This window comes from Cohnella sp. GbtcB17 (genome assembly GCF_019091135.1).
Lineage (GTDB): Bacteria > Bacillota > Bacilli > Paenibacillales > Paenibacillaceae > Cohnella.
In genome coordinates, this window is record NZ_JAGXJW010000050.1 from 1 (window position 1) to 57,671 (window position 57,671).

The 57,671-nt window shown below is 60.3% G+C and carries 44 protein-coding genes (1 of these 44 running past the window's edge); 31 read left to right on the forward strand and 13 right to left on the reverse strand.

Translation table 11 applies throughout. The annotated features are described in order from the left end of the window. The 6 genes from KVT38_RS24240 to KVT38_RS24265 form a co-directional block, all read left to right on the forward strand. Window positions 1-310 (forward strand): DUF2961 domain-containing protein (locus KVT38_RS24240; protein ID WP_217596325.1); only part of this gene is annotated, 310 nt, incomplete at its 5' end. 31 nt (window positions 311-341) lie between these two features. Next, window positions 342-1,469: a glycoside hydrolase family 183 protein gene (locus KVT38_RS24245; protein WP_368859154.1), complete on the forward strand. Its 1,128-nt coding sequence runs from the start codon at window positions 342-344 to the stop codon at window positions 1,467-1,469. Between the two features lie 71 nt (window positions 1,470-1,540). After that, window positions 1,541-2,977 (forward strand): ABC transporter substrate-binding protein, encoded by a 1,437-nt coding sequence (locus tag KVT38_RS24250; protein ID WP_217596326.1) that lies wholly within the window; start codon window positions 1,541-1,543, stop codon window positions 2,975-2,977. A gap of 94 nt (window positions 2,978-3,071) precedes the next feature. Further along, complete coding sequence (locus KVT38_RS24255) at window positions 3,072-3,974, forward strand: carbohydrate ABC transporter permease (protein WP_254639518.1); 903 nt, start codon at window positions 3,072-3,074, stop codon at window positions 3,972-3,974. Between the two features lie 34 nt (window positions 3,975-4,008). Beyond that, on the forward strand, window positions 4,009-4,833 hold the full coding sequence (locus tag KVT38_RS24260; RefSeq protein WP_217596327.1) for a carbohydrate ABC transporter permease: 825 nt from the start codon (window positions 4,009-4,011) through the stop codon (window positions 4,831-4,833). A 24-nt stretch (window positions 4,834-4,857) separates the two neighbouring features. Further along, window positions 4,858-7,086 (forward strand): DUF6259 domain-containing protein, encoded by a 2,229-nt coding sequence (locus KVT38_RS24265; RefSeq protein ID WP_217596328.1) that lies wholly within the window; start codon window positions 4,858-4,860, stop codon window positions 7,084-7,086. 42 nt (window positions 7,087-7,128) lie between these two features. On the opposite strand, the gene KVT38_RS24270 is transcribed toward KVT38_RS24265, so the two are convergent. Further along, window positions 7,129-8,025 carry a helix-turn-helix transcriptional regulator gene (locus KVT38_RS24270; protein WP_217596329.1) on the reverse strand — a complete coding sequence of 299 codons (897 nt, stop codon included), beginning with the start codon at window positions 8,023-8,025 and terminating at the stop codon, window positions 7,129-7,131. Between the two features lie 207 nt (window positions 8,026-8,232). Between KVT38_RS24270 and KVT38_RS24275 the strand changes: the two genes are divergently transcribed. The 3 genes from KVT38_RS24275 to KVT38_RS24285 all read left to right on the forward strand — a co-directional run bounded on the left by KVT38_RS24275 (window position 8,233) and on the right by KVT38_RS24285 (window position 12,940). Beyond that, window positions 8,233-10,254, forward strand: a complete 2,022-nt coding sequence (locus KVT38_RS24275) for a glycoside hydrolase family 88 protein (RefSeq protein WP_217596330.1) — start codon at window positions 8,233-8,235, stop codon at window positions 10,252-10,254. A gap of 32 nt (window positions 10,255-10,286) precedes the next feature. Next, the gene (locus KVT38_RS24280; protein ID WP_217596331.1) at window positions 10,287-11,372 is read left to right on the forward strand and encodes a glycoside hydrolase family 172 protein; all 1,086 of its coding nucleotides are present in this window, start codon (window positions 10,287-10,289) and stop codon (window positions 11,370-11,372) included. Window positions 11,373-11,917: 545 nt separating this feature from the next. Next, the gene (locus KVT38_RS24285) at window positions 11,918-12,940 is read left to right on the forward strand and encodes a LacI family DNA-binding transcriptional regulator (RefSeq protein WP_217596332.1); all 1,023 of its coding nucleotides are present in this window, start codon (window positions 11,918-11,920) and stop codon (window positions 12,938-12,940) included. A gap of 176 nt (window positions 12,941-13,116) precedes the next feature. Here KVT38_RS24285 and KVT38_RS24290 read toward each other — a convergent pair whose 3' ends face one another. Both KVT38_RS24290 and KVT38_RS24295 read right to left on the reverse strand, forming a co-directional pair. After that, on the reverse strand, window positions 13,117-13,899 hold the full coding sequence (locus tag KVT38_RS24290) for an SDR family NAD(P)-dependent oxidoreductase (RefSeq protein WP_217596333.1): 783 nt from the start codon (window positions 13,897-13,899) through the stop codon (window positions 13,117-13,119). Window positions 13,900-13,901: 2 nt separating this feature from the next. After that, the gene (locus tag KVT38_RS24295) at window positions 13,902-14,660 is read right to left on the reverse strand and encodes a FadR/GntR family transcriptional regulator (protein ID WP_217596334.1); all 759 of its coding nucleotides are present in this window, start codon (window positions 14,658-14,660) and stop codon (window positions 13,902-13,904) included. A gap of 236 nt (window positions 14,661-14,896) precedes the next feature. Between KVT38_RS24295 and KVT38_RS24300 the strand changes: the two genes are divergently transcribed. The 3 genes from KVT38_RS24300 to KVT38_RS35440 are packed head-to-tail and all read left to right on the forward strand — an operon-like array spanning window position 14,897 to window position 18,792. After that, window positions 14,897-16,321: an ATPase domain-containing protein gene (locus KVT38_RS24300; RefSeq protein ID WP_217596335.1), complete on the forward strand. Its 1,425-nt coding sequence runs from the start codon at window positions 14,897-14,899 to the stop codon at window positions 16,319-16,321. 13 nt (window positions 16,322-16,334) lie between these two features. Next, entirely contained in the window at window positions 16,335-16,577 is a 243-nt protein-coding gene (locus KVT38_RS24305) for a hypothetical protein (protein ID WP_217596336.1), read from the forward strand. A gap of 1 nt (window position 16,578) precedes the next feature. Next, the gene (locus KVT38_RS35440; protein WP_306795358.1) at window positions 16,579-18,792 is read left to right on the forward strand and encodes a LuxR family transcriptional regulator; all 2,214 of its coding nucleotides are present in this window, start codon (window positions 16,579-16,581) and stop codon (window positions 18,790-18,792) included. Window positions 18,793-18,893: 101 nt separating this feature from the next. On the opposite strand, the gene KVT38_RS24315 is transcribed toward KVT38_RS35440, so the two are convergent. Continuing rightward, window positions 18,894-19,085 carry a hypothetical protein gene (locus KVT38_RS24315; protein ID WP_217596337.1) on the reverse strand — a complete coding sequence of 64 codons (192 nt, stop codon included), beginning with the start codon at window positions 19,083-19,085 and terminating at the stop codon, window positions 18,894-18,896. Between the two features lie 237 nt (window positions 19,086-19,322). Here KVT38_RS24315 and KVT38_RS24320 point away from each other — a divergent pair, with 237 nt between their 5' ends. The 10 genes from KVT38_RS24320 to KVT38_RS24365 all read left to right on the forward strand — a co-directional run bounded on the left by KVT38_RS24320 (window position 19,323) and on the right by KVT38_RS24365 (window position 29,404). Continuing rightward, window positions 19,323-20,738 (forward strand): FAD-linked oxidase C-terminal domain-containing protein, encoded by a 1,416-nt coding sequence (locus KVT38_RS24320; RefSeq protein WP_217596338.1) that lies wholly within the window; start codon window positions 19,323-19,325, stop codon window positions 20,736-20,738. Then, on the forward strand, window positions 20,731-22,128 hold the full coding sequence (locus tag KVT38_RS24325) for a (Fe-S)-binding protein (RefSeq protein ID WP_217596339.1): 1,398 nt from the start codon (window positions 20,731-20,733) through the stop codon (window positions 22,126-22,128). Before KVT38_RS24320 ends, KVT38_RS24325 begins: the two co-directional genes overlap by 8 nt. An 84-nt stretch (window positions 22,129-22,212) precedes the next feature. Further along, entirely contained in the window at window positions 22,213-22,413 is a 201-nt protein-coding gene (locus KVT38_RS24330; RefSeq protein WP_217596340.1) for a hypothetical protein, read from the forward strand. 223 nt (window positions 22,414-22,636) lie between these two features. Further along, on the forward strand, window positions 22,637-23,476 hold the full coding sequence (locus tag KVT38_RS24335; protein WP_217596341.1) for a class I fructose-bisphosphate aldolase: 840 nt from the start codon (window positions 22,637-22,639) through the stop codon (window positions 23,474-23,476). Next, window positions 23,476-24,645: a Gfo/Idh/MocA family protein gene (locus tag KVT38_RS24340; protein ID WP_217596342.1), complete on the forward strand. Its 1,170-nt coding sequence runs from the start codon at window positions 23,476-23,478 to the stop codon at window positions 24,643-24,645. Before KVT38_RS24335 ends, KVT38_RS24340 begins: the two co-directional genes overlap by 1 nt. Before the next feature lie 2 nt (window positions 24,646-24,647). Beyond that, complete coding sequence (locus tag KVT38_RS24345) at window positions 24,648-25,847, forward strand: carbohydrate kinase family protein (RefSeq protein ID WP_368859155.1); 1,200 nt, start codon at window positions 24,648-24,650, stop codon at window positions 25,845-25,847. A gap of 553 nt (window positions 25,848-26,400) precedes the next feature. Continuing rightward, a complete protein-coding gene (locus KVT38_RS24350) occupies window positions 26,401-26,931 on the forward strand; it encodes a D-lyxose/D-mannose family sugar isomerase (RefSeq protein WP_483298187.1) in 531 nt (176 codons plus the stop codon). A gap of 78 nt (window positions 26,932-27,009) precedes the next feature. Next, a complete protein-coding gene (locus tag KVT38_RS24355) occupies window positions 27,010-28,065 on the forward strand; it encodes an aldose 1-epimerase family protein (RefSeq protein ID WP_217596344.1) in 1,056 nt (351 codons plus the stop codon). A 38-nt stretch (window positions 28,066-28,103) separates the two neighbouring features. Next, a complete protein-coding gene (locus KVT38_RS24360) occupies window positions 28,104-28,871 on the forward strand; it encodes a DeoR/GlpR family DNA-binding transcription regulator (RefSeq protein WP_217596345.1) in 768 nt (255 codons plus the stop codon). A gap of 116 nt (window positions 28,872-28,987) precedes the next feature. After that, window positions 28,988-29,404, forward strand: a complete 417-nt coding sequence (locus KVT38_RS24365; protein ID WP_217596346.1) for a VOC family protein — start codon at window positions 28,988-28,990, stop codon at window positions 29,402-29,404. A 742-nt stretch (window positions 29,405-30,146) separates the two neighbouring features. On the opposite strand, the gene KVT38_RS24370 is transcribed toward KVT38_RS24365, so the two are convergent. Then, window positions 30,147-30,551, reverse strand: coding sequence for a VOC family protein (locus tag KVT38_RS24370; RefSeq protein ID WP_217596347.1), 405 nt, complete (start codon window positions 30,549-30,551; stop codon window positions 30,147-30,149). 191 nt (window positions 30,552-30,742) lie between these two features. On the opposite strand from KVT38_RS24370, the gene KVT38_RS24375 reads away from it, so the two are divergent. Further along, entirely contained in the window at window positions 30,743-31,966 is a 1,224-nt protein-coding gene (locus KVT38_RS24375) for an MFS transporter (protein ID WP_217596373.1), read from the forward strand. Between the two features lie 6 nt (window positions 31,967-31,972). Next, window positions 31,973-32,734 (forward strand): TSUP family transporter, encoded by a 762-nt coding sequence (locus KVT38_RS24380; protein WP_217596348.1) that lies wholly within the window; start codon window positions 31,973-31,975, stop codon window positions 32,732-32,734. A 48-nt stretch (window positions 32,735-32,782) separates the two neighbouring features. Here the strand turns inward: KVT38_RS24380 and KVT38_RS24385 are convergent, their stop codons facing one another. Next, window positions 32,783-33,724, reverse strand: a complete 942-nt coding sequence (locus KVT38_RS24385; protein WP_217596349.1) for a copper amine oxidase N-terminal domain-containing protein — start codon at window positions 33,722-33,724, stop codon at window positions 32,783-32,785. Between the two features lie 91 nt (window positions 33,725-33,815). Further along, window positions 33,816-34,424: a TetR/AcrR family transcriptional regulator gene (locus tag KVT38_RS24390; RefSeq protein WP_217596350.1), complete on the reverse strand. Its 609-nt coding sequence runs from the start codon at window positions 34,422-34,424 to the stop codon at window positions 33,816-33,818. Window positions 34,425-34,686: 262 nt separating this feature from the next. Here KVT38_RS24390 and KVT38_RS24395 point away from each other — a divergent pair, with 262 nt between their 5' ends. The 3 genes from KVT38_RS24395 (at window position 34,687) to KVT38_RS24405 (ending at window position 37,930) form a co-directional block, all read left to right on the forward strand. Continuing rightward, complete coding sequence (locus KVT38_RS24395) at window positions 34,687-35,385, forward strand: hypothetical protein (RefSeq protein ID WP_217596351.1); 699 nt, start codon at window positions 34,687-34,689, stop codon at window positions 35,383-35,385. Window positions 35,386-36,014: 629 nt separating this feature from the next. Continuing rightward, window positions 36,015-36,563 carry an NADPH-dependent FMN reductase gene (locus tag KVT38_RS24400; RefSeq protein ID WP_217596352.1) on the forward strand — a complete coding sequence of 183 codons (549 nt, stop codon included), beginning with the start codon at window positions 36,015-36,017 and terminating at the stop codon, window positions 36,561-36,563. Window positions 36,564-36,742: 179 nt separating this feature from the next. After that, complete coding sequence (locus tag KVT38_RS24405) at window positions 36,743-37,930, forward strand: polysaccharide pyruvyl transferase family protein (RefSeq protein ID WP_217596353.1); 1,188 nt, start codon at window positions 36,743-36,745, stop codon at window positions 37,928-37,930. 106 nt (window positions 37,931-38,036) lie between these two features. Here the strand turns inward: KVT38_RS24405 and csaA are convergent, their stop codons facing one another. Together csaA and KVT38_RS24415 are read right to left on the reverse strand one after the other, a co-directional pair. Further along, window positions 38,037-38,369, reverse strand: a complete 333-nt coding sequence (gene csaA, locus KVT38_RS24410; RefSeq protein WP_217596354.1) for a chaperone CsaA — start codon at window positions 38,367-38,369, stop codon at window positions 38,037-38,039. 43 nt (window positions 38,370-38,412) lie between these two features. Continuing rightward, window positions 38,413-38,862, reverse strand: coding sequence for a MerR family transcriptional regulator (locus KVT38_RS24415; RefSeq protein ID WP_217596355.1), 450 nt, complete (start codon window positions 38,860-38,862; stop codon window positions 38,413-38,415). Window positions 38,863-39,035: 173 nt separating this feature from the next. Between KVT38_RS24415 and KVT38_RS24420 the strand changes: the two genes are divergently transcribed. After that, window positions 39,036-39,887, forward strand: coding sequence for an aldo/keto reductase (locus tag KVT38_RS24420; protein WP_217596356.1), 852 nt, complete (start codon window positions 39,036-39,038; stop codon window positions 39,885-39,887). Window positions 39,888-39,986: 99 nt separating this feature from the next. On the opposite strand, the gene KVT38_RS24425 is transcribed toward KVT38_RS24420, so the two are convergent. Then, complete coding sequence (locus tag KVT38_RS24425) at window positions 39,987-40,379, reverse strand: hypothetical protein (RefSeq protein WP_217596357.1); 393 nt, start codon at window positions 40,377-40,379, stop codon at window positions 39,987-39,989. A 429-nt stretch (window positions 40,380-40,808) separates the two neighbouring features. Next, complete coding sequence (locus KVT38_RS24430; protein WP_217596358.1) at window positions 40,809-42,125, reverse strand: alpha-L-fucosidase; 1,317 nt, start codon at window positions 42,123-42,125, stop codon at window positions 40,809-40,811. 163 nt (window positions 42,126-42,288) lie between these two features. Here KVT38_RS24430 and KVT38_RS24435 point away from each other — a divergent pair, with 163 nt between their 5' ends. Next, window positions 42,289-43,143: an AraC family transcriptional regulator gene (locus KVT38_RS24435; protein ID WP_217596359.1), complete on the forward strand. Its 855-nt coding sequence runs from the start codon at window positions 42,289-42,291 to the stop codon at window positions 43,141-43,143. Between the two features lie 813 nt (window positions 43,144-43,956). Here the strand turns inward: KVT38_RS24435 and KVT38_RS24440 are convergent. Together KVT38_RS24440 and KVT38_RS24445 are read right to left on the reverse strand one after the other, a co-directional pair. Beyond that, window positions 43,957-45,132: a ParB/RepB/Spo0J family partition protein gene (locus KVT38_RS24440; protein ID WP_217596360.1), complete on the reverse strand. Its 1,176-nt coding sequence runs from the start codon at window positions 45,130-45,132 to the stop codon at window positions 43,957-43,959. Window positions 45,133-45,327: 195 nt separating this feature from the next. After that, a complete protein-coding gene (locus KVT38_RS24445) occupies window positions 45,328-48,645 on the reverse strand; it encodes a DUF4073 domain-containing protein (RefSeq protein ID WP_217596361.1) in 3,318 nt (1,105 codons plus the stop codon). A gap of 508 nt (window positions 48,646-49,153) precedes the next feature. Here KVT38_RS24445 and KVT38_RS24450 point away from each other — a divergent pair. Together KVT38_RS24450 and KVT38_RS24455 are read left to right on the forward strand one after the other, a co-directional pair. Next, the gene (locus KVT38_RS24450; RefSeq protein ID WP_217596362.1) at window positions 49,154-57,190 is read left to right on the forward strand and encodes an S-layer homology domain-containing protein; all 8,037 of its coding nucleotides are present in this window, start codon (window positions 49,154-49,156) and stop codon (window positions 57,188-57,190) included. 194 nt (window positions 57,191-57,384) lie between these two features. Next, window positions 57,385-57,671, forward strand: the beginning of a protein-coding gene (locus tag KVT38_RS24455) for a cupin domain-containing protein (RefSeq protein ID WP_217596363.1). The gene runs 325 nt beyond the window's last position; 287 of the gene's 612 nt are visible here — the first part of the coding sequence; its start codon is at window positions 57,385-57,387; its stop codon lies beyond the right edge, outside the window.

Consider the following 57,671-nt stretch of genomic DNA (forward strand, 5'->3'; position numbering starts at 1 on the left):
TAAGGAGGTTTGCACGAGTTATCTCTGCAGCGTTCCCGACGGAGGTACGAACTGGAGCGGTAAAATCTCTACGTACCGCTACCATATTCTTGATCCGATCATGTTCGACCGGAGCATCAAGGTTACGATCGAGCACGGGCACAACAATCATCGCAGCGACGACGTGTCCTCGACCGCTTACTGGTATCAGTCGGAGCCGCATCAACCGTTCCCGGCGCTGCCGAAGATCGAGGGACGCCTGCCGCTGCCGGATCTCAAGCCGATGAACCCGGTTACGCTGTCGCGCATTTTCGGACACCAGAATCCTTAAGTCGTCCTTACTTTTTGAAGGAGGTGGTAGCGTGAAGCCCAAAGCGGGCCTGGCCGCGGCAGCCGCGGCACTTCTTCTGCTCGCGGTATGCGGCTGCGCGGGCGGCGCGAAGAACAATCCGATGCTGGGCGCTTCCGGCGAGCCTTTCGTGCTCAAGGGGATCTCGGGGCTAGCGCAGGTGGGTCAGATCACCGGGGCGGAGTCGCCGAACAAGACGGATCGCTACGCCGTCTACGGCACCGATCTCGGCTCGATGATGAACGCGGGCGATCGGACGTACTTCGTATTCGGCGATACGTTCGGCGAGCGGCCGGCCGATCAGATCGGCGGAGGCGGGAGCTACTGGCGGTCCAATACGATCGGCTACACGACAGACAAGACGCCCGAGGACGGCATCGCGCTCGACGGCATGATCGTGGACGAATTTGGCACCGCAAAGGAGCTGTTGCCGTCGAAGAAGATCGACTATGATGAGATGACCAAGATCCCGACACATGGCGTCGAGGCGAACGGCGCGCTGTATTTGTATTACATGTCGGTCAGCCATTGGGGAGATCCGGGCAAGTGGGAGGCAGGCTATGCCGGCATCGCCAAGTCGACGGACGACGCGCAGAACTGGACGCTGCTCAATGCGCCCAAGTGGCCCGGGGACAGCGCGTTCGTTCAAGTGAGTCCCTACAAAGTGAAAAATGACGACGGCACAACGGATATTTACCTCTGGTGCATCCCTGCAGGGCGCTTCGGCGGCGTCAAGCTGATGAAGGTCGCCGAGACCGACATCGAGCGGCAGGAGGCGTACCGTTATTATACGGGCAAGGACGACAAGGGAACGCCGGTCTGGAGCGCGGACATGAACGAGGCGGCCACGGTTGTGGACGACACCGTCGGAGAGCTGTCCGTCGTGTGGAATCCGTACGTGAAGCGGTGGCTCATGACCTACCTGAAGGAAGGTCGGGGCGTCGTCGTGCGGGAAGGACTGTCGCCTTGGGGACCGTGGGGCGAGCCAATCGACCTGGTGACGAAGGAGCAGCAGCCCGGCTTGTACGGTCCGTTCATGAACGACCGCTATACCGCGCAGGACGGCAAGACGATTTACTTTGCGTTGTCGCTATGGGACCCGTACAATGTGTTCTGGTTCAAGGCTTCGCTGGAAAAATGAAAGCGCCTTCGGTTTAAGCGCGATCTGCGTTTAAATAGCAGCCTTACACAAATAAAAGGGAGGATTCACCCATGCAACTTCAAAACGGCAAAAAGCTCAAATCACTGACGGTCCTGTCTTCCGCGCTGTTGACGCTGTCCCTGGCTGCGACCGCCTGCGGCGGATCGAACGGAGGCGGCAACGCAAGTCCCAGCGCCTCGGGCGGCAACAGTCCTTCGGCAAGCGCGGGCGCAAGCGCTTCCGCCAGCGCCTCTCCGAGCGAGAGCGCGGAGCCTGCCGAGAAGGTGACGATCGATTTCTGGGCGCAGAAGTTCGAGGACACGACCGACGCCTGGTTCAAGAAGTACGTGGACGCGTACAACAAGTCGCAGAACAACGTGCAGATCAAGCTGACGATCGTGCCGGGCGACGCCTGGGATCAGAAGATGAAGGCCGCCCAAGCTGCGGGCAAGGCGCCCGAGATTCGCACGCTGAGCTACGGCAACATCGCCACGTCCGCCAAGACCGGTCAGATTTTGCCGCTTAACGATCTGATGGACCCGGCCGTCTTCGACGATCTGTACGACAACGTCAAAGACTTCGTCACCGTCGACGGCAAGTACTATGCGTATCCGAAGCTGGTCGAGCCTTCGACCGTCATGTATTACCGCAAGGATCTGTTCCAGGCGGCGGGGCTCGATCCGGAGAAGCCGCCGACCACCTGGGCGGAGCTGCTGGAGGATGCGAAGCTGCTCACCAAAAAGGGCGTATTCGGCTTTTCCATCGCCCAGAACGCGGGAGATCTGGGCTGGTCGAGCTGGGGCTTGCAGTATAACGCCGCGGGACATCTGGCGCTGACGGACGACTGGTCCAAGGCGGACATCAACAACGACGGCTACAAGGCGCTCTTCAAGTTCTATCAGGACGCCTACCAATCGGGCGCGATGCCGAAGCAGCAGCTGGCCGGCTACACGGATATCAAAGGCTTCGGAGAAGGCAAGGTCGCGATCCAGATCAACGGCTCCTGGGCCATGGGGCAACTGCGCAACACGTACAAGGACATGGTCGGCAAAGTCGGCATCGCGCCGATGGCTTCGATCGACGGCGATCAGACGAAGCCGACGGCGACGCTCGGCGGCTGGACGCTGGCCGTCGACGGCAAGGCGAAGCATCCGAAGGAAGCGGCCGGCTTCATCCAGTATTTGCTGGCGGGCGATCCGGCCATTATGATCGACTTCTTCAAAACGGCGCAATTTTCCAAGTTCTCTCCGCGCAAGTCCGTGGACGAAGCGATGAAAAGCGATCCGGACGCCTCCAAGGACGAATGGCGCGCGCTCATCGCGGAGAAGATCATCCCTTACGCGAAGGCGGAGCCGATCTATCCGTGGGACGTCGCGATGGCGGTATCCACCGGCATCGAGTCGGCGATGAAGGGCACCAGCGTCGACAAGGCGATCGCCAAGGCGGAGAAGGATATCAACGACTTCGTCGCCAAGAACAAGCTCGCAGGCACCAACCCGAAGTCTTAAGATTCGCTGCCCGCGCGTCTTAACGAACGGCGGCATCCGGCGGTCTCCACCCGTCCGGCGGATGCCGCCCTCATCCCGAGCATGGCGGTGATTAATGATGGCCAAATCGAATACCGTGTCCAAATTCAAGCAAGACAACAAGACGGCTTACCTGCTGCTCGCGCCGATTGTGATTCTGCTGACGATCTTTGTCGTCATCCCGTTTTTTTACGCCCTCGTCGTCAGCTTCTACGACTGGAGCTTCTACCAGGAGTCCAAGTTCGTCGGCTTCCGCAATTATTACCTCGTGCTGACGGACGATCTTTTTCTCGAATCGGTCTGGACCGGCCTCAAGTTCGCGCTGATGGTCGTGCCCGCGATGCTGATATTGTCCTTTCTGTTCGCGAGCGTCGTCAAAAACCTGTCGCCTCGCTTTTCCGGCTTCGTCAAGACGTCCATTTACATTCCGACGATCATATCCGGCATCGTAGCATCCGTTATTTTCGTCTTCATCTACGACTATACCGCCGGCCTGGCGAACTATATTCTCGGCTGGTTCGGCGTCGAGCCCGTCGCCTGGCTCGCCGAAGTGCGCACGGCGCTGCCGAGCATCGCGGTGCCGGCGATCTGGCTCGGCTTCGGCCTCACGTCGCTCATCATGCTGTCCGGCCTGCACGACATTCCGGAGAGCTACTACGAAGCCGCCGAGCTCGAGGGCGCCGGCACCTGGGCCAAGATGCGCTACATCACGATCCCGCTCATGCGCAACGTCATACTTTACCTGCTCGTGACGGGTTTTACCGCCCAGATCTCGCAGTTCGAGCTGTCGCTTGTCATGACGAACGGCGGTCCGCTCAGCGAGACGGTGACGCCGAACCTGTATATCCTGAACCACTTCCGCAACGACGTGATGGTCGGCAATTCGATCGCCGCCTCTCTGCTGCTGTTCGTGGTGCTGGGCAGCATCTCCGCCGTCATCTTCCGTGTGCTAAATTCCGAGAAGGCGGTCGACGGTTAATTCGCGCCGGGCGCGAGAAGGGAAGGATCGAAGCATGAAAACATTGACTGCAACTCAAAAAACGATCATCACGGTCATCTCCGCGTTGGTCACGCTGGCCGCCTTGTTCCCGCTGCTGTGGGTCGCGATCGCCGGCTTTAAGGAGCGATCCGAGGTGCTGGCGACGCCGTTTCGGTTTTTTCCGAAGCGCTGGCTCGTGCAGAACTATACCGACATTCTCGGCGATTGGACGTTCGTCCAGTCGATGCTCGTCACGTTCGGCGGCGCGGTGCTGTTCGCGACGCTCAGCCTGGCGGTCAATGCGATGGCGGCCTACGTATTCGCGAGGCTGGACTTCAAGTTCAAAGGATTCCTTTGGGTGTACGTCATCACGACGATGTTCGTCCCCGGGATGGCGATCCTGCTGACGTCCTTTATCGTCGTCAACAAGCTGGGCATGCTCGACACGCTGGCCGTGCTCGTGCTGCCGGGCGTGGCCTCGGCCGGGCATATGTTTTTTATCCGGCAATTTTATTTGAATATTCCGCTCGCCCTTGAGGAAGCGGCCTTGATCGACGGCGCCGGCCGGATCCGGATTTTCACGGGCATATTTCTGCCGATGTCGTTCCCCGTGTTCGTTATCGTCGGGATCGGCTCTTATCTGGGGTACTGGAACTCCTTCGTCTGGCCGACGATGACGATCACCAATCCGCATCTGTTCCAAATTATGCAGTACCTGTACACGTTCCGCTCCGAACGGGCGACCGAGATGGGCATGCTGATGGCGGGCTCGGCGCTGTCCGCGCTGCCGACGATCGTCCTGTTCCTGATCTTCCAGCGGCACATCATCTCGGGCATCAAGATCTCCGGCTTGAAATAAAGGGAAATTGGGGGAAGCGATGCGATGATCGTATTGGAAAACGAAGCGCTGCGGATCGAGTTCGGGGAGCGGGACGGCGTCATCCGCCGCCTGCTCGACCGTCGACGCAGCATCGATTATATCGCCGCCTCGGACGAGGGCGGTGAGCCTTTTCGCATCGAGACGGACGAGGGCTTCGATAGCGGCTTCGAGTCGTTCGAATGGTCGGTCGACGCCGGTATGGCGGATGCGCCGCGCGGCCTTTCCATGACCTGGCGGACGGCGGGCGGCTTCCTCGTGGAAGCCGTCGTATCGCTCGCGGCGGACGGAGAGACGCTCTCCTTCCGTTGCGCGGCCCAAGGCGCACCGGCGGCGAGGTTGCTCAGTCTGGAATATCCGATCATTCCCGATATCGGAGCCGTCACGCCTGCGGGCGAGGCGGACTTCGTCGCGCATCCGTTCGCGACCGGCGTCCTCGTCCGCAACCCGATGAAGCACTTCACGCCCGGCGGGATCGGGATGCGGTTCATGCCGTATCCCGAATGCTTTTCGGGCGCGTCCATGCAGTTTTTCGCCTACTACGGGCTGCGGCGCGGCGGACTTTACTTCGCTGCGCTGGACGGCGAGGCGCATCCGAAATGGCTGAACTTTTACAAGAACGGCCGGGATCTGCTTGAAGCTTCCTTCATTCACGGCTGCGAGGATATCGGCAACGGCAAGGGCGTCGCTCCCGCCTACGAGGTCCGGGTGGCCTTCCTGAACGGAGAAGGCTGGCATGAGGCTGCGGATCGGTACAGAGCGTGGGCCGAGGCGCAGCCCTGGTGCGCGAAGGGCAAGCTTGCGGACCGTGCCGGCGCAGACGGCGACTGGCTGTTCAGGGACATGGGCGTCGCGACGTTCGGCATGAACGCAGGCAGCGACCGCACGCCATGGCTGCATGCGTATCACAAGCATATCGGCACGCCGATGTTCCACGTGCTCGGCCCGGACTGGACGCGCGCGCCCCAGACGTTCGGCAGCGGCGTGCCCGGCGGCTTCGACGACTGGTTCCCGACTCGTTTCGACCCGTCCAATCTAGCCGTCATGCGGCAGTACGGCGACAAGTACGCGCCTTTCGAATTCGACTACCTCTATCACTTTGGCGGCGCGGACGGCGAGCTCGGACGAGCGGCGGCGCAGAAGTTCCCCGACAACAAAAAAAGCGTGGACGCCTACAACTTCCCATTCCTGTGCCCGGCCCATCCGTATACGCACGACTTCCACGTCAAAAGGGACGCGGAGCTGCAGCGGACGGTCGGCGTCGACGCCATCTACTACGACATCTCGGCCAACAACATCCTCAAAGTATGCATGGACGAATCGCACGGGCATCCGGTCGGCGCGGGCCGGCTGATCGACGAAGCTTACCGCCGCAACTACGCGGACACCAAAGCCGCGATGGCAGATATCGCGGGCCGGTATGTGCCGATGGGGACCGAGATGATCAACGAGACGATGCTCGGGCTGATCGATTATTACCAGGCGCGGGCGGGCGGTCAACCGGCGGCGCCGCTCGAGATCTGGCCGAAGCGCGACCTGCTCAAGACCGGGGACGCCGAGCTCATACCTCTGTTCAGCTACGTGTATCACGACTACGGCGTGCTGCGCATGGACGGCTGGGGCAAGCTGGTCCGGGAGATCGGCGATCTGTTCTATTACACGGTGGCGCGTACTTATCTGTGGGGCGGACTGTACGAGCTGAACTACGAGTACAGCCCGATGGAGGCGCTGGACGGCGCGGAAAACGCGCCGGAAGAGCACTACTACGCGTTCGATCCGAGAGGCTACGCCTTCGACGAAGAACGGGCGGACTACGTCGGCGTCTACGCGAGGCTGCGCGTCGGCGCCGCCAACAAGTACTGGGCTTACGGACGAATGCTGCGTCCGCTGGCGTTCGCAACGGAGCGCATTGCGGTCGACTGGTACCACTACAACCACGGCAAGGAGACGCCGGAGTACAACGACGCGGGCCGGATCGAGGTCGATGCCGTCCTTCATGCGGCCTGGCAGTACAAGGAAGAGAGCGTCGGACTGTTTTTCGCCAACGCCGGCGGGGAGGAGCGATCGGTGAGCATCCGCTTGGACCCGACCGCTTACGGCAAGAGCCGGATGGCGAGCCGGCTGTACGCACTTGGGGCGGAGGGCATCGACGTGCCGGGATTGGAAAGCACGGCGGACGGCGGCGTCACGTTTGCGCTGCCGGCCGGAAGCGTCGTTATGTTTGAGCTGACCTGATAGGCGGAGACAGCGGGGCAACTGTTGGCGTCGTCGCGCCCGCTAATTCCCCGCGAACGCGCGGACGAACTGGCGCGGCGAGACGCCTTCGGCCTGCTTGAAGGCTTTGCTGAAGGCATAAACGCTGGCGTAGCCGACTTCCTCCGCGATCGAGGTGAGCGAGCGGCGGCTGTAAAGCATATATTCCTTGGCCTTCTCGATACGCCTGCGAATCTGGAATTGGTGCGGCGACAGCCCGTACTTTTCTTTGAACAGCCGCGAGAAATGGTACACGCTCAGGCAAGCGATCCGAGACAGCTCGTCCAGACCGACGATGCGATTGTAATTGTCGACGATGTGGGTCACGGTCCGTTCGAGCGCTTTCTCGTGCAGCGTCAAACGGGCATTCTGCTCGGCCTCCAGTCCCTTGATCAACTGGTGGACGATCGAGAGCACCAGCGATTTTTGCAGTACGATCAAGGCTTCGTCCCGCCGGTCGTAGGCGTGGATCAAATGGAGCAGCTGACGGTGGATCTCGGCGTGATTGCTTATTCTCAAAATGTCGGGCAAACCCAGCACGTCTCCGAGCAAATCGGGACGGATGAGCCGCAGTTCTTTTTCGGAGCACGCATTCAGCGGCTTGAAGTTGACCGGCACGGCATCGGCGTCTTCGTCGTAAAAGAGGTCGAAATGAATGTGCGGCATCCGGCATTCGCCGGACGAACCGACGATCTCATGCTCCTTGCCGGGCTTGAACAGCACGATGTCGCCTGGAACGATCGTATGGACATCGCGCTCGATGCGGAGCGTCAACTCTCCTTTTTCCATATAGAGCAGCTCGTAGTCGAAAATGATGCGCGGCTTCAGCCGCATCCGAGTCTCCCGATGGTCCAGCGCCACGCGTACATGGGGAGAGAGCCGAAGCAGCAGTTGTCTTCGCGCTTCTGCGAGGTAGTCCATCACGTTCCTCCGAAAAAGCAATTTTGGATAAGTTATAACAAGGCTATATAAAGCGGATTCCGCCGCGTTCTGATAAGATCGGCTGTGTAAGCGTTATTTCCGAAGCAATTTTAATTATAAAATGAAGTCGCGGCGGCGGCAACGAGCGGCAGGCGCTGTCCAAGCGTTCGCCGCTATACGAAAGCCGCCGGCAAGGAGGCATTCCCGATGAAAGTTCTTCCGGAATCGTTCGTCTCGCAGCTGCAAATCGACCGACTAGGCGATAAGAAGCCGTCCGTGGAGCTCGTCGGGCTGGACGACCATCTATTTCGCTGCACCGTAACCTTCGAGCTGGACGAGGAGGTGCGCCAGGACGACTGGCAGTTGCGCCTGACGCCGTCCTTTGCGCCGTCCTTCCGCTGGGCGCCGCATCTGGCGCCGACCGACCGGCATGTCATGGACCAGCACTGCTTCCGCTCGCCTGCGCTAATCGCGCAGGAAGGCGAGCGGACGCTGATTCTGTTGCCGGACCTCGACCTACTGACCGCAGACAGTCCGGCAAGATGGTACATGGATCTGGACGCCCAGCGCAATGTCCTGACGCTTGGCATGAGCGAGAGCCGGCCGGAGGAACATGTGCTGTTCGTCCGCCGTCCCGGCACCTGTTACCCCGCAGGCACGGTGAGGATCGGATTTTACCTGATGGCGTTCGACGATGCGGCTATCGCGGCGAATCCGTGGCGGCCTGCGCTAGACTTCCTTTGGCGTCGCTGGGGCTCCCCGGCCTATCGCGCGGGCGCGCCGGAGACGGCGCCGCTGAATCGCTATGTCGAACGTGTCTACGACTGGGCGTTCAAGCACTGGCAGGACGCGGTCTGGCAGGAGTTCGATCTGGACGGACGGCGGGTGGGCGCATGCGTGTTTATCGTCGACGCGAGTCAGAGTCCGAACTACGCGGGGCCATATGACGAGCGGGAGCCGCGCTCGATCTGGAACCAGGCGTGGTTCAGCTCGCTCCGATCGGCGCAGGGGATGTTCAGGCGCGCGCGCGAGACGGGGGACGAGGCGCTGCTGCGGCGGGCGCGGCTCGCCAAGGAGCTGGCGCTGTCCGCGCCGCAGCGCGGCGGATGGTTCCCTGCGGTCATCGCGACCGAGATGGAGCGAGTGCTCGTGGACGGCGCACCGGTCAACCGCTCGAAGGGCTGGGACGAGGCGTTCTGGGGCAATTCGAACCGCAATCCGCAGCGTACCTGGACCGCGGGCGGCACGATTCGCGAGGCGCCTTATCATATCCTCGATATGAGCTGGACGGCGCTCATGATGCTGCGCTGGCACCAGGAGCTGGAGCGCGACGAGCGGCTGCTTGCCTATGCAAGATCCTATGCGGAAGCGCTGCTTGCGGCGCAGGACGAGGACGGCTTTTTCCCGGCCTGGCTCGATCTGGAGACGCTGCGTCCGCTCCCGGAGCTCGCGCAGTCGCCGGAGACGTCGGTGTCCGTCGCCTTCCTTCTGGCGCTGTACCGGACGGAGCCGGATCTCCGTTATAAAGCGGCGGCCGTCAAGGCGATGGATGCCGTGCTCGCCGAGATCGTTCCGACCGGCCGCTGGGAGGACTTCGAGACGTACTGGTCCTGCTGCACCTATGGCGCCGAGGACTTGCCCGGGAGGCAGGTCGCGCGCAACGGCATGTACAAGCAGTGTAATCTGTCGATATTCTGGACGGCCGATGCGCTGTACGCCTGCTACTTGGCGACCGGCGAGCGTCGCTATCTGGCCGCCGGCGAGCGCTGTCTGGACGAGCTGCTCATGACGCAGGCGTCCTGGCAACCGCCTTATATTTACGTGGAGGCGCTTGGCGGCTTCGGCGTCATGAACGCCGACGGCGAATGGAACGACGCCCGCCAGAGCCTGTTCGCGGAGCTGATTCTCCTCTACGGTCTCGAGCTGGGGCGCGAGGAATACGTCGAGCGGGGCATCGCGGCGCTCAAGGCGTCGTTCGTCATGATGTACGCCCCGGAGAATCCGAAGACGAAGCTGCAGTGGGAGGCGGCGTTCCCCTTTTTCGGCGAGGAAGACTACGGATTTATGATGGAAAACTACGGACATGGCGGCAAAACGGGACCGGACGGCCTCGGAATGGGCAGATTCACGATCTTCGACTGGGGCAACGGCGCCGCGGCCGAGGCGTACCTGCGCATTCGCGATCGTCTTGGCGACGTGCTGAACCGCAAATACGGCGTCGCGCTCTAATTCTTTTTTCAACTAAAAGGAGACCTGACAAAATGACGATCGAATTCAACGGCTTAAATCTTGGACTCGGCAATTTGGCGCGCCTGTCGAACGCAGTGACGAGATCCATCAGCCCCGAGAACTTTACCGGTGAAAAAGGCAAGGCCGCCATGGCGACGACCGGAACGGGCGAGGGCTGCGCGCGCGATCTGGGCATCGGCTGGAAAGTATCCCCCTCCGTCGTGATCGAGCCGAACGTCGAGTTCGTCATGGGCGAGATCGCAGGTCCCGGCAACATTCAGCACATCTGGATGACCTGCTTTCCGAAGCAATGGCGCAATATGATCTTCCGAATTTATTGGGACAACGAGGAGCAGCCGTCCGTCGAGGTGCCGGTATGCGACTTTTTCTGCAACGGCTGGCAGGAGCGCGCCGACGTCAATTCGCTGCCGATCGCGGTCAATCCGGCCGGCGGCTTCAACAGCTACTGGCAGATGCCGTTCCGCAAGTCCGCCCGCTTCACGATGGAAAACAAAAATGAAGACAAAGCGGTGCTCTACTACCAGATCGACTACACGCTGACGGAGGTGCCCGCCGATGCCGCCTACTTCCATGCGCAGTGGAGGCGCAGTAACCCGGTCGCGTACAAGGACGTGCATACGATTCTGGACGGCGTGAAGGGCAAAGGCCATTATGTCGGCACCTACCTGGCCTGGCAGGTGAACAACACGGGCTGGTGGGGCGAAGGCGAGATCAAGTTCTACATGGACGGCGACAGCGAATTTCCGACGATCTGCGGCACCGGCACGGAGGATTACTTCGGCGGCGCCTGGAACTGGGAGCAGCCGACCGGCACGTATCGCACGTATTCGACGGCTTATCTCGGCATGCACCAGGTCATCAAGCCGGACGGCCTGTACCAGAGCCAGCAGCGGTTTGGCATGTACCGCTGGCACGTAATGGACCCGATCCGCTTCGAAGACGATCTGCGCGTGACGATCCAGGACCTGGGCTGGCGCTCCGGACACCGCTACCTGCCGCAGCAGAGCGACATTGCTTCCACCGCGTTCTGGTACCAGTCCGAGCCCCATGCGCCGCACCCACAGCTGCCGGGCAACGACGAGCGCGAGGTTATCTAGTCGGAGGGCGGGCGATGGCAAAGCCTGTCGCCGAGATCTCTTATACGGAAGGGCTGCTCCTGCGGGCGGCCCTTCTTCGTACGAGGAGACGTTGTGCCGCTATGATGAATGGAGGGGGCGGGGAGGAAGTAATGGATGATTTTCCATCTGCATCTTTTATGTAATCGATTGCATATTGGCGCGGTGTCCCTTACACTTAAAGAAAACATCGCTGGGAGCGGCCAGGCCGCGCATGGGCGAGCAATAGCGGCACGCGGTGCCGCTAAGCGCAGTCAGGCTGCGTGTGGGCGAACAATAGCGGAGCGCGATGCCGTTATAGGGCGTGTAGGCTGCGTGTGGGCGAGAATAGCGGCGCGCGGTGCCGCTAAGCGCAGTCAGGCCACGCTCGCGGAGGCCATAGCGGCGCGCGGTGCCGCTAAGCGCAGTCAGGCCGCGCTCGCGGAGGCAATAGCGGCATTCAGTGCCGCTATTGGGGCCGGCCGCGCATGCGCAAGCAATAGGTGCCGCGCAGCTCGCCGCCAGCGGCGACGGAATCGGAGGGGCAGATGGATAAAAATACGATCTACCATATCGCGGATCGGGTCGGGATGTCGGCGTCCACCGTTTCCCGCGCGTTGTCGGGGAGAGGCTATTGCGGCAAAAAGACGAAAGCCCGAATTCTCGCCGTAGCCAAGGAATTGAATTATGCGCCGGACAATGCGGCGAAGATGCTCAAGATGGGACGCACGAACAAAATTATTTTTGCCGTGCCCGATATTTGCAACCCCTTCTACTTCGATATGATCAACGGCATCAACCAGGTGCTCGAGGATTACGGCTACCTGATGATTCTCATCTACACGAAGAACAGCCTGCGCGAAGAGCTGAAGGCGATCCAGAACTTGCGGGAGAAGGTTGCGGACGGCATGATCCTCGTCTCCTTCAACTTCTGCGAGGACAACATCGGGGAGATCAACAAGCTGGGGGTTCCCGTGGTACTAACGAATAACTATACGTCTCCGCACGGCCGCGACCGCTTCGACTACGTATACGTGGATACGTACGAAGGCGTAAAGATGGCGACGGCGCATCTGATCGGCCAGGGGGCGAGAAGGATCGGGTACCTTGGCGGCAGCCTGAACCAGCAGACGGGTTATCAACGGTTCAGCGGCTACCGGGCGGCGATGGAAGAGGCCGGACTCGAAATCGAGGAAGGCTTTGTCGCCGAATCCGACTATACGGAGAAGGGCGGGTACGCGATCGCGCGGCAGTGGCTGTCGGGCGCCGAGCGGCCGGAGGCGATCGTCGCCGCCAACGATCTGATGGCGATCGGCATCATGGAGGCTTGCGAAGAGGCCGGTCTTCGCATTCCGGCCGACATCGCCGTCGTCGGCATGGACAATCTCGACATCGCCTCGCGGGTGTATCCCAAGCTGACGTCGGTCGCGATGCAGCAGGAGGAGATCGGCCGGCAGGCTGCGCAACTGCTGATGGAACGGCTGCAGGGCGAGAGATCGGATCAGCGGACGGTGAGGCTGATGCCCGCGCTGGTGACGCGGGAATCCAGCAGGTATGTCAGCAATGCTTGAGGCGCAATAAGATCGGCGGTAGGCGCGTGCGATGGAGGCTATACGGCCTGGTAAATGTGGCGAGGAGCCGCTCTGGGCTTGCAGGTCCAAACGTGCGAACGACAAGAAAGGGGCAGCCCCGGGTCTTGTCGACCTGCAGGGCAGCCCCTTTTTGTCATCCCGGCGAACGGCGCAGCCTAGAGCGCCGGCGCCGAACCCCCGTCGATATTGACTGCGGTGCCCGACACGTAGGAGGCCGCGCCGGAGACGAGGAACGCGATGACCCGCGCCGCCTCTTCGGTATCTCCGATGCGTCCGAGCGGAATGTTGTGCTTCGGATCGCGCGCATATTGCTCCCAAGAGACGTCCGGCGCTTCGCGCCGCCACCTGGCCTCGAGCTGGTCGCTGCGGATGAGCCCGATGCAGACCGTGTTGACGCGAATGCCGTCCGCCGCCAGGTCTCGGCTCAGCGCCTTGGTGAGCGCGAGTCCCGCGGCGCGGCTGACCGAGGTCGGCAGCGAGGACGCGCCCGGCGTCTTGGCGAAGGCGGGGGTGACGTTGACGATGGCGCCCGTGCCGCTGCGCTTCAAATAAGGCAGCGCGGACTGCGTGAAGCGGATCGCGCCGAACAGCTTGAGATCCAGATCGTCGCGCCAGACGGCGGGCTCGACCTTTTCGAAGGGCGCCGCGTTGGACGTCCCCGCGTTGTTGACCAGAATGTCGTTGCCGCCGAAGCGCTCCGCTGCCTTGACGACGGCGTACTCGACGTCACTGTCGCTCGTCACGTCGGCGACGATCGCGAGCGGCTCATGCCCCGTTTTTTCCTTGATGAGCGCTTCGGCCTTCTCCAGATCGTCCGCTCCGCGGGCGACGATAACGACGTTCGCGCCTTCCTCCGCGAGCAGCAGCGCCGTATGAAGACCGATCCCCTTGCTCCCGCCGGTGACGATCGCGGTCTTGCCCTTTAATCCCAAGTCCATCGTTATTCCTCCCTTTGGTTTGCAGGCGTTCTCTTTACGTCCCCGCTCCGGCCAAGCGCCTCCTGCAGCACCTTCTCCACCTTCGACAGGTGCTGCCCGATCCGCTCGGCGGCTCCGGCCGCGTCGCGCGCGGCGATCGCCTCGTAGATGCCCCGATGCTCGTCCAGCAGACGGGAGGCCTCGGCCTCCTCCTGATAAAACCACAGCTCCCGCGTCCGGCCGATCGTCTCCGACAGCCGCTGCGAGATCGAATCCATCAGCTGGTTTAGCACCGGATTGCCTGAGGCGGATGCGATCGCCTGATGAAACTCCAGATCGGCGCGCTCGCCGCCGGAGGCGTCATCCTCCTCGAGCGCGGTCGCCATTCTCGCCAGAATCGCTCGCAGCCTGGCCAGATCGCCTTCCCCCCGCTTCAACGCGGCGAGCTCTGCGGTCCCCCGCTCAAGAATTTTGCGCACCTCCAGAATCTCCATCACGGCTTCGGCGCCGTGGGAAAAGTCCAGCAGCCCGGCTGCCGAAGCTTGCGGCAGCGTCTTCGCCGCGTACGTCCCGCCGCCGTGGCGGACGTCCAGCCAGCCCATCGCCTTGAGCGCGCTGATCGCCTCGCGAATGGTCGAGCGGCCGACGCCGTATGCTTCGGCCAGCTTTTCGAGCGAGGGGAGCTTCTGCCCGGGGGCCAGCTCGCCGCTCTCCAGCTGCCGCCTAATGTCGCGCGACACGATCTCGTGTCCTTTTTGCGTCTCGATCTTGGTCGGTCGCATGCCTGCCGCTCCTTGCCTCGCGATTGTTAGTTATTAGCATAATGCATTTAAACGCAAAAGTCTTGCGGAGCCGGACCGAGCAAGCTGTCGAGCGCAGCGGCGATGCGGGACGATTCGGCTGTTTATGCGCAATATGCGCGCCTTTTGTCGAATGCTATTGACCCTACCTTTGGAAAATCTTAAAATCGTGCCTAGATACTAGGAGAATCTCGTAGTCAACCGGAAGGGGAGACGACATGATCGAAAGAGTTGATTCTGGTATTCGTGGTTTGGATACGATTATGTATGGCGGATTTCTCCGGGGGGCCGTGACGATATTGGAGGGCGAGCCGGGCACGGGCAAGACGACGGTCGGCCTGCAATTTCTGGCGGAGGGCGCGATCCGCTCCGGGGAGGCGGGAATATTCATTACGTTCGAGCAGCTTCCCGAGCAGATCTATGCCGACGCGGCTTCGTTCGGCTGGGATCTGCGCGCGCTCGAGACGCGCAATCTCATCCGGATTGTCAGCATGGAGCCGGACGTGCTCTTCGAACAGATGCGCCAGCCCGGCGGCTTGTTCGAGCGGCTGACGAATCAGCTGAACTGCCGCCGCATCGTCATCGACAGCATCAGCCTGTTTCGCGTGTCGGCCGATCCCGAGCAGGCGCGCGCGAGCGTCTACACGATTCGCAACATTCTTCGCAAGCTGAATCTGACATCGCTTTTGATCCGCGAGTACTCGGGCTACGAGTCGCAGTACGCGCCTTTCGAGAACAACGTATGCGACGGCATTATCCGGTTGTCCCTCCAGCCGCATATGGAGAAATACCGCAAAAGGACGATCGAGGTGCTCAAGATGCGGGGAACCCGCATCATGGAGGGCGAGCATCATTTTACTTTCACCCGGGAAGGCATACACGTCATCCCCGCGCTCTCCATGGCCGAGGAGAAAATGATCTCCGCGACCGCCGACATGCTGACGACGGGCATCGAAGGGCTGGACGAGCTGCTCGGCGGCGGACTTCCGCGTGGAAGCGTATTCATGATTGATACGAACAGCAAGGCCAATCATCGCTACTTGGTCATGTCCATGTTCGTGGAACGCCTTAAGGCGGGCGACCATACCGTATCGCTCATGACCAGCTCTTCGACGATCCAGGGAATGACGGAGATATCGAATCTGTTCGGCGTGTCGCTGGAGGACGCGATTCGGAGCAAGCAGTCGTTTTTTATCGAGCATTACCGCAAGCCCGTGCCCGAAGGATTCGAGACTTCGATCCTGAACGTGGGCGGACTTGAAGGCGAGGAATACGAGGCAGCCTTCGAAGAATGGTTCAGACCGATCTTCCTCCACGGCAAGGAGAAGGGGAAGGGCTGGTTTTTCTACTTCGACGTGAATACGGTGGTGTCCGAGCGAGGCAAGGCATTCGTGCTGCGATTTTACGCGGATATCGCCGTCAAGTGCCGAATGGCGGGCATTACCGTCGTCGCACACGCCAACTTCACGGAGCTCGGGGCGGAGACGTCGTCCTTCCTGGAGCGATCCAGCGACGGCGTCATCCGAACCTGGGTCGACGGCAAATACCAATACCTGCAGGTGACCAAGTCGCCGACGGGACGCATGTCCGCGCCCAGAATTATCGAGAACGTCGACGCCAGACCTTTTATAAGGCTCGTATAGGAGGGACAGCGACATGAATGAAACGCAGGATGACATGAGCTTGCAGCTGGAGTGCACCCTCTTCTTCGAGCGGAATCCGTATGCGCTGGAGACGGTCCGGGGACTGGCCAAGAAGCTCGGCCGCAGCGAGCTTGCCCTTGAAGCCGTCGTCGAGCGGATGTCCCGCCTGTTGATCCTCGAACGGATCGGCGAAGGCGAACGGGCGATTTATACGTACCACGCTCCTGCCGTAAGGCAGGAGCTGGATCTGTCGTAGCATGGAGACGATGGAAGACATCGTCAGGGAGGTACTCGACGTTTATGCGGACAGCGCCGGCCTCTCTGTTATTCTGTTCGAGCCGTCGGGCGAGGGATATCTGGGGATCGCGATTCGCGATCCGTTTACCCGCGCGATATTCGAGCGATTCGAACAATACAGTCCGACCTGGCGCGACGCCTTCGCGGCCGCTTCCGGGCTGCGCGCGACGACGGTATGCGATTTCTGGATTCCCGGCTTGAAGTTCATCGTCTCGCCGATACGCTTGGACGGCCAGCCGGCGGGGCAGCTCTACGCGGGTCCCCTGCTTGACGTCGGCGGGGCGGAACGGGTCTATCGCCAGCTCGTCGTCAGCGCCGACAGTCCGGTTCGATCGAGCGAGACGGCGAGCGCCGTCAGAGCGCTGAGGGAGCTGCCGCAGGACGAGATCGACGGTTTGCGGGACAGCATCGACCGCCTGGCGCGGATCGTCTGTCTGCTGCTCGACGGCCGGGAAGAAGGGCGGACGGAATCGGCCGTCGCGGCGGAGTCCGCGACCACGATGACTACGGTCGAAGCGGTGCTGGATCAATATTTGCAAATGGATTCGGCGTTCGATCTCAGCGGCTTCGCGGCGTTGACCGCGCCGGGTGTCTATTCGGTCATTCGAAGCTACGGGCGCGATGCGCACAAGCTGACGAATATCGCCTTCAAGGAAGGCGAGGGCTTCCTCGGCCAGGCGGTGCTCTCGTCCACGCAGCTCCGTTGGCGGGAGGTCGTCGGCGACAGCCGATCGGCGCAGTTCGCGGAGCAAGGCTTACCGCCGATCGGAGAGATCGTCTGTTACCCCGTTCGCTTTGGCAACGAGACGCTCGGCGTCGCCTTCGGACTGCGATATGCCGGGCGAACGGGCGGTTCCGGGCCTTCTCCCTGGGAATCGCTGTTTTATCCGGTCATCCATGCGGCGCTGTGCGCGAGCATCCTGAACGGGCGGCTGCGCAAGCAGGTGCAGCGGCTGCAGGCGGTGACGGAGGTCGGCCGGTTTCTCGTCGAGGCGGACGATCCGCAGCGCGTGTTGTTTACGCTTGTCGACGCCAGCCTCAGCCTGGTCTGGACGCCGACCTTTTCGCTGCTTGTGCTCTTCGGCGAGAGCGGCGGCAAGGCGCAGCTCGTATCCCGGGGGCTGGATGCCGCTCATGCCCAGCGGTATGCCAAGGAGGTCGCTTCGCGGCTGCGTGCGGCGGAGGGCGCGCAGCGCTCCTTCCGGGAGGGCGCGGCAATACGGTCTACGCCCTGGGGAGACACGGCGCTCGAGTGCGTGCTTGCGTTCAACGGCGTGCTCGTCGGCGCGCTTAGCGTCGCGGTCGGCGGCGAGCTGGAGGCTGGGGAGTGCGAAAGCTATGTGGCGGCGCTCACGATGATCGGCAGCGCGGTCATCCATGCGTCCCGGCAGCGAAGCGAGCAGAGCGGTCAGACGAGCGAGATCGTTCGGCTGCTCCACCGGATGACCCGCTGGCGGGACGAGACGCTGTACGAGCGGGCCGTCAAGGCGGGCGAGCTGCTGCAGCGTTTTTTGCCTGCGGAGGACGTTGCGCCGCGGGAAGCGTCGCTCATCCTCCATGCCTGCATGCTGGCGGCCATGGAGCCCGAGGAGCTGTGCCCGATCGGCAGCCACTACGCGGAGATCGCGGCCATGCTGGAGGAACGAAGAGAGCTTGAGCGGGCGATATCGTCCGGAAGCTACCGGACGGATGCGTATTCCAGAGGGGCCGAGCTCATAGAAGCGGCGCTGCGCATGGCGGACGATGCCGAGATGTCGGTCGATCATGCCGGCGTGCCTGTCGACGAGGACGTCGTCGGGCGCGAGGAGACCTTTTACGGAAGAAAGCTGCGAAGCTATCTTCAGAAGAGCCGGGTCGTGATGGAGGAATTCCTGCTGACGGACGAAGCCGATCCGCAAGCTGGCGATACGTCGGAGAGGGACGGGCCGGGAGGCGGCTCAGATTACACCGACCAACGGGGGATCGATCGGCTGGCCCGGGAGGCCGGACTGTCCAAGCGCGAGCGGGAAGTATTGGCGCTGGTCGTCAGGGCGTACAGCAACAAGGACATCGCTTCGACGCTGTATATCAGCGAGCATACGGTCAAGAACCATATGACGAACATTTTCGCCAAGCTGGGCATATCGGACAGGGCGCAAGCGATGGCGCTCGTTTTCAGCAAAAGCGTCGAGTAGCCGCGTGGCCGATCGCGCGGCGGAGTGCACAAAAGTAACGCAGTCGAAGCCGCGGCCGATGACCGCGGCTTGCTCGAGGCTTAGCTGTTTTGCCCGGAAGTTTATTTGTTTTTCTCCGAAACGCTCTTGTTTTCCTCGGCGGATTTGTGATCCGTGAACGTCTCCTCGACCGAATCGACCATTTCCTCCACGGCGTCGTTCAGCATATCCGTCGCGAGCAGATCATCCTTGCCGGGCGGCGTCGGGGAAGAAGCTTCGGTATAGGACTCTACGTCTCCATCCTTGCGTATCATGGCAATCCCTCCTTAGCGCTTTCTTATCTAAGATTACCCAGACTCGGCCGCCCATACCCAAACGGGCGCAGGAATCGCGCCGAACGAGGCGAATGGCCGCGGTCGTCGAAGTGCAGCGGGGGGCACGCGGGTTCAGGTATGCGCCGACTTTGGCATAATTGGGGATTTACGAATCGGTCCTTTCCCGTTACAATTAAAGTCATCAGATGACCTGAACAATTAGGGGTGAAACGTAACATGACGGAAACGGCGCTTGCGTCCAAACTGCGTGCCATTGTCGGCGAACGTTACTATAGAGAGGATATGGAGGCCCGTGTCGCGCATTCCTACGATGGAACGCCGATGCTTCAGGCGCTGCCCGACGGCGTCGTCTACCCGTCTTCGACCGCCGAAGTGGCGGCCGTCATGAAAGTACTTGCCGAGCACCGCGTGCCGTTGGTGAGCAGGGGATCCGGCTCGAACCTGTGCGGCGGCACGGTTCCGCTTGAGGGCGGCATCGTGATGGTTATGCACCGCATGAACCGCATTCTCGAGGTGGATCTCGAAAATTTGACGGCGACCGTGCAACCGGGCCTTATCACGGCCGAGTTCATCGCACATATCGAGTCGCTCGGGCTGTTCTATCCACCGGATCCGAGCAGCATGCGCATCTCGACGATCGGAGGCAACATCGCGGAGTGCTCCGGCGGTCTGCGCGGACTCAAGTACGGCACGACCAAGGACTACGTTATCGGTCTTGAAGCCGTGCTCGCGAGCGGCGAGATCATCCGCACGGGCGGCAAGCTGATGAAGGATGTGGCAGGCTACGACCTGACCAAGCTGCTGGTCGGCTCGGAGGGGACGCTCGCGATCATCACCGAAGCGACGCTGAAGCTCGTGCCGCCGCCGCGCGCCAAGAAGACGATGCTGGCGATGTACCGCGACTTGTACGGCGCGGCGCGCACCGTCTCGCGCATCATCGAAGCGCGGATCATTCCGGCGACGCTCGAGTTCATGGACAATCCGACGATCCGCGTCGTCGACGACTTCGCCAAGCTCGGGCTGCCGCTCGATATGGAGGCGATCCTCCTTATTGAGCAGGACGGCGATCCCGAAGCGGTGGAGCGGGATATCGCCCTGATCGAAGAGATCTGCATCGCGGAACGAGCGGATCGCGTGCAGGTCGCCGCCGACCGCGAGGAGGCCGAGCGGCTGCTGACCGCCCGGCGGAGCGCGTTCACGGCGCTCGCGCGTCTGCGTCCGACGACGATCCTCGAGGACGCGACCGTGCCGCGCTCGAAGATCGCGGACATGGTGCTGCGCATCAACGAGATCGCGCGCAAGTACAATGTGACGATCGCGACGTTCGGCCACGCCGGGGACGGCAATCTGCATCCGACGGCGACGACGGACGCGCGCGATCATGACGAGGTGCACCGGGTCGAGCAGGCGTTCGCCGAAATTTTCGAGGCATCCATTGAACTGGGCGGCACGATCACGGGCGAGCACGGCGTAGGCATCGTCAAGGCGCCTTATCTTGAATGGAAGGTCGGAACCGCTGGCCTCGACATGATGAAGGGCATCAAGCAGGCGTTCGATCCGCACAGACTGCTGAACCCGGGCAAGCTGTTCGCCAAGGAGACGAGAAAAAGGGTGGTGCTGCACCATGAGTAGTCAAACCTTCGGCAAGCCGGACATCGAGCATGCCAATCCGCTCGCGCGCACGATGCTGAAAAAGCTCGATTACGATCAGCTTACCAATTGCATGCGCTGCGGGTTCTGCCTGCCGGCTTGTCCGACCTTCCGCGAGACGGGCGTCGAGCCCGAATCGCCGCGCGGCCGGATCGCGCTCATGAAGGCGGTCGTCGACGGCGTGATGGAGCCCGACCAGGCATTCGAGGATCAGATGAACCACTGTCTCGGCTGCCGCGCGTGCGAGCCGGTCTGTCCGGCCGACGTCAAGTACGGCCAGCTCATCGAGCAGACGCGCGACGCGATCGAGGATCATGCCCAGCATGGGGCCGTCGTCAAAGGAACGCGAAAGCTGTTTTTTCGCGGCATATTCCCGCATCAGAGCCGGATGAAGCTGCTGGGCAAGTCGCTCCGGCTGTACCAGAAGTCCGGCCTCCAGAAGGTCGCGCGCGGCACCGGCGTCATGAAGCTGTTCCCCGCCCATATGCGGGAGATGGAGCAGATCTTGCCGGAGGCAGCCTCCAAGGGCGTCGTCGAGCGTCTCGGCGAGCGCTACCCGGCCAAGGGAGAACGGATTGCGACGGTCGCTTTGTTCAGGGGCTGCATCATGGACGTGCTGTTCGCCGACACGAACGTGAACACGGTGAAGCTGCTGTCCGAGGCGGGCTTCGACGTCGTCATTCCCAAGGCGCAGGGCTGCTGCGGCGCACTTCACGCGCACAGCGGCGAGATGGACCAGGCGCGCGAACTGGCGCGCGTCAACGTTAAAGCGTTCATGGATGCCGGCGTCGACTATATCGTCAGCAACGCGGGGGGCTGCGGCGCCTTGCTCGTCGAGTACGATCACCTGCTGCACGAGGATGAGTCCTGGGCGGCCGACGCAGCCTGGTTCGCGAAGCGCGTCGTCGACATCAGCACGATTCTCGTTGAAAAGGGGCGCGTGCCCGCCTTCGCGGAAGCAGCGGCCGAAGGCGCGGTGCCGGAGGCAGTCGCATCTATTGGGGCTTCGGCGACGATCACGTACCAGGATTCCTGTCACCTGCGCAACGTCATGAAGGGCTCCGTCGCGCCTCGCAAGCTCATGAAGTCGGTTGCCGGCGCTCAATTTTGCGAAATGCGGGAATCCGATCGCTGCTGCGGCTCGGCCGGCATTTACAACGTCACGCAACCTGAGATGGCGGGCCAGATTCTCGAACACAAGATGGAGCATGCCAATGCGACGGGCGCGCAGTATCTGCTGACGAGCAATCCCGGGTGCCTGCTGCAGATGAAGCTGGGCATCGACAAGCACGGCCGCGGCGGCGACATGAAGGCGATGCATATCGTGGACTATTTGTACGAGCGGATCGCGACTCCCGGCGGCGAGGCGTAAGTTTTTTAAAGAAGTAAATACTTGGCGTGCGAACGGGCGGCCGAACCTATATAATGATAGTTAAACAGTCTAGGAGGTTCGCCCTTGAGGAAGTACAACTTCGTTCGCCCGGTGCTGCTCATCGTGACCGCGCTGCTCGTCAGAAGCATCGTGACCAACGCCTGCATGCTGCTGGGCATGGAAGCCGAGCCGGCGTCAAGCGTCGGGTTTATGGCCATGATCGTCGCCGCCTTCGTGATTTTTTCCCGCATGAACAAGAGCCGTCGCAAGCCCTCGGACAAGTAAGAGGGGATTCGCGCGCAAGCGTCTTTTTAACGAATAGATTCATTTAGGCTTATCGAGCTGCTCCGACATGTCAAGGCATGATCGGGGCAGCTTTTTTTTGCGATCAGGCGTGTGAAAAAAGCAAACAAAATTATCGTTTTAAATTTAATCGTAGCGATTTAATGTTAAATATGATAAAGTCATGTTACAAAATAACATCAGCAATAGAAGAGGAGATGCGAAAATGTCGCACAAATATCGTTTGAACCGGATGTTCAGCGCCCAGGGCAAGTGCTTTGACGTCGCGATCGATCACGGCTTTTTTAACGAGCATACGTTTCTGGCCGGTATCGAGGAGATGGACGCCGCCGTCCGCACGATCGTGGAGGCCGGGCCGGACTGCGTGCAGCTCAGCACGGGTCAGGCGCGCCGTCTTCAGTCGCTGCCGGGCAAGAAGCCGGGCCTCGTCCTGCGCACGGATGCGGCCAACATTTATGGCAGCGCGCTGCCGCGCTTTCTGTTCAGCGAGCTGATCGCCGGCGCGATCGAAGAAGCCGTCCGTCTCGACGCCGTCGCCGTGTGCGTCAACCTGCTGTTGCTGCCGGAGCAGCCGGAGCTGCACCATCAATGTGTGCGCAACGTGACTGCGCTGAAGGCCGAGTGCGAGCGCTACGGCATGCCGCTTATGGTCGAACCGCTCGTCATGCTGCCGAACGAGGCGAAGGGCGGCTATATGGTCGACGGCGATCTGAAAAAGATTATGCCGCTCGTCCGTCAGGCGGTCGAGCTCGGCGCCGACGTCATTAAGGCCGATCCGTGCGACGACGTGTCCGAATATCACAGGGTCATCGAGATCGCCTCCGGCATCCCCGTCCTCGTTCGCGGCGGCGGACGCGCGAGCGACGAAGAGATCGTCGCCCGCACCGTCGAATTGATGAACCAGGGCGCCGCCGGCATCGTCTACGGCCGCAACGTCATCCAGCATCCGAATCCGGCCGGCATGACGTCTGCGCTTATGGCGATCGTGCACCAAGGCGCGTCCGCGGACGAAGCGCTCGCGATCCTGAAGGGAGGCCGAGCCTAATGGCGAAGGACAAGCGCATCATCCGTTTCGGCGTCATCGGCTGCGGCCTCATGGGCAAGGAGTTCGCCAGCGCCGCCGCCCGGTGGTGCCATCTGACGGACGTCGGCTTCGAGCCGCGCATCGTCGCCGTCTGCGACGCCAATCCGGCAGCGACGGAATGGTTCGTCGACAACGTGCCGAGCGTCGTCCATGCTTACGGCGATTATCGTGAGCTGCTTGCCAACCCCGACGTAGACGCCGTCTACTGCGCCGTGCCTCATAATCTTCATCAGCAGATTTATATCGATATTATCCGCTCCGGCAAGCATCTGCTCGGCGAGAAGCCGTTCGGCATCGACCGCGAAGCGAACGCCGCCATTCGCGAGGCGCTGGCCGCGCATCCCGAGGTCATCGTGCGGTGCTCGTCGGAATTTCCGTTTTACCCGGGCGCGCAGCAGATCGTAAAATGGGTAAACGAGGGCCGCTTCGGCCGGATCATCGAGGTGGAGGCGGGCTTCTGGCATTCGAGCGACCTCGATCCGACGAAGCCGATCAACTGGAAACGGCGCATCGCCACCAACGGCGAGTACGGCTGCATGGGCGATCTTGGCATGCACGTGCTGCATCTGCCGCTTCGCTTTGGCTGGAAGCCGAAAAGCGTGCGCTCGCTGCTGTCAAAGATCGTGCCGGAGCGTCCGGACGGCAAGGGCGGCTTGGTGCCGTGCGAGACATGGGACAACGCCATTCTCGCCTGCGACGTTGAGACGGACGGTCAGCGTTTTCCGATGGTGCTGTCCACCAAGCGCATCGCGCCCGGACATGCCAACACCTGGTTCATCCGCATTCAAGGAACGGATTTCTCGGCCGAGTTCACGACCAAAAATCCGAAGCAGGTCGCCTCGCTTCCTTACGAGCCGGGCGGCGCGCAGGCCTGGCATGTCGTCGACGCGCCTTACAAATCGGCGTACGGAACGATTACGGGCGGCATCTTCGAATTCGGCTTTTCCGATTCGATCCTGCAAATGTGGGCGGCTTTCTGCGACGAGCTGGTTGGCCAGGGCGGCGCGGGGATGAGCCAGCCGTTCCGCTGCGCGACGCCCGAGGAGGCGTCCGCCAGCCATCTCGTCTTCACCGCCGCGCTCGAATCGGAGCGCACGGGCAACACGATCGCGATCGATTGGGAGGAATAAACGTGACGGACCGCGCAGCGGACATCGTCGTCGCCGGGCATATCTGCCTGGATATCATTCCGGCGCTGCCCTCGCATCCCGAAGGCTTAAGCCAACTGCTGGCGCCGGGCAAGCTGGTCGAGATCGGACCGGCAAGCCTGTCGACGGGCGGCGCCGTGGCGAACACGGGGCTCGCCCTGCGGCGGCTCGGCTTCGACGCGCGACTCATGGGCAAGATCGGGGACGACGCCTTCGGACGTTCGATCAAGGAATGTCTCGACGCCTACGGCGCCGGCGCGAGCGACGGAATGATCGTGTCGGCCGGCGAGAGCAGCTCCTACACGATCGTCATCAGCCCGCCGGGCATCGATCGCATTTTCCTGCACGCGACGGGAACGAACGATACGTTCGCCGCTGCCGACGTTAGTTCGGAAGCGCTTGCGGGCACGCGGCTGCTCCACTTCGGCTACCCGCCGCTTATGCGCGGCATGTACGAGCGCGGCGGCGAGGAGCTTGTTCGTCTGCTTGCGCGAGCGAAGGAAGCCGGGGCGACCGTTTCGCTCGACATGGCTAGGCCCGATCCCGCGTCCGACGCCGGTCGAGCTGACTGGCCGGCGATTCTCGCCCGGGCGCTGCCGCATGTCGACGTGTTTCTGCCGAGCCTGGAGGAAATTTTGTTTATGCTTCGGCCGGACACGTACCGGGAACTGTCCGCGCGCAGCGGCGGCGAGGAACTGCTCGGGCTGGCGGACGGCGCGCTGCTGTTTTCGCTGGGCGAGGAGCTGCTCAGGCTTGGCGTCGCGGTGGCCGGCATCAAGCTCGGCGAGCACGGACTGTACGTCCGCACGACGGCGGATGCCGCGCGTCTTGCGGCGATGGGCGCCTGCGCGCCGGGTGCGGACGCGATCGGCGGCTGGCTGGCGCGCGAGCTGCTCGCGCCGTGCTTCGCGGTCGACGTCGAAGGCACGACGGGCGCCGGCGACTGCACGATCGCGGGGCTGCTCGGCGGGCTCGCGAGCGGCCTGACGCTCGAGCGCGCGCTGCTTAGCGCCGTGGGCACGGGCGCCTGCAACGTCGAGCGCGCCGACGCCGTCAGCGGCATCCCGCGCTGGGCGGATCTGCAGCGCCGCATCGACGCCGGCTGGCGCCAGCGGACGCCGGTCCTGGCGCTGCCAGGCTGGACGCGGCTCGAGGACAGCGGGCTGTGGACCGGCGGGCGCTAGGCGGCGCAGCGCTGTAGGGGCAGGGGGCTGGCTCGGGATAAGCGCGAATGCGCTTATCGGCCGATCATCGGTCGAGTTATGCGATTTTATCGCACAACTGGGGTCGCGCAGCCGGGCATCGGCCGAGTTATGCGATTGTATCGCACAACTGGTGCGGCTCAGCCGGGCATCTGCCGAGTTATGCGATTTTATCGCACAACTCGCGCCGCGCAGCCGGGCATCGGTCGAGTTATGCGATTGTATCGCACAACTCGCGCCGCGCAGCTAGACATCGGTCGAGTTATGCGATTTTATCGCACAACTCGCGCCGCACAGCCGGGCATCAGCCGAGTTATGCGATTGTATCGCACAACTAGCCCTCACAACGCGCGTTCTGCCGGAGTTACACGGTTTCGCCGCACAACTGGCACTCGCAGCCTCATCTAACCGAGATAAGGTGCAAATGCTCATATTGGCAGGCACCGGTATCCGACTAGCTATCCCATACCGCAACGCATAAACTGACAAACAATTCCAGAGAGGAGCGATACCGATGAGCATCAGACGCAGCGAGATTCGCGAAGCGCAGCGGAGCACCGACGAACTTTTTCGCAGGGCTGGCATCGTGCTGACGGAGGAGGAGCGCGCCGGCATCGAAGTGGCGGGCTTCGGGCTTGGGGAGCTGGAGACGGAGGGGCTCGAGCTTGTTACCTACGTTAACACGGACCGCTATTGCGCGAAGGAGCTCGCTCTTTTCCCCTATCAGACCTGTCCTGAGCATCTGCATCCCGACGTCGGCGGTGAAACCGGCAAGATGGAGACGTTCCGCTGCCGCTGGGGGCTCGTCTATTTGTACGTTGAAGGCGAGCCAGTAGCGGAAGTAAAGGCGCGAATTCCCGAGCGAAGCGCGGCGCACTACACCGTGCGGCACGAGATTGTGCTGACTCCGGGCGAGCAATATACGATACCGCCGAATACGAAGCACTGGTTCCAGGGCGGGCCGGAAGGCGCGATCGTATCCGAATTTTCCAGCACGAGCCGCGACGAGTTCGACGTGTTCACCGACCCGGCCGTCGTCCGGATCCCGCCGATCGTCGAAGATTAAGGGAGAGGGCTTGCCTGGTGAAAGAAAGACTTGGCGGTTAGCGGCATTACGAGTAGATGAGGAAGCGGAGGCGGTCAAATGCGACTGTACGGCAAGGATTGGACGCGTCGCGAGATCGAAGCCCGCGTCGGCCGCATGAGCCAGATCGGCGGCGTGCGGCGCATGACGCTGTCGGAGGGCAAGGAAGCGGGCGTCGAGCTGGTTCGCGTGACGACCGGCGCGGGACTGACGCTGGACATCGTGCCGTCCAAGGGGCTCGACATCTCGCGGGCGGAGCTGTGGGGCGCGCCGCTGTCGTGGCAGTCCGCGGCGGGCGACGCGCATCCGTCCTACTATGAAGCCTCCGGCAGGGGCTGGCTGCGAACCGCGTCGGGCGGCCTGCTTATGACGTGCGGCCTGACGCATGCGGGCTCGCCCTCGGAGACGCCTGACGGACCGCAAGGAATGCACGGCCGGGCGCATCATACGCCTGCCTCGCAGGTGTCCGCGCGAGAGGAATGGGCCGGCGACGAGCTCGTCTGGCGCGTTGAAGGGACGATTGAGGAAAACGCGCTGTTCGGCGCCAACCTCACGCTGCGCCGCCGAGTATCGGGCAAGCTCGGCGACAACTCGTTTCGCATCGAAGACCGCGTGGAAAATGTGGGCTTTTCCCCGTCTCCCCATATGATGCTGTACCACTTCAATTTCGGATTCCCGCTGCTGGACGAGCGGACTGCGCTGACTTTACCGCCAGCGATCTCCTCGGAGCTCGGCGGTGCGGGCACGGAAGCGGACTGCGTCGGCTGGGAACGACCCGATCCGAGCGCCGCGGAGCGCGTTTTTTATCACGAGCTGAACGACCGCGAAGGGATGGCCGAAGCCTGCCTGCGCCAACCGGCCTTTCCTGCGGGACCTAGGGCCGCTGACGTATCGGTCCGGCTGCGCTGGTCCGCGGACACGCTGCCCCGGCTCGTGCAGTGGCGCATGCCGGGCGCCGGCGCGCACGTGCTCGGGCTTGAGCCCGCCAACTGCCGGGTCGAGGGCTACGAAGCGGAGGTTCGCGAAGGCAGGCTGGTCATGCTCGCGCCGGGCGAGAGCGTGACGCATCGGCTGGAGTTGAAAATCGAGGCCGAACGAGCGATGATAGAGGAATAAAGAGGGACGCGCACGGCGGACGGGAGGAGCGGCGGCAGATGATTCACAATCAGGCGGACTGGAACGCGAGGCAGCGTCAGATCCACGAGGAGATCGCGCAGAGCGGAGAGGTCCGCATCTCGGAGCTGAGCGAGAGGCATGGCGTGACCGAGATGACGATTCGGCGCGATCTGGAGAAGCTTGAGGAAGGCGGCAGCGTCCGGCGCACGTTCGGCGGGGCGATCTACGTCTACCGCGACGTTGCGCTGCAGGACCGCACCGGCCTGTACACGGACGAGAAGGCGCGGATCGGCCGGCACGCGGCTGCGCTGATCGCCCCCGGCGAGTCCGTGTTTCTCGACGGCGGCACGACGACGCTGCAGATCGCGCGCGCGATGAGATCCGGACAGCAAATCACGGTCATGACCAACGCGCTGAACATCGCGGCCGAGTTGGCGTCCAAGCAGATTCCGACGATCATGACCGGCGGCATGCTGCTCGAGTCCACGCATTCGCTCGTCGGTCCGATCGCCGCCCAGAGCCTGTCCGGGATGGCGTTCGACCGCGCGTTTCTCGGCGCGACGGGGCTGAGCGAAGAACACGGCTTCAGCAACTCCAACCTGTACGAGGCCGAGATCAAACGCATCGCGATACGACAGGCGAAGGAGACGACGATTGTGCTCGACCGCACCAAGTTCGGCGCGCGCGTGCTCGTATCGTTCGCCGGGCTCGCTGACGTCGATCGCATCGTCACCGATCATCCGCCGGACGGCGAGCTCGCGCGGGCTTGCGCGGAGGCGGGCGTTCGGGTCGATGCGGCCGAGTGAGCGCAGCGGATTCCTTTTCGCAGATATAGCAATCGAGAAGAAATGCGCGGCTGCTCGCCATGGTAATATGACGTTAGTGTCCGATTCGGACAAAACGAAACCATGAGGTGACGACGATGGCTTTTCAAATTTCGCAAACGTTTCTCAACCTGCCGGTCAAGGATCTGAAGCGCTCCATCGCCTTCTTCGAAGCGCTCGGGTTCGCGTTCAACCCGCAATTCACCGACGACAATGCCGCATGCCTGATCCTAAGCGATACCGCATTCGCGATGCTGCTGTCCGAGCCGTACTTTAAGACGTTTATCAAAAAGGACATCGCCGACGCGTCAAAAACGTCGGAGTTCATCATGGCCGTCTCCGTGAGCAGCAAGGAAGAAGTGCAGGAACTCGTCCGCAAGGCGCTGGCGTCCGGCGGCTCGGCTTCCAACGATCCACAGGACCACGGCTTCATGTATACCGAGAGCTTCCAGGATCTGGACGGTCATCTGTGGGAAGTGTTCCACATGGATCCGACGTACGTACAGGAGTCCTGATCTCACAGACGCCGCCGAAGTCACCGTTAGCAGCCCGCTAACCCGTCCGCTGGGCGTGTAGCGGGCTTTTCAGTCTCAACCAGCAACAAATCGTACCTGCCCGCAGCCCCACGCGCCCGAGAAGTCTCGATCAGCAACAAATCGTACCTGCCCGCCGCCCCACGCGCCCGAGAAGTCTCGACCAGGAACAAATCATGCCTGCCCGCAGCCCCACACGCGTCGAAAGTCTCAACCAGGAACAAATCGTGCCTCCCCGCCGCCTCACATACCCCGGAAGTCTCGGTCAGCAATAAATCGTACCTGCCCACAGCCCCACGCGCCCGAGAAGTCTCAATCAGCAACAAATCGTACCTGCCCGCAGCCTCACACGCCCGGGACGTCTCGACCAAGAACAAATCATGCCTGCCCGCAGCCCCACGCGCCCGAGAAGTCTCGACCAGGAACAAATCGTGCCTGCCCGCCGCCTCACATGCCCCGGAAGTCTCAATCAGCAACAAATCGTACCTGCCCACAGCTCCACGCGCTCGGGAAGTCTCGACCGGGAACAAATCGTACCTGCACGCCGCACCAAACGCCCCGCAAGTCTCGACCAGGAACAAATCATGCCTGCCCGCAGCCCCACGCGCCCGAGAAGTCTCAACCAGGAACAAATCGTGTATGCCCGCGGCCTGTCACATAAAAACCACGCCAAAAAGACCGCCGGAAGCGGTCTTTTGGCTTGTGGTGCGTTCACATTGCGCGATCAGCTCTGCTGCTGTTCCGTCGAAACCTGCCACTCGACGCCATACTTGTCCTGCAGCGCGCCGAACAGGGCGCCCCAGAATTGCTGCTTCAGCGGATCGTGGACCGTGCCGCCGGCGGCCAGCTTGTCGAATGCCGCGTGGGCTTCGTCGGGGGTATCGAACAGCAGGCTGAGCGCCGTGCCGTTGCCCCGTTCGATCTGCCGGCTCGGGCTGTCGGACATGAAGATCGTGATGCCGCCCGCGACCATGTGCAGGTGCATGATCTTCTCCTTCAGCGCTTCGGGCGTACCCGGCGCGTCGCCGAACGTCATGACGGAGAGGAGCTCGCCGCCGAGCGCGTCGACGTAGAACTGGGACTGAGACCTCGCGTCTTCAGAAAAAATGTAGGGAACCAATCTTGCCACGATTATCCGCCTCCTGAATTCATCATGCGTTTGCCGTTCTTTTATTATTCTATCATCCGAACGACCGGCCCACTTCTTTTCGATTGCTCTTTTGCCTGCTTTGAGGGACAATGTTGCTATTGTCCGGCTATCTTGTTATCGCATCATACGGAGGTTTGTGCAAATTGATTAAGCGCGCTTCGAAAATAAGCATGAACGAAATATGGCTGCTGTCGATCGTATTCGGCGGCTTCCTCGTATTCGGTTTGTCTGAAAACGTGAAAGGTCCCGCCATCCCGCGGATGCAGCTGGACTTCGGCTTGAACGAAGGCCAACTGGGCCTGATGCTAGCGCTGAACTCGCTCGGCTATCTGGTCGCCTGTACCTTCACTTCTTATCTCGCCGACAAAGTCGGAATTAGGGCAACCAGTATCGCGGCGTTTGTGTCGATGACAGTGGGGGGCGTATTGATCGGCGTCTCAAACGGCTTTCAAGCGCTGACTGCCTCGTACTTTTTTATGTATATCGGCAACGGCATGCTGGAGATCGCGCTTGCCATTCTCGCGGCGCGCATTTTCGTCAAGAATACGGGCTTCCTCATGAATCTCTCGCACTTTTTCTACGGCTTGAGCTCGATCGTCGCGCCGATCGTGGCCGCGTCGATGATGGGCTGGCGGCTGCCGGGCGGCGACGCGTTGGGATGGAGGGGCATGTATGTCATCGTGCTCATGCTGTCGCTGCTGCCGGTCATTCCGGCACTCCTTGGACGTCTCCCGGCCGAGCCGGCCCACGACGAGGCAGAGGAACGCATCTCCTACCGCAAGCTGCTGCGCGATCCCGTCGCTTGGCTGATCGTGCTTGTGCTTACCTCCGGCGTCATCTCGGAGCTGTCGATCGGGAGCTGGCTGGTAAACTTTTTGGAAAAAGCATACGATTGGAGCCCAACCGATGCATCGGGCATGCTGTCGGCCTTTTTCCTTTGCTTCACGCTTGCGAGGCTGTTGCTCGGACCGCTGACGGACCGTTTCGGCTACACGATGTCCATCATGGTCCTGTCGCTGAGCTCGGGCGTCTGCAGCATTGCGGCGCTGTTCGCGGGAGAGAGCGGCGCGATTCTGTTCGCCCTGGCGGGCGTCGGCATCGCACCGATCTATCCGACCGTGATGGCGCTGCTTGCCAAGCGTTATCCCCGCGGCACAGGAACGGCGATCACCTTCACCGTCACGCTGATGGGCATCGGCAGCGTGCTCGGCAATCTCGCGATCGGCGGCTTGATTGAAGGGGTTCGCGACTTGTACGCAGACAGGGGCGAAGAGGCGAGCGGGCTGCTCGGCCTGCAGGCGGGCTACGGGTTTATCGGGGCGATGGCGCTGCTGTGCGCAGCTGCGTGCCTTGTGCTTTATGCGTATTTGCGCAAAAGAGGGGAAAGGTACTAAGCCGCCATGGATCATCTAAGTATCGGGATGCTGCTGCTCGTCGTTGTCGGCGGATTCGCGGCCGCCTTCGTCGACTCGGTCGTCGGCGGGGGCGGACTCATCTCGGTTCCCGTCCTGCTGACCGCCGGACTGCCGCCTGCGGCCGCGCTCGGCACCAACAAGCTGGCCGGCACGCTGTCGTCGCTCACCAGCACGCTGTCCTTTTTCGCGTCGGGCCATGTCGACATCCGCGCAGTGCGGGGGCTGATCCCGCTATCCTTGCTGGGGGCTGCGCTCGGCACGCTCACGCTTCGGCATGTGCCGTCCGGCTTCCTGAAGCCGATGGTCGTTGCGATGCTGGCGGTCATCGCCGTATATACCCTGCTGCGAAGGGATTGGGGCGAACGGGCCGCCTTTGTCCGCTTTACCGCCGGTACCGCCTGGCTGACGGGCATCGCCGCGTTCGTGCTCGGCTTCTACGACGGATTTTTCGGCCCGGGCACCGGGTCGTGTTTGATCTTTGCTTTTTTGCTGCTCGGCTTCGACTTCGTGAAGGCCGCCGGCAACGCCAAGGCGCTGAACTTCGCCAGCAATCTGGCGAGCCTGGCGACTTTCCTCGCACTCGGCTCCGTCCACTACGGCGTCGGGCTGATCATGGGCGCGGCCATGGTCGCCGGCTCCTGGCTCGGCTCGCGCTTCGCGATCCGCCGCGGCCGCGCGTACATCAAACCACTGTTCCTCGTCGTCTGCGCCTTGCTGATCGGCAAGCAGGTGCTCGATTTGCTGTAAATGCATTCAGGCGCTTACCCGGTGGAATCCCGGTTTGCCGCATCGCACCTACCGCCGCACCTCGCCCGGCAGCGTCAACGACAGGTCGCCTTCCGTCTGGCCGCCGGATTCGTCTGCGTAAGTGATGCGCGAGCCGAGGATTTCCTTCCCCGTTTCGCTAAGGCGGCCCGAGGTCAGCACGTTCGTCGTGAGGTGGTCCGTGCTGGACCAGAACAGATAGCTGCCTTGCAGCTTCGGCGCCGTTCCTTTTTGATCCGTCACCTTCATCTCCCACAGCAGCTCGATCGTATCTTTCTCTCCGACCGGAATATGCGCCTGCCACTTCACGATCCAGCCGTCCTCGGTCAGCTCGGCGTAAGACGCTTGGTCCCCATTCACGACGATCATGCGGTCCGAACGGCCTTCGGGGAACAGACACGTCACGTTGTAGCCCTCGCGTTCGTGCGTGTAGGGCAGCAGGTCTACGGCATAATGCGTGAGCTCGGGCGGGAGCGACATCGCGAGGCGTCTCGCCTCGGCGAGGTCGCCGTCGCGGAGCAGCGCGAGCTGCGCTGCGTCAAGCGGGGTGCGAATGCGCACGTCCCGTCCCTCCACGGACACCCGGTATCCGAACTGCTCCGCCAGAAACCGCAGGGGGACATACACGCGCCCCTTTACGATCCGCACGGGACTGTCGAGCTTGATGCCCCCCATACGCGACGGATTGCCGCTCGCGATCGCGACACCGCTGCCGACGGCAAGCTTGACGCGCTCGTTCCATTTGCCGAACGTGGCCGTCTTGGCCGCCGAGTTCCAGGACAGCGACAGGCCGAGCGGGCCGGCGACGGCGCTGAGCGGCACGAGCGTTCTGCCTTTTTCTACGATAGGGGCGTCGGCCGCCTCAACCAGCTTGTCTTTCACATAAATATGCGCGGGAGCTGCAGCCGAGGCGGCATCGGCGCCGGACAGCGCGCTTGCGACCAAGGCGATGCAGACGATCTGCTTGAACATGGGGCACGCTCCTCTCTGACCGTATAGACGAGCATGAACGCAAATAGTTGCTGTTCCACGTCATCATGCTGCTCCGAGCAAGCGCCCGCGGTCAAGCGGTCAAATGCTTCATGACCATAGTCTCCATCTCGTCCACAATTCGCCGGTACTCCGTCTCGTCTCCGTCCAGGAGAAAGCTCATGGCGAGTCCGTCCCGGACGGCCCAGAACAGGTAGGCGGCCGCAGACTCGTCCAGATCGGCACGGAACTCGCCGGATTGCTTGCCAGCTGCAAGGATTCGGCTGAGCAGTTTCAAGGCTTTATCGAGGTAGGCGCGATTGGAGGCGATCAGCTTGGGACGGCGCGATGCGTAGGTCGTGAATTCCAGGTGAAACGTCAGCCATTTGCGAAGCTCGTCCAGCGGCTGCCGGCGGAAGCGTTCGAACATATGCCGGAGCATCGCCTTGGCGCTTGACGTCTCTTCGTGCAGCGCGTTGAGCGATTCGATCATCTCGTCCATGCGGGCGTGGGCCAGCTGAATGTAGATCTCTTCTTTGCTGGCGAAGTAGCCGTAAAGGGTGCCCTTGCTGATTCGAAGATGACGCGCGATGTCGTCGGCCGTCGTCGCTTGAAATCCTTTATCCAGTAAGCAATGAAGCGCCCCGGCCAGAATAGAGGCTCGCTTCTCTTCCTTGTACGCTTCCGTCACTTTGGGCGACATCGCGCTCGCTCCTTTCCCATGCCGACACGGTTGTTTTCCGCTAAATACAATATGGATTGAATATACCGTGACAAGCAGACAGGTGCAATAAAGAGCCGGGGACGTGCAAGAGCTTGGCAGCCTCGCCGCCGTATGCTATTCTGATGCTGACGGACTTATGGTTCATAACAAATATGCGCGTGAAGCACACGCCGCTTGCTCCCTTGGGGAGTGGGCGGCTTTTTGTTTTTCAACACAATCTCGGGAGGAGCGGGTCATCGCCATGGTTAAAAGAGATTTTCGCGGGAAGACGGATCGGGCAGATTCTATCGTAGCGGCGTTTATCGAAAAGCAGAGAAGGAGCGCGACGGGGCAGCGGCTCGAGATGCTGCAGCGAGATTTAAGCGGCACGATCAAGCTGCTGACCGACCTTCTGCTGCCGGTGTTCGGGTCGCTCGAAGGCTTTCATTTGGAATATGAGATGATCGGGACAAACGGCGTGAAGATTTATGCGGACGTTTACTACGAACCGCTGGGACTGGTATTCGAATGCGACGGCTACGTGCCGCATGTCGAGTTGATGACAAGGGATCGCTTCTCGTTCGAGCGCATGCGGGTGCGGACTTTTGCGCTGAGCGGCTACGCATACTTCCCGTTCAGCCGGGATGAATTGGACAAGAAGCCCGAGATGTGCAGGCGAGCGGTGTACGAGGTGTTGGGGAGGCGGGGGCGTGGTGGGGTTGGAATGATGGAGTTGGACGTATACGAGCGGGAGTTGCTAAGGATGGCAGCCGATTCAAAAATGTTTACGCCGAAGGACGTGAGGACTTGGTTAAATATCGGGCATAGAAAAGCGCGTGGGTTAATTGCAGGCATGAAGCAATCCCAACTCATTACGCGTGTCGGAGGCAGCGATCGCAGAGATTTTGGCTATATGCTTGGAGAAAAGGGGAAGGAAATGTTGAGCAGGGGCGGATCGTAGTATGAGTGGGCAGATAGATCGTGCCGAAATGTGCTTATCGGCGGCGCGGGAGGGGCTTCGGGAGCCGGGATAGTGCCGAAATGCGCTCATCGGCGGCGCGGGAGAGGGTATGGGAGCTGAGATAGTGCCGAAATGTGCTTATCGGCGGCGGGGGAGGGGCTTTGGGAGCCGGGATAGTGCCGAAATGCGCTTATCGGGGGCGCGGGAGGGGCTTTGGGAGCCGGGATAGTGCTGAAATGCGCTTATCGGCGGCGCGGGAGGGGCTTCGGGAGCCGAGATAGTGCTGAAATGAGCTTATCGGCGGCGCGAGAGGGCTTCGGGAGCCGAGATGGTGCCGGAATGTGCTTATCGGGGGCGCGGGAGGGGCTTCGGGAGCCGGGATAGTGCTGAAATGAGCTTATCGGCGGCGTGAGAGGGCTTCGGGAGCTGAGATAGTGCCGAAATGTGCTTATCGGGGGCACAGGAGGGGGTTCGAGAGCCGAGATAGTGCCGTAATGCGCTTATCGGCGGCGCGGTCAGACCGCAGTAAAAGCCCATTCGCTTGAAATCACCGCATGCGGCCTGCTATGGTGAGGGAGTCGTTTTAATTTGCCATGACCGAATGATCGAGAGAAAGGTTGCTGAGTAAGATGAAGCTGATCGCGCTAGTAGGCAGTCTGCGCAGGGAGTCCGTGAATTTGAAGCTGGCGTTGACCATGCAGGAGAGGTACCGGGGCAAGTTCGAGCTGGAGATCGCGAATCTCGGCACGCTGCCGTTTTTCGATCAGGACGAGGAGGAGAATCCGCCCGCGTCCGTGCGGAAGCTGAGCGAGCAGGTCGCCGCGGCGGACGGCGTGCTCATTCTGACGCCGGAGTACAATTGGTCGGTGCCGGGCGTGCTCAAAAATGCGCTCGACTGGCTGTCGCGCGGAGACAAGGTACTGATCGGCAAGCCCGTGCTTGCCGCCGGCGCGAGCCCTGGCATGTACGGTACGCTGCGTGGACAGCTGCACCTGCGGGAGATTCTGTCGAGCCCGGGCATCCAGGCGGTCATGCTGCCTCCGGCGGGCAACGAGATCGCGGTCGCACAAGCGCCGCAAAAGTTTGGCGAAGGCGGGGCCCGCCTCACGGACGAACGCACGCTGACGCACATCGACGTCGTCGTCGATCGTTTTCTGGACCTGATCGGACGGCGCTGACCCGTCTTTCGCTAGAAGCCCGAACGTCCGCCTCGGCGGCGTACGGGCTTCTTTGATGTTTGGCTCGGACAAGCTGGGGGTAAAAGCGACTATCATCTATGTTTTGCCGTCGAATTTTGGCGGTGCCGTTATGTCGCAGCCGGCCATTCCACAAGTTAAAGCGAAAGGGAGATCGACGCATGGGCAAGATATTGATTGTCGGGGGCCAAATGGAGAACAAAGGCGCCCAGGCGATGACGTTCACCGTCGTGAACGAAATCAAGATGCGATATCCGGACAAGGAGCTTGTGCTGATCTGTCCGGACGAGGATCGCAACTACGCGTTTCAACTGGTGAAGATGGGGAAGAAAATGAAAGTCGAGCTGCTGGGCGGCGTCTACACGCTGATCGGCAAGTTGATCCCGAACGACGAGCGCGTCAGCATTACCAAGGCGCAGATGAAGGAGATTCTGAAGGAAACCGATCTCATCGTCGACATCAGCGGTTTCGCCCTTTCCTCGCAGTTCAGCATCCGCCATACGATCAATTATTTGGCGAATATCCGGCTCGCCCGGCAGAACAAGATTCCGATGGTGCTGCTGTCCCAATCGTTCGGTCCGTTCGAGTACACCGGCATTTACAAATACGTCATTCCGCCGATGATCAAAAAATACATTCGCTATCCGAAATACATCTACGCCCGCGAGCAGGAGGGAGCCGAGTATCTCGGCAAGTACACGTCCGGCAATCTTCGCAGGTCGGTGGATATCGTGCTGCAGGGCTCGAACCCGTACAATCTGTCTCACCTGTTCCGCGACGGCAACTACATAAAAGGCGAGCCGCTCGCGATCAAGCCGAATGCGGTCGGCATCGTGCCGAACGTCAAGACGATGAAGTACGGCACGCGCCAATCGATGCTGGCGATGTACGAGCGCATGACGCAGCACCTGCTGGATCGCGGCAAAAACGTCTATCTGTTCCGTCACTCCACGGAGGATCTGATCATTTGCCAGGAGATCAAGCGCAGATTCCCGAACGACGAACGCGTGGTGCTGCTGGAGGAGGAGTACGACTGTATCGCGATTCACGACGTACTTGTGCAGTTCGAATTTCTCGTGGCATCCCGTTATCATTCGATCGTGCACGCGTACAAGAACGGCATACCGGTCGTGGCGCTCGGCTGGGCGACTAAGTACCGCGAGCTGCTGGGACGCTTCGGCCAAGGCGAGTACGTATTCGATGTGCGCGACAGCGCGCATATCGAAGCCAATATGATCGCGAAACTCGACGCCATGATCGAGAATCGCGGTGTCGAAGCCGCCAAGATCGACGATACGCTGAGAGAAATTCACCGCGAGAACATATTCGCCGAGGCATTCGCGCTGTAAGCCATAGGCAGAAGGTGTAGATCCGCACAAAAAGCAGCAGGCCGGGACTATGGAAACATAGTTGCCGTACTGCTGCCTTTTTGCATATCCTTATAGGTTGAAGCGTCTAAGCGATCGGCGTCCCATTAGGCAATTGAACCTCGGGCTGCAAGAGAACGACGTCTCCCTTTTCCGGGACGCCGCCGAGAACCAGCACTTCCGATTTGAAGCCGGCGATGCGCCGGGGTGGAAAGTTGACGATGGCGATCACTTGTTTGCCGACGACAGTCTCGGCCGCGTACCGCTTCGTAATTTGCGCGCTGGACGTTTTGATTCCGATCTCCGGTCCAAAATCGATTTGCAGCTTAATCGCAGGTACCTTTGCTTCTCCAAAAAACGCGGCTTCCCGGATCGTCCCGACGCGAATATCGAGTGCCGCGAAATCTTCGATCGTTGCCAATTGTTTCTGCCTCCCTATTTAAATCCTTAAGCCAACTCGCGATTCACGCTCTCCCAGCAACAGGCGCGTAGAATACGTCGCTATGCATATGCCGAATATCGCTCCAGGTGGCAGGATTAGTCGTGTCCGGCATGCGATGCTCCAGTATAGCTTGATACAGCGCCGTTTTTTGTTCTAAATGAGCGATGTGTCTTTTTGCTTCCTCAAGCTTCGCAAGCGCCGCTTCCTTGTGCGCCTTCATGAGGGCTGCGCGCTGCGGAATGGTCGAATCTCCTTCGAGACAGAGCTCGACGTACGTTCTAATGGCTTCGATCGGCATTCCGGATTGCTTGAGGCATTTGATGCCGTGCAGCCAATTGACGGCTTCTTCGTCGAACATCCGTACGTTGTTTTTATCGCGCCGCACGCTCGGCACCAGCCCCTTGTCCGTGTAAAAGCGCACGGCATGCTCGGTAAGTCCGGTTATATGGGCTGCTTCTTTGACTGTGTGCATGCTAATCCTCCCCGTAAAAAAATCGCTTCGATACCGCTTGCCTTCGTGTAACACGAAGGCTTTAAGCTTACTGTAACGCAAATCGGCCGTCCGCGGAAGCACCACGCAGCAGGGAGGACTCCCCGGATACGCGCCGGTTGCCGTTACACATCTGAACAACGGGAGGAACCACCATGCAAACCGTAACGTTAAACAACGGCGTAAAAATGCCGATCATCGGCTTTGGCGTCTACCAGATTCCCGATGCGGAACAATGCGAGAACGCGGTGTACGAGGCGCTGATGGCCGGTTACCGCTTGATCGATACCGCCGCGGGTTACCTGAACGAGGAAGCGGTCGGCCGCGCGATCAAGCGCAGCGGCGTGCCGCGCGAGGAGCTGTTCGTCACGACCAAGCTCTGGATTCAGGATGCCGGCTACGAGAGCGCCAAGCTGGCGTTTGCCAAGTCGCTCCAGAAGCTTCAGCTCGACTATCTCGATCTGTATCTCATTCACCAGCCGTTCGGCGATTACTACGGCGCTTGGCGCGCGATGGAAGAGTTCTATCGGGAGGGCAAGATCAGGGCGATCGGCGTCAGCAACTTCCTGCCCGACCGGCTGATGGACCTTATCGTGCACAACGAGATCGTACCTGCCGTCAACCAGGTTGAGACGCATCCGTTCTACCAGCAGCATGAGAGCGGTGCGTTTATGAAAGAGCAAGGCGTGCAGCATCAGTCGTGGGCGCCGTTCGCCGAAGGGCTGGGCGGCATGTTCGACAACGAAACGCTCGCTTCGATCGCGGCCAAACACGGCAAGTCCGTCGCGCAGGTCGTGCTGCGCTGGCTCGTCCAGCGAGAGGTCGTCGTCATTCCGAAGTCGGTGCGAAAAGAGCGGATCGTCGAAAACTTCGACATCTTCGATTTTGAGCTGGACGCGGACGATCTCCAGCGAATTACCGCACTCGATACGCGGGAGACGCTGTTCCTGTCCTATCACGATCCGAAGTTTGCCAAGATGCTGGGGACGTTGCGGGTTGAGCTTTAAGCTTGAACGGATCTTAACGATCATGCTTTATCTTCAATCAAACAAGGAAGGACAGGTGGAGGCACCTGTCCTTCCTTGGATTTGGCACTAGACATCGCATCAATATCTCTGCTTATACATAAACTCTCTAACGCTGCTCGAAAAGATTAATACCACAGTTGTTAATATAGAAAAGATTAACATGATGATGGTGATTACGTTCAATAATAGAGATGCGTTTGAAGCTACGACTCCTGCAAATAATGCATAAAACAAATTGATAATATTTAATGAATTGATTAGGATATAAATCCATTTAGCGGCTTGAAAACCGTTATAAATAAATAGGCATAGAACGATCATAAGGATTAATCCAAACCAATTGTGAAATATGCCACCCATCAGACTTATTACTAATATCAAAGTAAAAAGGGCTAGGTTGGCTATGATCAGCAGTAGGAGAATCCGCTTACCTGCTTTTTCCTGTTTTTGTATGAGATCCTCATTTTCCATGAAATCTGTCACCCCCCGGCGTACGGTTAAGCGAACATTGTTTACGAATCATCTCTTGCGATCATTAACTTCAGGATCATGAGCACAAGAATGCCAATCAGTAACGCGACGCCACCCCATAATAAATAGTTGAACGTGAAGGCGAATTCAAAGTCATGATCGAACCTTTTCATTTTGAAGGTGACAAGCATGACGATGATTCCCGCAAAGTAAGCAATTAAGAGTGCAAGAGCAGCGTTGTTTAGCAGCCGTTTAACTTTATACGCGTCCATTGGCTCACCCATGATCAGAACATTGCATCTTTTAAAATTATACTTTTTTTCTATTATTTTGTTGCATGATGTATCCGAGAGCGGTGGCAAAAAAAGAACCGATCGGCATCAAGCCGATCAGTTCTTTGCGTGAGGATAGAGGCACGGCAAACGTTAGCTACTTCAGCTCCAGCTCGACGACCGTCCCGCGCGCATCCGGCAGCGGATAAGTGTAGTGCACCGGCGTAGCGAAATTGAAGAAGGCGTCGGCTTCGAAAAGCGCGGCGTTCCAGGGACGGGATACCGGGAGCTCCGAGCCGTCGGCGAGCAGCCGCGCGCGCTTGATGCGGTCCGCGAGACCGGCCAGGTTAATCGCGCCTACGCTTTGTTCGAAAACGTGCGCGTACAGCTTGTTGCCCTTTTGCGTGTAGCGTCCCCAATCGGGCTTCGGCAGCTCCGCCTGTCCGCAGCCGTAGATGCTGTCGCCGTTCAGCGCCATCCAGTCGCCGACTTCGGCCAGGATCTCCAGCGACTGCCGCGGGATGCGCCCGCGCGCGTCGGGCCCTACGTTCAGCAGCAGGTTGCCGTTTTTGCTGACGCATTCAATCAGCTTGCGGATGACGAGGGTCGGCGACTTGTAGTTCGTGTCCGAAGCGACGTATCCCCAGTTGTTGTTCAGCGTCACGCAGGCCTCCCACGGGATCGGCTGGCCGTCTTCGGCGGTCACGCCGGTCGGCGGGATAATCTGCTCGGGCGAGGCGAAGTCGCCGGCATACGTGAGGGGTTCCTTCGTGTAAATGCTGCCGCCGCCTTCTCCGCCGGCCTCCAGCCGGTTGTCTATCACGATGTGTGGCTGAAGCTCCCGCATCATGGCGATCAGCTCCGAAGCGCGCCACTTCTCGCCCTGCATGACGTCGTAGGAGAAGTCGAACCACATCAGATCCAGCTTGCCGTAGTCCGTCAGCAGCTCGCGGACTTGCCCGTGCATATATTCGAGATAGCGGTCAAAGGTTGCCGGATCCCGTTTGTACGCTTCGTTGTCCCGCATCGGGTGGTAGAGGTCTCCGTGAGCGGGAAAGTCTTCATGATGCCAGTCGATCAGCGAGTAATAGAGCCCGACCTTGAGTCCCTCCGCGCGGAACGCTTCCAGAAACTCCGCCACGAGGTCGCGTCCGGCCTTCGTTTTCGTCGACTTGTAGTCCGTCAGCTTGCTGTCGAACAGGCAGAAGCCGTCGTGATGCTTGGCCGTCAGCACGGCGTACTTCATGCCGGCCTGCCGCGCGGCGCGCGCCCAAGCACGCGGATCGTAGTCTATGGGATCGAACTCGTCGAAATAAACCTGATAGTCTTCCACCGAAATGCGCTCCACGTTGCGGATCCATTCGCCGCGCGCCGGAATCGCGTACAGCCCCCAATGGATAAACATACCGAACCGGTCCTGCAAAAACCAGCGCGTCCGCTCCTGGCGGTCCAGCCATTCCTGATTATGTGCCATCGTCGCGACTTCCTCCGTTATAATAGGGATAGGCTCTCGGCCTTGCCAGCCCAGTGTACCAGCATCGGGCGGGAGGCGGGAGGGACGCGGTTAAGGCTTGCGGGTATCAAATTAACCTCGTTCGAGAACGCTGCCATACTTACGGGAACGCGGGGGGAAAACGATGGGCAACGGAACGGCCGGGATCGGCGAACTTGACGACATACTGCCACAGCTCCGAATCGACGTGATCGAGGCGCATTATTCGCAGTGCAGTCCCGTGTGGCGGGAGATCGATTATATACCTGCCCACAACAAGCTTTATTACATATGCGAAGGCGAGGGCTGGCTGCGCATCGGCGACAAGGAGCTTCGGCCGCAGCCGGGGGAGCTGGTCGTGATGCCGGCCAACGTGCTTCAATCGTTTTCGGCGATCGAAGGACGCAGGCCGTTTTTAAAATATTGGTGTCATTTCACCGCGGACATCGGGGATGCCGGGCTGTTTTCATGGCTTGACATGCCGTACCGGATGACGATAGATGCTGAGCTGCGTGAGGAGGTTGGCCGCAAGTTTGAGGCGCTCGTCGCGTGCGCGGCCGAACGGGGGATCGGTGCGAGACTGCGGGAAAAAGCGTATCTGCTCGAGCTGCTGGCGCCGGTCGCAGAGCGGGCCGCGATCAGCCGGACGGGCGGAACCGCGGAGGATGCGGAGCGAATCATGCAGATCACGCGTTACGTCGAGACGCATCTCGCGAATGAGCTGACGCTGGACAGCCTGGCCGACTACCTGCATCTGCATCCCAACTATTTGGTCAAATACTTCAACCAACGCTTCGGCATGCCGCCGATCCGGTACGTGAACCGCAAACGCATGGAGCGGGCCCGGCTGCTGCTTCGGACGACGGACCGCAGCATCAAGGAGATCGCCGCAGCCGTCGGGTACCCGGATACGAACCACTTCGCCAAGGCGTTTCGCCGCGAGACGAGCGCAAGCCCGTCGGCGTACCGGTCGGGGGGCGGAGCGGGGGGCGAAGGGTAGGGGGGCGAGATCAGGCCGTGCATGCGCGGCCTCCTGCAAGGGGCGTTTATGGGGTGGGATTGGCGTGTTGGCGGCGAAATAAGGATGTGGCGTATCGTTAACATGCTAGGATCGCGTGCTTGGGGAGAGATAAGGATGCGCGGTATCGTTAATGAGCGGGGATGGCGTGCTGGCGACGAAATAAGGATGTCGCGTATCATTGCTTTGCCGGGATCGCATGCTTGTGGAGAAATAAGAATGTGCGGCATCGTTAATGAGCGGGGAGGGCGTGCTGGCAACGATATAACGATGTGGCGTGTCGTTAATTCGCCGCGTAGCGACAGTGAACGCAAAAGGAACGCCGGGGCCACCGTCCCCGACGTTCCTTTTTTAACGATTAAGAAAGTATAAAAGAAACGCTTATCGTATACGCGGAGCTGCTTTTGGAGGAAGAGCACAACTTCAATGATTTGACATGGCTGAGAAGGTGGGAGAAAGTGTTGAAAAGCAGTTAATCGGCGCTCTAATCCGGGATTCGAGGGAATAAGTGTTCAACCGCAATTATTTGGTTCAGAACCGGATCGAAACGTTAAAATGCGGGAAATTAATTGCGCTTCAACACTTATTTGCCCAAGGATGTCGCGATCACGGGAAATAACTGCTTTTCAACCGTTATTAGATAGACGTTGTCGTGCCATCGAACCTCTCAGCCGGACCGCTCCTGAGCGTTTGTCGCGATTTGTCATGCATTTCAGGCGGTCGGGGAGAATGGCAGTCCGCAGATTGTACACGAGACTGTTGCAAAAGACCGTCAGGGCGTGCCCTGATGGCTTTTTAGATGCGCTTCGCGACTTCGGACCTCGCCGTCCGGCAAGCGCTCAGATGGCCTTCCAGCCGGCCGATGAGATCGTCGAGCCCGTCGCGCAGCGCCTCCGGATCGACGGAGGTGGCCGCCTGCAGCTCGGCTGCCAGTGCGTCCGGCGTCGGCAGCGCCGCGAGCAGCTCGCGCAGCGTCGCCATCGTCCGCGCGCCGGCCGCCGCAGCCGCCATCGCCGCCACGGCGCCTGCCGCATCGGCCTGGCCAAGCGCGCCAACTCCCGGTTGCGCCGCCACAGCCGCAGAAGCTGCCGCCGCCGCGCCAGCCGTCTCGGCGGCTGGATGCGGCTGGGCGCTACCCGCTCCGGCCGCGCCCTTGGCCTCCGCTTTTTTTCGCTGCGCCTCTTCGCGCTCCGCTTCTTCGCGCTCGGCCTCGGCTTCCGCCTTGCGACGCTCCGCATCCGCGGCCGCTCGGGCACGCTCCTTGCGGCTTGCCTCGTAGGCGGACCAGGTGTCCAAAAGACCGGGCCCGTCTTTGTACAGCAGCTGGCTCTTCGTGCGCTCCGAGATCGAAGCGTCCTTGAACAGCTTGGCGATCCGCTTCACGTCGATGACGGGCATCTCGTCCTTCGCCATCGTCAGCGCGAGGGGATCGCGGTACTCCATGGGCAGATCCTTGAGCGGGAGCATCTGGTCCTCGGTCAGCGTGCCCTTGCGGATGTCGGTGCCGCTGACGACGAGCTTCTTGACCGCGGGCCCGAACTTCAGCAGCTCGCATTTGTTTTTGATATAGGACTCCGGCTTGCCGAGCTTGGCCGCCAGAAACTTGACCGAGCTCGCGAACTTGGGATCGTTCAGCAGCTTGTCGAACGCTTCGCCTTCCTCGATCGGGGTGAAGCCTTCGCGCGTCAGATTCTCGGCGACCTGCTCGAGGTAGATCTCCGTCTCGTCCGTCGCGTCCGACACGATCGCAGGGATCGTATCGCGGCCGAGCTTCGAGCAGGCCAGGTACCGGCGGTTGCCGTAAATGATCTTGTAGCGCCCGCCCTCGGCCTTGCGTACCTTGATCGGGGACAGCAGGCCGATCTCGCCGATGCTGTTCACAAGCTCCTGCAGCGATTCCTCGCCGAACCGGTAGCGGGGCTGATCCTTATCTTCGTCGATCAGATTCATAGGCAATTCGATAATTTGCATGTCGGCGTAGTCTCCTGTACGAATAATGGACGCCGCGCGGGCGCCATCGGCTTATCTGTCTATTATAGTACAGGTTGTATCGGATAGGAACGCACGATCCCCAATGTCTTCGCTGGCGACACCTTCCTATGCAAAAAAAGAAGCCGCGAACGCCGAAGCGTCGCAGCCTCTTTTCACAAGCTTGTCCGGCATTACTTACTGCACGGCGATTTGCTCTGCGCCTTGCGCGTCGACCGTGTACTTATGGTTGGTCGCCGCTTCTTCGATGTCGGCGAATGCCCAGTGGGTAGCCGGCACATCCGTAAAGGTAACTGTAGTCGCCCCGTTCAGCGGACCGCGGCCGAACAGACGGTTCAGCACTTTGACGGCTTCGGCGCGCGTCAGTTTCTGATCGGGCTTGAACGTCTGACCGGCATAGCCCGTCATAATGCCTGCAGACGTAACGTAAGAGATCGCGTCCGCAGCCCAGTGGCTGTCGGCTACGTCGCTATAGTTGCCGTTGCCGGGGTTCGCGACGCCTTGCGACGTCGTCGGCCCCTTCTGCATCCAGCGGGCGGCGATCGCAGCCATCTGCGCCCGCGTGACGGAGCCTTCCGGATCGAACATCGTGTCGGAGACACCGCCCATAATGCCTGCCGACTTGGCTTTAAGAATCTCGTCCTTCGCCCAGTGTCCGGCTTTGACGTCCGAACCCGCGGTCATGCCTGCGGAAGCCGTGACGTCAGGCAGGTTGCGTGCGAGCATAGCCGCCATTTGGGCGCGCGTCACGAACGCATTGGGACGGAAGTCCGCGCCGAATCCGTTAATATACGGCGTATGCGCGGTGGGCGTTGGGGTTTGCGTTTGGGTGCCGTTCAAGCCGTCCGCGTAAACGATGGCGAAGGTGCTGAATTTTTGCACGGTGAACTGAATGCCCGTCATGTTGTTCATCGTGACGACTTTGCCTTGGATCAGTTCCTTGGTGCCGTCGCTGTGCTCGGCGTAGACGCCGAGATGGTTCAAGATGCGGTTGCGCTCCGCCGTATCGGTCGGCAGACCGTTTTTCAGCGGCAGGAACAGGCTCGCTTCGCGGCTTTGCAGGTTCGTCTCGATCTGCATCGGACGACCGTAGATTTTAATAGATTCGTCCTTGACGTAATCCTGAACGGCTTTTTCCTGCTTGGCTCTCGTCTCGATCTGTACGCGTCCGTCTTCGGTCTTGACCGGCACGAGACGGAAGTACAGATCCTGTCCGAAGCCGGAGAGCGAAGCGGTCGGAATCGACACGATGCCGTCGCCGGTGGACAACTCGAGATTCATTTTACCGTCATTAATTTGCGTCAAGGCTGCCGCCGGAATCGTCACCGATATTTCCGAAATTTTGTCTTCGGAGTCGGGGATGGCGATGCGGACGGTGCTGCCGCCTTGCGCCTTGGCTTTGTCCACGGCTTCCTTGGCGATATCGGCAGACAGCGTTACGCTGTCCGTCACTTTGCCGGACGCATCGGTCGTGCGGGTGACCGGCGTACGGGCCAGGCCGCTGCCGTCGCCGCCCTGAACGTCGACATAGCGCGTTTCCGTATTGTTCGACGGCACATACACATAAGGCGCGTTAAAAGAGACGGTGGTCGTCGGGCTTGTGCTCCTTACGCCGTTCTCCTTGACGCGGACGAGCACGGTGACATAACCGGAGAATACCGGCACATTTTCGGGATCGTAGCTCTTCCACGTCTTGCCGTCATCGGTCGAGTACTCCATCGTCGCATCGGCGCCGACGAGCTTGTCCGCATTGTCGTCGGCCGTGACCGAAGGCGCTGCCGGCGTAAAGAATTCGTTGAAGGCAGACTGGATCGCAGCCAGGTCGGCAAAGCCGCCTTCGGGGCGATGTTCGAGCATCCAATTGCTAAGCGCTTCATACGCATCCTCAGGGAAGGCGGGATCGTTCATTTTCGACAGATCCAGATCCCAATCTTCAATTTGTGCGTTTTCCTTTTGTAAAGTATCGGCCATCAACTGCGTTGCTTGAAGGAATTGCAACGATTCGGACATTTGCTCCGTCGTCAATGCCTGGTTTACCGGCGGATACTTATCTATCAAACCCAGCAGGATAAAGAAGAGTCCTCCGGCCACGTTATCGACCTCTTGGCCTTCCGGCAATTTATCCAAGGTTGTTAGTGCCAAATACATATAATAGGCATAAATCGATTTTTCGACGGGCGTGAAGGCCATGTAAGCATCGGCTAGCTGAGTGAACTGCTCGGCCCCCTTGGCGTCCGGGAACACGGTGTCGAAGTTGGCGACATGTTCGAACACGGCATCGATTGTGGAAGCGACGGCAGGCAAGCTCCGGTCGTCCAGCAAGCCGATCGGGCTGGCCACCAGATCCGAGACGTACTGCAGCTGTTCGACGCTCGTAAACGCATAGGGATCGGGCTCCTCGTTATTGCCGTTGCTGCCGGTATTTCCGATATTGAAGTTCATGATGGTCTTGGCCCAAGACAGCTTGATGGCGTCGTTCCAATTCTCGAAGCCGTCAGGCAGCTTCAGGCCGAGCTCCGGGTCGGTCAGCGCATCAAGCATGGCCGTCTCATCTTCGGCTGCAATGGCTTGATTGACGGCACGGAGGGTCAAGAAGTTGTCGATCGTGGATTGAACATCGGCTACGCTAGCATAGCCGGCTTCCGGACGCTGGTCGATCAACCGCTGGGCAAGGGCCAACCAGTTTCCTATCGTTACCTCGTCCGCTTCCAGGTCGGCTCCCAAGATCTCTACAGCTTTGCTGAGGTCGATACCCATATCAGCCATCGGAACATCGGGATATTCGGATTCGAAGTCATCGTTGTCATCCGCATAGCTGAGAAACCCCATCAGCACATAGAGCATATCCTCAGCGGTCTCCGGCCGGCTAAAGCCTGGCGCTCCGCCCTCCGGATCGAACAGCATCATGACGATATAAAGAGGCGTATATTCTTCGCTGACGCTGGCCTTGGCGATTTCGTTTTGAATATAAGTGTCGTGAATATGCCGGTCAGCCGGCGACATGGCTTTAACGTGATCTAGCGCTGCTTTCAAAAACTCGATATCCGGGGAATTGGGGAACAACGTCTCGATCTCAGAAGACATCGACAGAATCTGATTGATCTTGCCGCTTATAGCATCCAAGCTCACATCATCGCCCGAAGCATACAAAATGGCGATCACATCCAGCTTGAATTGAATTTGCTTAATGTTCTCAAAGTCTTCGTTTGCACTGGGTTGGAAAAAGCCTTTGATAAATTCCATGGCGCTGGACAGGTCTCGTTGGTCCCAATTAGCGAAGTTGTCCGGCAGGGTGAGGTCTCCTGCTTGTTCGCCATCGGTAAGCGCTGTCAATAAGCTCGATTCATCTGCTGCTTCATTGACCGCAGCGACCGTGGCATTTGGCGCGGCTGCGGCGCTGGCGATTTTCCAGCTGCCGACCATACCTAACAGCGGTTGAAGCAATAAGAGGGCGACGAGCAGCCGAGCGACAAAGCTAGCGTTTTTTGAGCGCATCTCTCAGTTCCCTTCTTGTGATGTATTTAAACTCAATAAAAATTAACACCGCATTAAAACTTGTTAAACACATTAATTTCCATAGGATAAAGAAAGAGGTGTTCTGTAATTGATCGAATAACGGCAAGTGTTTTGGTGTTTTAAAGCAGCGTCGGCGCGGGGCCATCTCCTACACCCATCTTAGGCTTTGCTTAAGGCGCTTTTTCCGTAGGCAAGCTGAACCTTAACGTGAGCTTCGTCCATTTTTTCCGTTTGCCCGCGAACGTTACCGAATCTCCCCGTAGAGCCGATTTGCCTCAGATTGATTCGTGATTTCACCCCCTTCCAACTATATTCGCTTTGAATATCCAATTGGAGGTCCCAGGCTGTATGACTCGGGTCGTAGCGAAGTCATGACCGGCATGACAAAAGCGATGACGGCTGCTCACTAGTGGGATCGGGAGCTGCGATTTACGCTTGATTATAGATTCGCCGAGAATACGGAGGTATCGTGATGAGGTTTATACGAATGCAACAGCTGCACTTGATGCTGAGAATGGTGGTCGTGCTGGCGCTGATGCTCGGCAGCGTGCTGCCCGGCGGAGTGACGCGGTCGGCGATGGCCGAGGATCCGCCTGAGGAAACGATGGCACCGCCGGAGGATGTAAGGAATCTGGACTGGAGCCTTATCGATTACAATCGCGTGCAGCTGCAATGGGAGAAGCCCCTGCTGCCCGACAGTGCAGAGGAAGATCCGAATATCGAGAAGTACGAGATTTACGAAGCGGGGTCCGATGAGGTGTTTGCGGAAACGCAGGATACGCATGTCGTCATCGGCGACCTGGCTCCCAAGCGAATTTACAACTTTATCGTTAAGGCCGTGAATACGGAAGGAGGGCGGTCTTCGGGCGAAAGCACATATCCGGGCACTTCTCCGCAATACGCGGCCGAATTGGCGTCAGCCTCCATCGGAGGCGACGACGACCGCATGCTGGCCTTAAGCGCGGATGGCTCAACGCTGCTGCTGGCAAGCGGCGCAGGCTCCTCAATTTATGAGTACAAGACGGCGACGGGCGTACTGCGCGCACTCCCCTTGACAGAAGATGGGGGACCGCTTAACGAGTCGATCAATGGGCTGTCCGTCAGCGGAGACGGTTCGGCGATCGTTTTTGCTACGGCATCCGATAATTTGAAAGGAATTCCGCAGCCGGGCGGAGAGAAAACCGTTTACGCATACGATGTCCACACCGACAAACTACAAGCCGTAAGCCAGCCGGGTGCGAGAAGTACGGAGCCTTCGATCAGCGGCGACGGCAATCGGATCGTCTACGTCGAAGACTCCCAGATTTATCTTTACGAGCGTCAGTCGAATACGCGTGTTCTTGTGAGCGCCAATACGGAGTCGTTGCCGAGCGACGATTTCAACTACCGTCCCGTGATCAGCGCCGACGGCAAGTTTATCGCCTATTATTCGACCGCTTCGGATCTCGCCGGCGTTCCGGCGGATGGCCCGACGCAGTCCTTGATCGTATACGACGCAGAAGCGCATGCCGTAGACAGCTATTCGCAGGAGGCGAGCAGCTACAATCAGCTCGCGATCAGCGAAGACGGCTCCAGGATTGCCTTTATCGCGCGTTACAGCGGCTTTGCGAAGCCCCATGTGTTCGATAGGATTACGGGAGAAACCAAATATCTCAACAACGATCGCCCCCAATCGGAAGATAAAAACAAATCGTATTCGGGCATCTCCATCAGCGGGGACGGACGTACGGTCGCGGCGGATCTTCTGCACCACGACAAGGCGCCGGGCCAAGCGAGCGCCTTCGGAGAACGCTTCGATCTGACCGAAAACCAGGACGGAGGAATCGTCGTCGCGAAGGTTTCGCAAACGTTCAATCCCGCATATACGACGGCGCGCAATACGCTCGATCGCGACGGAAAGCGTCTGTACTTGCTGAACGTGTCGACGCTATATGTCGAGTGCAGCGAGGCGTGCGGTTCCGGCGGGCCTGGCGGCGGCGTCCAGACCTTGTCCTGGAGCGTGCCGGGCGACGCTTGGGCAGGCGATGAGCTGAAGCAGGGGACCACATTAAATCTGCAGGCTTCCGGTAAACCGAGCCTTGCGCTTGAGGCTATCGTCGACTACAGCCTGTTGTCCGAATCGGGACCGCCCGAGAAGAAGCAGACGATCGTCCAGCTGACCGAGGATGCGCAGGCGGCGGGCGTCTATCGCGGACAGTGGCAGCCGCCTGCGGGAACGAACTCCGTCGACAAGCTTTCCGCCAGGGAAAAAAACGCGGGAGATACGGTCTCCGCGCCGGGGACGCCTATTCGGATTGCGGGTACGCTGCGCGTCACCCTCTCCGGAACGGAAGGCCTGCCGGAGGCGATGACGCTGACGGCTGCGCATGAGGGCAAAGCCCCTGTATCGACGACGATTCGGCCGGGCGCGCAGTCGTACGATCTCCCGCTCGCGGCCGGGTCGGCATACACGGTCAAGCTGACGGCGAAGCCCGACGAGGAGAGCGAAATAGAGCTCGCTGCGGCTGCAGGCGTTCAGGTGACAGGCGGCGCCGTGACGCCGCTCTCACTGACGCCGGTGCTGTCGGCGGCACTTCAGGTCAAGGTCGATGTTTACGGCGAGCCCGCTGCAGAAATTAAAGTCATATTTAAGAAAGACGGCAGCGACGAGACGGTCGCCGAGGTCAAGCCGGACGAGAACGGAATCGCGATGCTCCCCGGAAGTCAGACGGCGGGAGAGGCGTTCAAAGTATCGATCGCCGTTCCGGCCGGTTATGTCGCAGACGCGGAGCAGCGTATCGTGCTGCGGCTCGGTGCGAATGCGCTTCGCTTCACCGTTAAAAAAGAAGACGCGGCCGTACGCGAGCTTTTCATGACTTATACAAAGGTGATTACCGGTACAACGTACGAATCGCTGCCGGTGCAGGACAGCGACGCGACGCTCGTCGTGCAATCGGACGCCGGACAGCAATTGGCCGCGGACGTCAACTATTGGTTCTGGGAAAACCAGAATGACGCAGAGCCGGTCAAGCGGACGGCACGCATCGCGCTCGCCGAACAGGAAGGAAGCGGCAGATACACAGGCGGCTTCCGGATCGCGGGCGGCGTATCCAAGATTGAATCGGCTCGCGTTATCTATAATGGCCATGCAGTCGACCGGGATTACCCAATCGGAAAAAACGTCGCCGGCAGAATGACCTTCCGGATGCCTGAGCCCGCCAATCCGCTCGAGGGCTGGGAGTCGGCCGCTGGGGAAAGCTGGCTGAAGGTCGCCTACTTTAAGGACAGATACATGAATTATTCCGCGAACGGCATTCTTGGAGATGACCTGACGCTGACTTTCGACGTCCCGTTCCCGGGTATCGAGTATGCGGCGACGCTGTCGCCCAAGAGCGGCTCGGCGCTCTCCAACCTGCAATTTACTGCCAAGCAAACAGGCTATGGACGCAGTGACTTCATAGATATTCCTGCAGCCTACTTTGTATCGCTGGCAGCAGTTCTGCGATTTGAAGACGGCGCGGAGGGCGGGGCGAAGTATTGGTTGGCAGACCCGGCCGGCGCTGTCGTAAGCGAAGGATCCGCTTGGATCGGCCGGGACAGCAAGCTTAGACTGCCGCTTAAGCTGTCCTCGGGCGGAACCTACCGGCTGAAGCTGTTGCCCAACGATCCGGCGTATCAACCTGCCGAGCAGCCGATCGTGATCGATCGCATTAACGTAAATGCGAGCGTGACCTTGCAACCGAAGCCGCTCGGGAAGCTCGAGGGCGTCGTAAAGGGCAAGGACGGCAAGGCAGCGGCAGACGCTCAGATCGTAGCCGAGCTGCTCGACGACGGCAAGAGCAAGCTTTTCTATGCAAAAACGAATGCCGCGGGCGCCTACTCGCTGCAGCTGCCGAAAGGTCAAATCCTGATTCGCGCGATCGCGACATCGTCCGTTCAGGGCTATCAGAGCCAGCAGGAGTCCGTCCGGATCGCTGCGGGCAAGACAGCGCAAAAAGCGCTTCAGATTCTGGATTTTGCCGATGTGGGCGTGAAGCTGTACACGCTGCAGCCGGGCGGCACCTGGCAGGGACCGATACCGATCGACGCATTGGTAGCAGGCACGTACAAGTTAGGATCCGATCGGATTATCCAGTCGCTGCAATCCCGCATGATTCTGCGCGCGCTGCCCGGTGAGACGGTCCAGATCTGTGCGGACGGCCGGGACCTAAGATTGTCAGCCGAATGCAAGTCGGTCGTAATCGGCGAAGACGGCAAGGCCGAAGTTGAGCTTCGTCTTAAAAACGAATCCTCCAAAGCTGCGGTCCGACTGCTCGGCGAGGACGGACAGCCGCTGACAAGCGCTTTCGTGGAGCTGCTTAACAGCGAAGGTGAATATATACCTAACATTAACTACAACCTTGCGCCAGGCGAAGAGCGCGGCATCCTGACGCTGCAAGGCTCGGGCAGCTATAAAGCGACCTTCTACGCAAACGGCAGCTTTGCGGAAATTTCGTTCAGCACCTCGCAAGGAGAGACGACCGACCTTGGCGTGGTCGAGCTGCAGCCGTACGGCGCGTTCGCGAGCGGCAAAGTCAAGCAGGCTGTGACGGTGTCCGATACGAAGGTGGCGCCCGGCAGCATCACGACGCTGCGCGTCTTGTATCAGAATTATTACGGGCAGACGCTTGCCGCCGAGGATGCACAGCTCGTCGTTGCGCTGCCGGCCGGCGTCGAGCCTGTCGAAGGCACGGCCATCGTGGCCGGCAAGGCGGCATCCTACAAGGTGGAGGGCAGGAATCTGATCGTCCCGGTCGGTACGGTCGCGGACGACAAGCAGCAAAGCGCGCAAGTCAAGCTTCGGTTTGACGAAGCGGTGGGCAACGAGCCCGCGCTCCAGGCTTCCATCCGCTACAAGATGAAGGGCGAGCAGTCAAGCGAGATGTTGGGCATGGCCGTGCTGTCCAAGGTTCGCGTCTCGCTCAGGGCGCCGGCAATGACGGTCAAGCGCCAGCTATCGCTAGGCGGTTCGGCGCCTGCGGGAGCCGCCGTGACGATTTACGACGGCCGGAACCCGATCGGCACCGCCACGGCCAACAAAGACGGTATATGGTGGGCTGACGCGACGCTGACCGGGAGCGACGGCGTCTATGTGGAGCATAGACTAAGCGTTGAAGCCGTCGATGGCGCAGGGGCGCGAGTCACCGGCGAAGAAGCCGTCGTCGTCTACGATCCGAACGATCCAGGTCTGGTATCGATGACGATTTTGTCGAACCACAAGGAAGTAACCTTTAATGTTGAAGGCGGCGTTGCCGTATTTCCGCTGTCACTCGTTAACAACGTCCCGATCTCCTACCGGCTTAACTTCAGGGATCCCGAGCGTGTATACGACGTCCGTGTGCAGAACGGGGATACGCTGTCGCAGGCGGCAAAGGGAACCGACGGCGTCTATCGGGGCGTGATGCCCTTCTCGAGGAACTACGGTCAAGTATGGATCGACTACCGGACGAAGACCGATTCGGCCGAGCTGGCCGCCCGTCCGGCGATTACCGAGGAGGAGCTGCGGAATTCGCTGCCGGCGGAGCTGCGGGATATCGTGGTGACGCGCGTGACGAATGCGGGAGAAGAAACGCCTGACCGCGAGCGGCTGCCGGAAGGCGAATTCGAAGCCGAAGTGCAATTGGCGGAAGGCGTCACGTCCACGATCCGGGGAACGTTTAAATCGGTGACCTATTCGACTGGCGACAAGGATCTGGCTTGGCAAGCGAGCACGGGGCTTTCCGTCTACAATTTCAAGGAGAGCTATAAAGAGCGCAAGGACGGATCGTTGGAGGCGACCGTCAGCTTCATTATGCCGGCCGCTTCGGCTTCGGCCCGCGGGATTAAGGGCGTCTCTGTCGGCGGCATCGCGATTACGCTGAATGGCCTGATTAAGTTTGGGGAAGCCGGATTTAAGGGTTGGTCTGCAGCAAAAGTGGGGTCCAATCCCTTGAAGAATTTTACGCGCGCCCAGGATTTGCTGAAGGCGGCCGAGGCGATATGCGACCCACAGGCCAGAGAATATTATTCGCACTTCGCAAGGGAAGTCGTGTTCGATATTAACGCCCACTTTGCGTTTTCCAACTACCTGAAAGTCATCAAAACTTTAGGCAAAATAAGCGCCGGGCCGGGTTTGTTGTATAGCGCCGCGAGCGAATATGCTTCTATGACGTTCAAGGAAATCGAAAACAACGAACTGGACGAACTCGAAGAACACATTAAAAAATACTCGTGCAAGCTGAAGCCTTATCCGCCGACGGATCGCAAGGATCCGCCGGCAGCATCGCCCAAGTATATCTGGGATCCGAGCGGTTATGTGTACGAAGGCATGCCGTCCAATCGCGTGGAAGGTGCGACCGCTACGGTCATGGAGCTGGTCGGCGACGACTGGACCGTTTGGGACAGCGAGTGGTACGGACAAGAGAACCCGCAGTCTACCGACCGGGAAGGCCGGTACGGATGGGACGTACCTGAGGGCAAGTGGAAGGTTCGCTACGAGAAGGATGGCTACGAGACGGCATACAGCGATGCACTGGACGTACCGCCGCCGCAGCTCGAAGTCAACGTGCCGATCGTCTCGTACGCGGCGCCGGAGGTGGAGTCCGTGCGTCCGGTACCGGGCGGAGCCGGCGTGACTGTGTACTTCACTAAGCCGGTGAATGTCGAGTCGCTTGAGGATGCGTTCGCGCTGAGGGATGGGACAGCGGCGGACGTCACGGGAACGGTCAAAGCCAAAGATGTTTATACGTCCAAAGATGGATTGTCGCTTGCGATGGAGGCCGAATTCGTTCCCGATTCCGCGCTTCGCATCGGTGACAGCTATACGCTGACGGTGCTCGGCATGGTACAGAGCTATGCGCGCGTCCCGATGGGCGAAGACTGGAAAGCGACATTTACGGTGGAAGCCGCCGACACGACACCGCCGGCAGACGTCTCGGCGCTTGCAGGCGGAATGACGGACGAAGGCGCCGTGCTGACGTGGCGCGATCCATCCGACAAGGATATCGCCGCTGTGCGCATTTACTGGAAAAAAGCGTCGGATGCATCGTTCGGCGAACCTGTCACCGTACAGGCCGGCACGATGTGGGGAGCCGTCCCCGGGTTGGACGCGTCTTCCGCCTATGAATTCAAGACCGCTGCCGTTGACGAAGCGGGCAATGAGGCGCGCGGCGTCGCATTCCACTGGACGCCGCAGAGCGTCGCGGACTTAACGGCGCCCATGCCGATCTCCGAATTGGCGGCAAAGGCGCACGGAGACAGTGCGATCCGGCTGACGTGGACCGATCCGCCATCCGTCGATCTGGCGAAGCTGCGTATCGAATGGCGGATCTCCGATTCAGAAGACAAATACGCGACGGCCGAAGTGGAAAAAGGCAAAGGCGAGTTTACGGCCGACGGCCTGAAGCCGCTCACCGAATACGAGCTCCGCGTAATTGCGGTCGATGCTTCGGGGAACGAATCCAAGCCCGTCGGCGTATCGGCCTCGACCGGCGCATCCGGTCAGAGCGGGGGACCGGGCGGATCGGGAGGCGGCGGTCAGAAGGATCCGAACGAGGAGACCGCCGATCTCGGAGAAGCGGGCGCGAGCTTGAGCTTCTTCGGCGGCAAGTTCAAGCTGCAGCTGCAGGGCAGCGGCGGCGCGGCTGGCGCAGCTAAAAAGGTGACGGTATCGAAGGCACAGAATCCTCCCGCCCCGACTGACCCGCATCTGCGTGCGCTATCGGACGTTTACGCCTGGAAGCTTGCAACGGACGGCAAGCTGTCCGCACCGGTCAAGCTGACGATTGCATACGATTCGGCAAAGCTGGCTGGCGGCGATATTCGCAAGCTGGGGCTGTACCGTCAGGATGCTGCCGACAAGACGCGGTGGACCTATGTTGGCGGCGTCGTGGACGGCGCGGCCGGCACGGTGGAAGCGGAGTCGACGGAGCCCGGCGCTTATGCGGTGCTCATCGCCGAGTATACGTTCGGCGATCTGGCCAATCACTGGAGTCGCGGAGATGTCGAGGTGCTGGCGGCGCGCGGGATCGTGACCGGGGATCCGGACGGCTCGTTCCGTCCGAACGGGAAGCTGACGCGGGCGGAGTTCGTGAAGCTGCTGCTGCCGTTTTTTGCAAACCGGGCGGGAGCGAACCAGGGATCCTCCAGATCTTATGCCGATGTGCCGCGGGACGCCTGGTATGCGGAGGCAGTATCGATCGCAACGACGGCAGGCATCGTGCAGGGCGCGGACGGCAAGTTCAGGCCGACCGATCCGGTCACGCGCGAAGAGATGGCCGTCATGCTGTATCGGGCGCTCGGTATCGTCACGGACGATCTGGATCCCGAGAAGCTGCTGAGCGTATTTAACGACGGTGCTAAAGTGTCTGGCTGGGCGAGGATGCAGGTTGCCTATGCCGTCAAGGCAGGGCTGCTCAAGGGCAGCGGCGGCAGGCTGAATCCGGGCGCGACCGCCACGAGAGCCGAGGCGGCAACCGTGCTGCTCCGCGTGCTGGAGGCGCAAGGAAAGATCATGAAAAAAGAATAGCACGCCGGTTCGAATAGGAAAGTCGCTCCTCCGTCGCATGCATGACGCAGGAGCGATTTTTCTGTCGCCATGACTCGGCCCTGCGAAGTCATGACCTGCATGACAAAAGCGATGACGGCTCTTCACTAGTGAAATCAACGACTAAAACTTACGCTAGAAATAGCCATTATCGAAAATAAGGAGAATGATCCGACATGACCGCAGCAGCAGCAGCTCAAAGAACGATACACAATCCGCAAATCGGGGACGCCGTAACCTTCCTGACGACGGCCCAGGAATCGGGGGGCGCTTACGAGTGGGTAGAGGTCCGTCTTCAACCCGGAGGCGGTACGCCCTTGCACTACCATACGACGTTCGAAGAGGAGTTCGAAGCGTTGGACGGCAGGCTGTCGCTCGACTGCGACGGCAAGACGCTGTTGCTGACGCCCGGCCAGAAAGCGGTAGCGCCCCTGGGCTCGAAGCATCGCTTTTACAACCAGGA

Excerpts from the sequence above, each read along its gene's own strand:
- KVT38_RS24255 (WP_254639518.1), top strand. The coding sequence starts at position 3,072 with ATGATGGCCAAATCGAATACCGTGTCCAAATTCAAGCAAGACAACAAG.
- KVT38_RS24270 (WP_217596329.1), bottom strand. The coding sequence starts at position 8,025 with ATGGACTACCTCGCAGAAGCGCGAAGACAACTGCTGCTTCGGCTCTCT.
- KVT38_RS24360 (WP_217596345.1), top strand. The coding sequence starts at position 28,104 with ATGATTCACAATCAGGCGGACTGGAACGCGAGGCAGCGTCAGATCCAC.
- KVT38_RS24395 (WP_217596351.1), top strand. The coding sequence starts at position 34,687 with ATGGTTAAAAGAGATTTTCGCGGGAAGACGGATCGGGCAGATTCTATC.
- KVT38_RS24335 (WP_217596341.1), top strand. The coding sequence starts at position 22,637 with ATGTCGCACAAATATCGTTTGAACCGGATGTTCAGCGCCCAGGGCAAG.
- KVT38_RS24290 (WP_217596333.1), bottom strand. The coding sequence starts at position 13,899 with ATGGACTTGGGATTAAAGGGCAAGACCGCGATCGTCACCGGCGGGAGC.
- KVT38_RS24450 (WP_217596362.1), top strand. The coding sequence starts at position 49,154 with ATGCAACAGCTGCACTTGATGCTGAGAATGGTGGTCGTGCTGGCGCTG.
- KVT38_RS24320 (WP_217596338.1), top strand. The coding sequence starts at position 19,323 with ATGACGGAAACGGCGCTTGCGTCCAAACTGCGTGCCATTGTCGGCGAA.
- KVT38_RS24405 (WP_217596353.1), top strand. The coding sequence starts at position 36,743 with ATGGGCAAGATATTGATTGTCGGGGGCCAAATGGAGAACAAAGGCGCC.
- KVT38_RS24265 (WP_217596328.1), top strand. The coding sequence starts at position 4,858 with ATGATCGTATTGGAAAACGAAGCGCTGCGGATCGAGTTCGGGGAGCGG.
- KVT38_RS24425 (WP_217596357.1), bottom strand. The coding sequence starts at position 40,379 with ATGGAAAATGAGGATCTCATACAAAAACAGGAAAAAGCAGGTAAGCGG.
- KVT38_RS24365 (WP_217596346.1), top strand. The coding sequence starts at position 28,988 with ATGGCTTTTCAAATTTCGCAAACGTTTCTCAACCTGCCGGTCAAGGAT.
- KVT38_RS24385 (WP_217596349.1), bottom strand. The coding sequence starts at position 33,724 with ATGTTCAAGCAGATCGTCTGCATCGCCTTGGTCGCAAGCGCGCTGTCC.
- KVT38_RS24285 (WP_217596332.1), top strand. The coding sequence starts at position 11,918 with ATGGATAAAAATACGATCTACCATATCGCGGATCGGGTCGGGATGTCG.
- KVT38_RS24315 (WP_217596337.1), bottom strand. The coding sequence starts at position 19,085 with ATGATACGCAAGGATGGAGACGTAGAGTCCTATACCGAAGCTTCTTCC.
- KVT38_RS24390 (WP_217596350.1), bottom strand. The coding sequence starts at position 34,424 with ATGTCGCCCAAAGTGACGGAAGCGTACAAGGAAGAGAAGCGAGCCTCT.
- KVT38_RS24445 (WP_217596361.1), bottom strand. The coding sequence starts at position 48,645 with ATGCGCTCAAAAAACGCTAGCTTTGTCGCTCGGCTGCTCGTCGCCCTC.
- KVT38_RS24435 (WP_217596359.1), top strand. The coding sequence starts at position 42,289 with ATGGGCAACGGAACGGCCGGGATCGGCGAACTTGACGACATACTGCCA.
- KVT38_RS24440 (WP_217596360.1), bottom strand. The coding sequence starts at position 45,132 with ATGCAAATTATCGAATTGCCTATGAATCTGATCGACGAAGATAAGGAT.
- KVT38_RS24355 (WP_217596344.1), top strand. The coding sequence starts at position 27,010 with ATGCGACTGTACGGCAAGGATTGGACGCGTCGCGAGATCGAAGCCCGC.
- KVT38_RS24260 (WP_217596327.1), top strand. The coding sequence starts at position 4,009 with ATGAAAACATTGACTGCAACTCAAAAAACGATCATCACGGTCATCTCC.
- KVT38_RS24250 (WP_217596326.1), top strand. The coding sequence starts at position 1,541 with ATGCAACTTCAAAACGGCAAAAAGCTCAAATCACTGACGGTCCTGTCT.
- KVT38_RS24375 (WP_217596373.1), top strand. The coding sequence starts at position 30,743 with ATGAACGAAATATGGCTGCTGTCGATCGTATTCGGCGGCTTCCTCGTA.
- KVT38_RS35440 (WP_306795358.1), top strand. The coding sequence starts at position 16,579 with ATGGAGACGATGGAAGACATCGTCAGGGAGGTACTCGACGTTTATGCG.
- KVT38_RS24430 (WP_217596358.1), bottom strand. The coding sequence starts at position 42,125 with ATGGCACATAATCAGGAATGGCTGGACCGCCAGGAGCGGACGCGCTGG.
- KVT38_RS24280 (WP_217596331.1), top strand. The coding sequence starts at position 10,287 with ATGACGATCGAATTCAACGGCTTAAATCTTGGACTCGGCAATTTGGCG.
- KVT38_RS24340 (WP_217596342.1), top strand. The coding sequence starts at position 23,476 with ATGGCGAAGGACAAGCGCATCATCCGTTTCGGCGTCATCGGCTGCGGC.
- KVT38_RS24325 (WP_217596339.1), top strand. The coding sequence starts at position 20,731 with ATGAGTAGTCAAACCTTCGGCAAGCCGGACATCGAGCATGCCAATCCG.
- KVT38_RS24275 (WP_217596330.1), top strand. The coding sequence starts at position 8,233 with ATGAAAGTTCTTCCGGAATCGTTCGTCTCGCAGCTGCAAATCGACCGA.
- KVT38_RS24300 (WP_217596335.1), top strand. The coding sequence starts at position 14,897 with ATGATCGAAAGAGTTGATTCTGGTATTCGTGGTTTGGATACGATTATG.
- KVT38_RS24415 (WP_217596355.1), bottom strand. The coding sequence starts at position 38,862 with ATGCACACAGTCAAAGAAGCAGCCCATATAACCGGACTTACCGAGCAT.
- KVT38_RS24295 (WP_217596334.1), bottom strand. The coding sequence starts at position 14,660 with ATGCGACCGACCAAGATCGAGACGCAAAAAGGACACGAGATCGTGTCG.
- KVT38_RS24305 (WP_217596336.1), top strand. The coding sequence starts at position 16,335 with ATGAATGAAACGCAGGATGACATGAGCTTGCAGCTGGAGTGCACCCTC.
- KVT38_RS24420 (WP_217596356.1), top strand. The coding sequence starts at position 39,036 with ATGCAAACCGTAACGTTAAACAACGGCGTAAAAATGCCGATCATCGGC.
- KVT38_RS24400 (WP_217596352.1), top strand. The coding sequence starts at position 36,015 with ATGAAGCTGATCGCGCTAGTAGGCAGTCTGCGCAGGGAGTCCGTGAAT.
- KVT38_RS24380 (WP_217596348.1), top strand. The coding sequence starts at position 31,973 with ATGGATCATCTAAGTATCGGGATGCTGCTGCTCGTCGTTGTCGGCGGA.